Below are 57,671 nucleotides of genomic sequence, written 5' to 3' on the forward strand. Positions count from 1 at the left end.
CAACGGTATTGTAATCGGTAAATCTAAAGTAAGGTGTTTATGGCCATTACCCTAAAAGATATCACCAAAGACAATTGGGTGGATATCATATGTCTCGAAATAACCAAAGAGCAGGAAGACTTTGTCGCTCTTAACTCAGAGTCAATCGCAGCCTCAAAATTTTTTGATTATTATATTAATCGAGGTATCTATGTTGATGATGAGCCTGTTGGCTTTGTTCAATATTATTCAAACCATGAAAATGGTAGGCCTGAAGAGGTGTTTATTGATCAATTGATGATTGATATAAAACATCAAAGAAAAGGTTTTGGTTCTAGGGCTATTCCGCTAGTTCTCGAGGAAATTAAAAATTTGGGCAAATATAAGTCCGTATCAATTTGCTATGTCGAAGGTAATGACATCATGAAACCTTTTTTTGAACAATTTGGCTTTTCTGTTGTTGAGCAAGATGAATTTGATGAAACTATTATGCGGTTATTTTTCTGATACTAAAGTGATAAATATCCACTCCAACTAAAAGTTAGCAGCGGATATTTATAGAGCGGTAAATCGGCAGTATTTATCTAAAATTGCGCATTTAATCCTAAGCGTAGTGTGCGGCCCGGGGCTGGCATCATACTACGTGTCAGTGGGTCGATATAATAACGATCAGTTAAGTTGGTTACTAAGAATTCGACATTAATATTTTTGTCAATTTGGTAACTTGCATAGGCATCCGCTGTAAAGGTGGGTGTCCAGTGCATTGGGCTGTTGTTCGCCATCGAATAACTTCCCGGGAACTGTTGCATCAGTTTGCGTTCATCTTTATTTTGTACACTACTGGTATAACGTAAACGTGTTCCCACTTCGAGATCTTCATCCATAAAGCGCATGCCTAGGTTGGAGTTAATCGCATATTTAGGCTGTAACTGTGTGCGTAAAAAGCCACCGGGGAAACCTGCTGTTGTACATTGGGAGAGATTATAACGGTTAGTTGGGTCTAAATTAGCGGGCGCGGAGTCATCACAAACCTCATTTTTGAGGCGGTAATCAACACCAATATCCATAAATACCCCACCATTATCGTAGCGAGCTAAGGCTTCAATCCCTGCGGTTTTATGTTCTTTTACTTGAACGAAATTAAGACGCCCATCGCGGTCAAATGCATTTTCGATGACCGTATGGTAATAGCCTATTTTAACATCGGCATGGCGTTCTGCTCCGAGGAAACCCTGTAAATTACGTGAATAACCAAATTCAAAGGTTTTTGCACGTTCGGGTTTAAATGCCATCCTCTCTTTACGAGCTTCACTTTCGCCTGCAAATCCAATGCTACTTTCGAAGATACTCGGTAAGCGTACTGTTTCAATGTAACGTGCATAAACACGGTCGTTATCAGACAACCAAATATTGGCACCAAAAGCGGGGGCCCAGCCATGGCTTTTTTGCTTGCCTGAGAATTTCCATTTTTCTTCTTCAGTAAGTTCACGTTTGATGTCATCTGATGGGTGTGAGTAACTTGAACCATACACATAAACTTCTTTACCGGTTACTGGGTCGACTGCGCGAGCTTGAGAGTCAAAAGTTCCGTTATGGAAAGGGTTCGTTTTGGTGGTATAGCGCCCATCGTTATCTGATTTCCATTCAGTGCGGAAATTAACGTCTAAAACGCCATTTTCTTCTGGGTGCTGAGAGTTTTTTCTCTTGGTGATGAAAACGGTATAGTTCGTATCATCAAGTCCTATTGTTTTGAGTAAGATTTGTTTATTTTGATAGGCACCATTGAAGGGTTGGTAACCATTGGCAACAGCCTTATTATATTCTTCTTGAGTTAAAATTCGGTTGTAATTGATCTGCTTTGCAAGTCGCTCATCAGGGTTTTGAAAACCTTTGGTTCGATTGCGCATTTGCTCTTTTAAGTAATCATCCTCTGTCCAGCCATCAATATATTTTGCACCAGCATCCAATTCCAGCCAACTCGTTGGACGATAGTTAAAGTTAAAGGCAATACTGGTTTCTTGCCGATGTCCTTTACGTGGAAGGGCAATAAACGGGCTAGCCGTCTGCGATGGTGGTACGTCGTTAGAGTCTAATTTTTCTTTGAGCATTGAGCCGCGAATGGTTAAATCAAGATCGGGCGTGAGCGCCATGGTATTGCGTAAATTAAATCCAATACGGTCATTTTCAGAATTGGTTGCTGCGGTATTAATTAAAGTTCCATCAATGTTAGGATCTCTTCCATCACCATAACCATATTCAAACCCCCAATCACGTTCTTTAGGCTCTCGTGGGTAACCACCAGAGGTGTTGGTATCTCCTACCGAATGCGTCATCCACACATTTGCATTTAGGTCAATCCATTGATTATCTTCAGGTTTCCATTTGTATTCCGCATTATAGGCATTGACCGTAAAGTGAGCTAATGGCCATTGTGGTAATACTTGTTTTCCTTCCAGCTCAGCAAATCCTAAACGTGAAGGCATAATTTCACCATAGGTACTTTCACTCCGGCGAAAGCCAAGGTGTAATGTTTGGTTTTCAGTGAGATATAAATTGGTTTTGACTAAATAGGATTCCAGCTCATTAGAGGTATTAGTCACTTCTTTTCCGGGGCGAAATACATTCGCAGCAAAAGGTAAATAAGGGTCTGGGCCAAGTTGTTGCTGTATTGTTTGTTGTTCATTTAATTGAACAGATTCTTTATAACGGTGAGCGCCATTTTTCCCTGCAAAGTAGTTACCTTGCCGGCGATAAGCATAGGCGGCCATTAAATCAAATTTTTCTTGTCGGGTCCCAACCGCGATCCTTCCTCCGTTATCTTTAAAATTGAAAAATTGAGCATTTCCACGGGATTTCGGTGTGATGTTAACAACGGGGTCGGAAAGGACAGAGTTCTTATTTTTATAAATCTCAGGGTGATCTCGGTAATCTTCGCCATAACCATAGTGGGGAATACGTTCACGAGTTGAATTACTGCTGGTTTCCAATTTTAAGCTGACACCAAACTTTTCATCCGGTGCAACAACATCATCTATCCCTATGGTTCTGATGGCTATCCCTCCACCGACAGAGGTTTTTATATCGCCAGCGAGAGAACCACTTTTTTCAATCTCAATGCTACTAATGAGGTTTGGGTCCACATAGTTACGGTTATTTGCGCCATTATAACCCCGATAAACGGTGAGTGATTGTTCTGTGCCGTCAACCGTGACAGGAACACGCTCTTGCCCTTGGATCCCTCGAATATTTGGGTCTAACGCACCACTGTTTCTCGCATCACCGCTATAGACACCAACTGCACTATTTAGCACATCTGCAGTACTGGTGCCTTTATAACGTTCAACAAGGTCTTTTCCTAAATAAATTTTAGAACCTTTGGCATCATATTGGTCATCGTAACCTTGTTGATCTCGTTCTTTGATGGTTTTTGCTGAATCTTGAACGGTAATGGTGCCGAGGTGTTCTTCTTTTTCCCCTAAAGCGGTTATTGGAATCAAAAGAGCAGTAATAATTGCAGTAGTAATAGGTGTTAATTTGTATTTATACATAGTGTTTTCTCTGTGCCATAACGCTTAAAAGCGGGTTTCTAACCCAATAGAAATTTCGTGCTGGTGGTAGGAGTAAATTCCATCCGCGGAACTGCGATTGTCACGAAAGCGGTAACTGGTATAAGGCGTGAATGTGAGCAATGAATAATTTGGAAAACTGAGTCGCGCAAAATACATGGCTTCTTTATCATGGCGTTTTACATTCAACATTTGGTTGAAGGCCTTGAATTGGCTTTCTCGATAAGTTGCGAGTGCCAGTAAATGAATATCGGGCGTGAGTACGGTATACAAGCCGCCTCGGATGCCTAGCTGGTCATAATCATCACTACGAACTTCAGTCGTGAGACGAGTCGCATCAGCCCCTAAAAAGAGGGAAGTATCTGGGGTAATACCATAGACACCCGTTAGATGTAGGCTACTTCGATTGCCATCAGCACTGTCATACGGTTTTTGGTAATGAAGTTGTTGATAGTCAGCGGAGGTACTGAGGATAACCCGAGGTGTAAATTGGTAGTCAGCTTCAATTTTACCGCCCATACCTAAATAGCGGCGCTTTTCATTAACCGTTTTTAATTCAATTAATGGGCCAAAAGCGATAGTCGTATTTGCATCATTAAAACGATATAAAGTTGCCAAAGAAGAGGTATTTTCACTGAACTCGGCATAGTGAGGATAGCGGTCGCCATAAGATGTGCCCTTAATTTGTAAGGAATGGTTGCTCGAGATAGGAATAATTTTACTTAGGCTTGCGTCATAGGTGAGCCCTGGCGATGACTTAGGGTTAGCCATTTTCCAGGTTCCACCCGGAGTTTCCCAAACTTTATTTTTATCAGGAACTTGGTTGATATTACTGTTGTATTTATAGCCAAAAGAGAGGCTTCCTGTCCAAGCAGTACGGTTTTCGATGGCACTAATAAATTGTTGAATGGTTTGCTTTACACTGGCAGGTAATGCGAGTGTTTCATCGTTGATTAAATTTTGGAATAAAGCCAAAGACTCCTTATTTTGATTATCTTCAAAATAAGCTCGTGCAAGTTCCAACTTAATGCGAAGAAACTTTGGTGACAGTGCCAGTATTTGTTGGTAGTGGGCAATTGCTTCAGGGTAATGGTTTTGTGCTTTAGCGGTTTCTGCTTTTGCAAATAAAATAAGCAATGGGTCCGCATCAGTTAGTTGCTGGTAGCGAGGCAATAAGCGTTGTACGTCTTGAAATTGCCGATGGTTGATTGCCAGATAAATTGCCTGTCCTAAGTCTTGAGCGTTATTTTTTAGGGTATAGTTTTCCCCATTTAGTTTTATTGATAGGTCATCAGGGAGTAGCAATTGGTCTTTATTGGGGACAACTGCACTTTTATCACGATAATTTTGTTTATCTTTTTGCCATAACAGCTGTTCTCGGTCAGTATCCAAGCTAGCTGGAAATGCAGAGAACGCAACCATAAGCATCATAATGGCAGGGGGTAATAGCAGATATCGCATAGGATTAGCTTCGGTAATAAAAGGCTGTGGCCAACTACCTGTCACGTTTTATAGTTGGCCACTGAGGTTAATTTACGGATTACTGGGAGATATTCCCACGGCTTCCACCAAAGGCCATGTCTTTGCTGTGGTCGCTAAATTCAGTTACCCCTGCAATATGTTTAGCTTGGTCGCCAAAGAAGTGCCCATTTGTTGAGCCTGATTCACCATTAAGAGTGGCCGCTCCGGCGAAAGTGGCATTGTTATTTATGGTGGCATTAATATTGGTTGCACCAATATTCCCTGCTAAGGATTTAGTTCCAAAGTTGGCTGTCAGAGTACCTGCGGCTAGGGCACCTCCATTATATTGGCTTATCCCTTTAACAGAGTATTCCGCAGTGCCCGCTGTTGGCATATTGGTGGTGACATCTTTACCAGAGTAGTAAGCCGTGTGTGTTGTGTCACTAGCTTGTCCGGTCGATGACCATTCGCCGAAATAGACTTCTGCATCTGCTACTTTTGCAAAGTTAAATACGCCCATTTTGTCATGTGAACCAGAGCTATTAGGCATAGAGATCACATGTGCTTCATTCCCTGGTTGTTTTGGCGCCATTTTTGTTAACCCAGAGAATGAAATGATTTTTCCACCGTAAACAGATTGCACACCAATACCAGGATCACCCGCAGCACCACCATGTCCACCACCGGTTCCTTCTGTCGCTCCAACACGAATGGAAGGTTCATTGGGATCGAAAGGTTGGCTTTGGCCAGAACCGATTGCTGCAGAAGCACCAAAAGTCATTGTGCAGGTTGCGAGTGCTAGAGCGATAATATTTAACTTTTTCATCGAAATACTCCATTTTTATTAAAGATATTAACGATACTATTGATTAAGAAATTATTATTTCGCATATATATGACGAGAGTTATTAAATCAAATAATAATATAAATGCAAATGATAATTCTTCGCATTAACATTAAAATAATTATGGGTATCAATGGGATAGTGGTATTTAGTTTATTGTTAGTTGTTGATATTACGATTTATTTTTGTAATTAATTTGTTGGTTTATCAATTTTTATGATAATTATTTTTTAATAAAAAAGTTAAACTAGTCACATTTTAATGTGTTTGATTAAAAGAGTTACATAAAAAACATTAAAGTTAGTGTTGTTTACTGTTTCATCATCGGCGCTAGTCAATGGCGGGCTAAATAAATTAAAATAGTAAATGAAAATAAGGCGCATTATCATTAATGGTGTGGTAATTTAGCTTTTACCGATCACTATTAGATTAATATTTACTCAAAATGCTAAGGGATAAAGTAATGGCACCATGGTTAATTTTTGGCGCTGGTGGAAAAGGTGTTGGCCATCAGATTGCTCAGTTGGCAATAGCAGAGAAACATCCTGTCATCGCAGTTGTACGTAATAGGCAATCTGCAGCAGCGTTAGAGGCTGTAGGGGTGCAAGTTTTCATCGGCGATGCTTGTGATAGCGAGGTGGTTAAAGCTGCATGCCATGCCGCAGGAACAAATGCCACAGTTATTTCAACCATGGGAGGTACGCAAGATTATTTAGCTCACCGTACGGTGATTGATTGTGCCGAGCAAGCGGGTATATCTCGCATGGTGTTAGTTACGTCATTAGGCTGTGGAGATTCATGGCCTTATTTATCTGCTCGGTCACGCGCTGCGTTTGGTCAGGCAGTGAGAGAAAAATCCCTTGCGGAATCATGGCTACAAACTAGCTCGTTAGATTATGTGATTATTCGCCCTGGTGGGTTATTACATGGTGAACCAACGGGAAAAGCAGTTCTTCAACAAGAGGTTGAAGTTCATGGGTTAGTGATGCGCGCGGATGTTGCTTCACATGTTTACCAGTTGGCTAAGCAAGGGGAATTGAAAAAACAAATTTATAGCGTGGTACAACCCGGTCTGACACCCTCTTAATAAAACCAAGGATTTTTTTGCATAGTGACAACGACATCATAACTATCCTCAATTATTTGTTTATTGCCTTAGACTCGCATAATTTTGAACAAGTTATTCAAGTTTTAGGGGAACAAACAGAAAAGCATAAGGAGACAATCATGAATATTGCGCAACGATTGCAAGATAAAGGACGACAAGAAGGACGGCAAGAAGGGCTGCAGGAAGGATTTCAAAAAGGCAAAGAAGAGGCAAATATAACAACGGCGCGGAATCTTTTGGAACAAGGAGTTAGTATTGAGATCATAATGAAAAGCACTGGGCTGAGCCGTGAAAAACTTATTTCTTTACAGTAACTCAGGTGTTATGACTCAGATTTAAAAGGGATATTATTTATCAATATCCCTTTATTTAATAATAGCTGAATAATATATAATTATTTAAATGGCATCTACTAGGTTTGCTTATCCCATTGAACTAGCGCTAACGACAGTTGACTCAAAGCGGCATAAAAACCAAACTCATCATATCGTTGGCAATTTTGGCTAAATACCGGTAGCCATTGCAGTAAAAGTGATAAAGTTTTTAGGCGTAACTGTTTCACTTTTTCTTGGTCCAAATGGGCTTCATTTAATGAAAAATGTAAGTGACTTAATAGCTCCAAAAAAATTGAAATATGGTCAGAAGGCTCGTTAAATGCCTCACTGGTTTCCATTCCTGCCTCGGCTAATAGGTACTTAATCTGTTCATTACCATGTTCACTGTTTGGATAAACTGAGGCGTAAGGTAAGGCTGATTGTTTATCTGACATTAAGAATAAACTACAAAAATCTGCGGCTAATTCGAGCTGAGCATCATTTCGCATCATTAGCGCTTTGATTTTTGTTTTAACCTCTTGAATTAGCGAAGTTAAAACAGGTTCCTGCTCGATAGTCGTAAACCAATCCATCATTTCGCTAGATTGAATCTGTGCTAACGTTGCATTATCTAATTCACGTGAGAACAATTGTGCTAGCCATGCATAAACACATGCTATTTGTTCTGGCGACAAAGTGATTTGTTTTGTCATTTGTTCACCTGTGATGCAGGAACATATTCACATTGAGCAACCATTTCAATTGGCCCATCGAATGCATTGACATTATCCACTTGTCCTGTGTATTTTTCTATCTCCACTAAGGTTGTATGTGCGCTGGTGGCCTGCGCTAATTGAGAGGTTCCAATATCAAGCGTTAATACGTTTGGGTTTCCGTATTTGCACAGGGAATTGATTTCTCCACCCTTAGTCGGGTCATACCAAGCTCCTTCATGGATACGAGCAACGCCTTCTGTATATAAGTCAGAAACTACGGCTCCTGCTAACACTTGCCCGCGGTCGTTGAAAACACGAACAATATCACCATTTTGTATGCCTCTAGCTTTCGCATCTTGAGGGCTAATAAAGACCGGCTCTTTGCCACTCACAGAATAATATTGACGTAATACAGGGGACTCGCACAATTGTGAGTGTAAACGAAAATCGGGATGTGCGGATTGCAAATGTAGTGGCCATTTTTTTGAACCTGGACCACCATGAGAGCGTTCTGCTTTTTCGAACCACATTGGGTGACCTTGGCAATCATCATATTGCATATCAGCAATAGTTTTTGAGTAAATTTCAATTAAACCACTCGGTGTCCCTAAAGGTTCTAAGTCGGGATCTTCCCTAAATGCTTGATGACGAACAAACATTTGTGGATGTTCAAATTCCACATAGCCTTCTTTTTCCCAGAACGTATCGAAGGAGGGTAAATGAATACCACGGCCTTTTCCTTGTTGGCTGCCTTCTTGCCAAATGCGTTTTAGCCAGCCCATTTCGTCCAAACCTTCAGTAAAGGCTTCTTCACGACCAAAACGGCGGCAGAGGTCACGTAAGATATCGAAGTCATTACGTGACTCAAACTGCGGTTCAACGAGTTGTTTCATCGCAATAATGCCACGGTTTGAGTGATTGCCGTATTGGTCAAGGTCATTACGTTCAAATTGTGTGGTTGCCGGTAATACGATATCGGCAAAACGACAGGTGGATGTCCATTGATTATCAATAGAGACAACCGTTTCTAGTTTGCGCCAACCTTCAATAATACGGTTAATTTGTTGGTGGCGGTGGAATGGGTTGGTTCCGGCAAATACACACATTTTTAGTGGAGGTAATTTAACTGCTTTACCGTTCCAGTTGATTGTTTTTCCGGGTTCTAAAATAGCATCAATAAAACGAGCAATAGGAATGGTGCTGCTGTAGCCTTTGTAGTCATTGTTATCATGAATAGGTGGCACTTTGGTTGAGCCGGAAAAACCACTTAAAATAATTCCCTGGCGGCTTGGGGTTCCTGCTCCATTATAGTGCCAACCGAAACCAAATCCTCCACCCGGTAAGCCAATCTGACCTAACATCGCAGCCAAAACGACAATCATCCAAGACCATTGTTCACCATGTTGCATACGTTGAACACACCAACCTGCGATGATTTGGGTTCTATCTGCTGCCATTTGGCGGGCTAAAGCGCGGATTGTGTCGGCATCAATGCCACAGATTTCAGCCGCCCATTGTGCATCTTTGGGTTGTCCATCTGTTTTTCCCATTAAGTAGGGAACAAATTGCTCGAAACCAACACAATATTCTTTTAAGAAAGTTTTATCATGTAAGTCTTCACTGTAAAGTGTGTGGGCGATGGCTAATTGCAGTGGGACATCCGCTTGCGGGTTAATCGCAATATGCTGAACATTGGTACGCCCAAGGTAATCATGAGTTGAGGTGATTATTGGATCGATACTGATGACTTTTATCTCGCCATTAGCGGCTTTTTCTTTCAGTTGTTCATAATATTCATAAACGTCATGATCAGGACACCACCAGTTAGCTTGTTGGTTTTTAATCAGGTCAGAGCCCCATAATACGATGGTTTTACTATTTTTAAGGACTAGCGGCCAAGAGGTTTGTTGTTCATAAACCTCCATTGACCCGACAACTCGAGGTAAAATCACTTGTGCAGCACCCGTTGAGTAGTCTCCGCCAGTACTGACACTATTACCGTGCAGCGCAATGGCGCGGGCTAACATACCTGATGCATTGTGGAGCATCCCTGTCGATTGCCAGCCATTTGCAGTAAGTAATCCACTTGGTCCATAAGTTGTTTGAATACGTTCTAATTCTTGATAGAACAAATCAAGGGCCTCATCCCAAGAAACACGTACGAAGCGGTTATCACCTCGTTGTGAGGTGTCACTTAAATGACGTTTACGTAGCCAATCAACACGCACCATTGGGTAACGGATACGGGCAGTGCCATGCACATGGTCAGGCAATCCTGCAATCATTTTTGATGGAAATTTATCGTGTTCAAAGGGTTTTGCTTCGATAAAACGGCCATCAACTACGGTAGCGCGAATTGCGCCCCAGTGTGACCCAGTTAGAATGCCTTCTTGTACCACCGCAGTTTGTTCTCCAGCTGTTGCAGCGTTAGCCTTACGTGGTGTTAATAGGGAAGGGCCTAACATACCCGCAACAGTGAGCCCGCCAAGCTGGAACAAAAAGTGTCGACGAGAAGCTTGAAAAGTTGGATTATTTTTCATTCTGTACTCCGTTATCACCGTGTGAAGATCCTGCGGTATCAGATGCATTCATTTGTAAGTATTTCAATAAGGTACGCTCTTCTCGCTTATCTAAACTGGTAAAGCCAATCATACCGTTTAATGTGCCTATCCAACCGTTAGCATCAAAGTGAGCAATATCTGGCGCGCCATGGCATTGATTACAAGAACCGTTATATAAAGAGTCTGCATAAGCCCATATCGGTTTGATATCATTGACCATATCACCTTGCTGCATCCATGCAGTCGCTTGCAGTTTGCTCCATGACGTATCTGTTGCAGCGACGACGGTGCTTTCTAAATTTTTCACATTTTCTTGAACATCACCACGTATCGAAGCTACGAAAATTCGCTTGCCGGGGAATTCAGATAGAACTCGTTGGCGACCATCGGTTTCTGTCCACCCTGTGATTTCAACTTGTAGCCAATCGCCATCACGTTTTAGGACTTTCACCTCTGAGGCAGGAAGTAACGAGCCAGCAGGGTCTTTATCCCCTTTATTTGCATAAATAGGTTTAATATCAAGTGAATACAGAATATCTGAATCACTATTTGCCTTAGCGCGCAGCTCATCGAATTGTTTACGAAAACCGCTGCTCATATCAGGTAATTGGTGGGCAATTCCTTTGTGGCAGTCAATGCAGGATTGATTCTCTTTCGCAGCGATTTGCATCTGGCGAGCTGCTTCTGGATTTTGTTTAGCGTGATCCATTGAGTCATAATCATGGCAAGAGCGGCAAGTAGCAGAATTATTTTCTTTCATGCGGGCCCACTCGCGTTCCGCAAGTTCGGCACGTTTGGCTTCAAATTTTTCTGGGGTATCTATCGAGTGAGCAATAAATGTTTGATAAATATCATTGCTTGCTTCGAGTTTCCGTTTAATCATGCCTGGAAGGTCGGAGGGAATATGGCAGTCATGGCATTCTGCGCGTACGCCAGATGCATTTTGGAAATGTACAGATTGCTTATATTCTTCGTAAACGGGTTCCATGCTATGGCAACTGACACAAAACTCGGTGGTGCTAGTCACTTTCATCCCAACATGGGGAACAACGATTAACGCAACACCCACTGCAATCCCGACAACGATTAACGTTAGCATTGACCAACGAGCACTTGGTTTTCGCAACGCTCTCCAGAGTTTCCGCATAATAGCCCCTGTAATTATATGGTTTAATACAGGCGATCTTATTGAGTTAATATGAATAGCGGTACTAGTCAGAATGAACAGCTTACGGCAAGATATGAGCAAATATGAACAGATATGAACAGAAGAGAGTATATCAATGACATCACATCATATTGTGGTTGTTGAAGATGAACCCGTTACTCAGGCTCGCTTACAGGCTTACTTTGAGCAAGAAGGGTATCGTGTTTCTGTAACGGGGAATGGCGCGGGGCTACGCGAAATTATGGACCAGCAAGCCGTTGACTTGATTCTGTTGGATATTAATTTACCAGATGAAAACGGGTTAATGTTAACAAGGGCACTACGTGAGCGTTTCACGGTAGGAATTATTTTAGTCACAGGTCGCTGTGACCAAATTGACCGTATTGTGGGTTTAGAAATGGGAGCCGATGACTATGTTACTAAGCCCTTGGAACTCAGGGAATTAGTCGTTCGCGTTAAAAATTTACTTTGGCGAATTGACCTTGCTAAGCCTTCGCAAGCCCAAGTTGTTTCACAAGATAATTGTTATCAGTTTGCTGGCTATTGCCTAAATGTTTCGATGCATACGCTCGAATTTGAGCATCAGGCTATCAAACTCACACGGGCTGAATATGAAATGCTAGTGGCTTTTGTGACGAACCCGCGGGAGATTTTAAGCCGAGAACGTCTTTTACGTATGTTATCTGCCCGACGAGTTGATAACCCTGACTTACGTACCATAGATGTACTTATTCGCCGTTTACGCCATAAAATCAAAGCGGATTTATTAGTGACTCAGCATGGTGAAGGCTATTTTTTAGCCGCCGATGTATATTGATATACGGGCCTAAAGCCTCCTGGAGATAATGAGTTGCGTAAGTGTTCACTATCTGCGTTTTGTTGGGTAAGCACTAAAATCGGCGGGCTTATATTGTTTGGAACCGGCTGCTTTTGTAGTACTTTGATGGCTTGTTCAATCACTAGCTCACCTTGCCAAACCATTTGGTCGCTGGCAGCCATAATAATTCGGCCTCTTTTTAACCCGCGGTAGACTTGGTGAGAAAGGTAAAAAGAGACAATATTCAATGGGTTCGTTAAGTTTCGGCCTTCACCCATTGCGGCCTCAGCAGCAATAGCAGTGCCAACGACGACATCGACATCAGGGTTACGCTCTAACATTTCATGTAATAGATTGCGTTGAACCTCAAGGTCGTTATCCCCTTGCGCCACATCCACAATTTGTACTTGGCTACCTGCAATAGCTTCTCGGAATCCTTGCTCCATTTCATGGCTGCCTCCGGCATTTAATGGGCCAGGCATAAGTAAAACTTTCAATGGCTTACCTTGACTCCATTGGACTAAATAGCGCCCCGGTTGATAACCCATTTGAAACCAAGGTACACCAACGCGGGTTTTAATTGTTTTATCGTGTGTAGCATTGATGACTTCAATGACAGGCGTATTTTCTACCAGTTGGCTAAGGTTTGGAAAAGTTGTGGTGCTACTGCCTAGTAAGATGGCATCTGCTCCCCATTGTTGGCACTGTGTAATTTGCTTTTGTTGGGTTGCTAGTTGGTTATATCCACCGGCTTCTAATACGTTTAGGTCAATGCCATAGTGTTTTGCCGCTTTTTGCATTCCGTAATTAATTGATAACCAATAAGAATCTTTTAGGCTAGGATAAAGCGCACACAACTTCCATGTTTTTGTGGCGGTAACGGGATCATGTGGTTGCTGGTCAAAATGCAGTGTGTCACGCCACTGAATTAGTGAGCTATCGTGCGCCGTTGCTAGGCTCAACAACGAGTGAAATGTGAACAGTAGTAAAATCAATACACGCATGATAGCCTCACAAACCAGAAACCTTTATCCTAAATGCATTCTTGCTGCTAACTCAACCATTTTAATTTTTAGGCTAACCAAACCGTGAATTTATCACTAACTAGACGACTATGGATGGGCTTTGCGTTGATGGCTGCATTGACCTTTATTAGCACCCTTGTGGGGTGGTACAACTTACGTTTTGTTAGCCAAGTTGAACAGGCCAACACCGAGGCTCTGATCCCAACCATGAATATGGCAAGGCAACTGAGTGAAGCGAGTGCTTGGGAGCTATTTTCTGCACAAAATCTCACAAATGCAGATAGCGAAAGTATTTGGTTAGCACAAGGACGAATGTTAACGGCACAAAGCCTTAAAATCACTAATTTACTGAAAATATTAAGAGAACAAGGCTTTAATACACAAAATATTGAACAACAAGAAAAAGAAATTGCTCAGTCATTAAGCCAACAGGGTGAATTAGTTGGGCAGCGGTTAAAACTGCGCGCAGAGCAACAACAATTAAGGCAGCATATCATTGCGGCGGCGGGAGATATCGCCCAAAAGGCACATGGTCAGGCAAACAATGCCGCCACCTCAGCGGGAGCAACTCAAGTCAGTATTTACGACCTTATTGAAAGGAAACAAGGGGAACAAGCACAACAAGCCCTTGATCAACTAATTGATATTGACCTTGAATATGCCAGCCAAATGAATGAGCTTCGATTAAGCGCGATGCGTGTACAGCAAATGGTACTTAATTTAGGTTCAAACCAGCCCCACCGCAATATGGCAGAATTAGAAAAACAGTTGAATTCTGCAGTTAAAATCTTACAACGTCGGCAAAAATATATTGAAGACCCCGCAGTGCGAGGCCAAGTAGAAAACGCGTTAAATAGCGTGAAGCGCTATACCGAGTTAATCGCGTTGTACCGGCAAGATAACGACATCACAACACGTTTACAGATTTTATCACAAAATAATATTGACCAATTTGCACGTTTTAGTAGTGAAGTAGCGCAATTAGTTGACATCATTGAGCTTCGTAACCAAACCGCATTGGGACAACTTAAACAAGCCAGTGAACGAGGGCAGAATTGGTTGTTAGCATTGAGTATTGTCTCATTGCTCTCACTTATCTTGATCCTTTGGCGAGTGGTTTATCGTTTAGTGACAAAGCCGCTGGCACAGCAAACCCAAGCCCTTCAACGCTTATTAGAGGGCGATATTGACTCTGCATTTCCTGAAACTGCAGGGGTAAAAGAGCTTGATACGATTGGCCGTTTAATGGATGCATTTCGTGAAAGTGTTCATGCCTTAAATAATCAGCGTGAACAGCTAGCAGACGAAGTCAAAGCGAGGACGGCAGAATTGCGCGTGATGGTTGTTGAGCACCGCAAAGCTCGTTCTGAAGCAGAACAAGCCAATCAGGCTAAATCGGCATTTTTAGCGGCAATGAGCCATGAAATTCGCACTCCTCTTTATGGGATTTTGGGGACAGCGCAATTGTTATTAGAAAATAAAGCACTTAGCCAATATCATGATGATTTATATGCGATTACTGACTCAGGTGAATCTTTATTAGCAATTTTGAATGACATTTTGGACTACTCCGCAATTGAAGCAGGGGGACAAAATGTTTCCATCAATGATGAGCCTTTTGAGCCCAAGCCGTTATTAGAAAGTACTTTGTATTTAATGAATGCCAGTAATAAAAATAGTGCTATTCAGTTAGTTGCAGATATTGCGGATGATTTGCCGATTGCTTTACAAGGGGACCCGCTACGGATCCGACAAATTATCACGAATTTACTCAGTAATGCATTGCGCTTTACTCAAAAGGGGCAAATCACTTTGCGTAGTTGCCGTTATGGTAAATATTGGTTTATTGAAGTGGAAGACACAGGGTGTGGCATTGATAGCTCGCGATTTACTGATATTTTTAAGCCATTTGTGCAAGTAGATAGCCAGCGGGGTGGTACAGGGCTTGGGCTGACAATTAGTGCAAGTCTAGCGCAAGCGATGGGAGGTGAATTGACGGTTAGTAGCCAGTTGGGGAGCGGGAGCTGCTTTCGTTTAACATTGCCGCTATGTATCACCTCTCATCCAGTGGTTAAATCGGCTGAGCTGCCATTAGACATGCGAGGTGTGAATTTATTACTCATAGAAGACAACCCATTGACTCAAAAAATCAGTGGAGAAATGTTAACCCGCAGTGGGGCTCAGGTAACCATTGTTGGCTCTGCTGCTGAGGCTTTGGCGACTCTACAAACTGGTCAACAATTTACGGCGGCATTGGTGGATTTTGGCTTACCTGACATCGATGGTATCACCTTGGCTAAACAAATAGCGAAAACTTACCCTACATTGATTTTGATTGGTTTTAGTGCTCATGTGATTGATGAAACATTGCGCCAACGAACCAGCCAAGTTTTTCGCGGTATCATTCAAAAACCGGTACCAAGAGATATGTTAAATCAATTAATTGTTAAATATATTTCAGGTGGTGAATATACATTGTCTGATTCTGGTGTTCAGGGAGAAGTTATAAATTTACAACAGCTTGCCAGTGATGCCGAATTAATGGGATTCCAGAAAATTCGCGAATGGGTGAGTATTTTTAAACAACATTCCTTGCCTTTGCTCGATCAAATTGACATTGCACGAGCAGAAAGTAACGCAGAACAAATAAAGCGCCTTGCTCACCAGTTAAAAAGCAGTTGTGCCAGTTTGGGAATGCAAAATGCAGTACAAAGCTGCGTATTATTAGAACAGCAGCCAATGGCGGATACCCAATTGAAGGATGATATCCAGCAAGGCTTACGGGCTATTGATCAATGGTTGAATAAAATACATTGACTCTTTAACTAGCCCGTAAGGTTAACAAAGATATATATTCAGGACAAAAGCTTAGCGAGCAACCCGTAGGCCCCCGGTCACACCTTGTGGGCTCCAAAGTATTTGCCATAATTGAATATCTCTCGCTCTAAATGCACCTGCACAAGCATTTAAATAATAAGAAAACATGCGTTTGAAGCGAGGCGTATAATTATGTTCCAGCTCTGGCCAAGCCGCTTGAAAACGGGAATACCACGCCATAAGTGTATGGTCATAATCTGCACCAAAATTATGCCAATCCTCCATGACCAGTTTGCCTTCGCTGGTTTCGCCAATATTTTGTACAGAAGGTAGACAGCCATTTGGAAAAATATACTTGTTAGTCCATGGGTCGACATTGACTTTATTTTGATTAGAGCCAATGGTGTGAAGTAAAAACAAACCATTAGTTTTTAAATTGCGTTGAATAACATCAAAGTAAGTCGCATAGTTTTTAGGCCCGACATGCTCAAACATGCCTACAGAGACAATACGGTCAAATTGGTCGTTGAGATTCCGATAATCGTCTAATTTAATATCGACATCTAAGCCTGCACAGCGAGCTTGAGCATATTTTTGTTGCTCAGCGGAAATAGTGACACCCGTGACAGAAACTCCATAGTTTTTTGCTGCATAGGCAGCTAGCCCGCCCCATCCACAGCCGATATCCAGTAATCGCATACCTGGTTTTAATTGCAGTTTTTCGCAGATTAAATTTAATTTTTGTTCTTGAGCAAGAGGGAGGTTTTCAGGAACCGTTTCTAAACCTTTCCAGTAGCCGCAAGAATATTGCATATAAGGGTCGAGCATCAGGGAAAATAAGTCATTCCCGAGGTCGTAATGTTCTTCTCCAACAATGCGAGCACGTTTTAGGGTTTGTAAATTGCGAACGCGTGCGACAGCAATTTTCAATGTATCACTGAAATTATGAGGTATTTTTTTATCGAGCTTATGGCGTAATACATGTTGGAAAAATATGTCTAAACGTTCGCAATCCCACCAACCATCCATATAGCTTTCACCTAATCCTAATGAGCCTTGTTGTAGCACTCGTTTAAAGAATTGGTGGTTGTGAACTTGAATATCGAAAGGGCGGGAGCCATTAATTTTAATACCAGCTTCACTTAATAATTCAGCAGCAATGCGTTGCCAAGAATCGATAGTATTTTTTTGGTTAACGACTTGTTCAGTACTCATCTGATCTCCAATTTTTTTCAAAGTGGGATTCAGAGAACTTTATTTGTGACGTATTCGCGGTACAGCAAAACAGGAATATTGGCCACCGCTGCATGACAGTCAGTGTATTAGCGTTATTGTTGCTATAAATAAAGCTCAAATCCAGTTTCAGATAACTCTCTAAAAAATATAAAACGTTCGCATTGAATTTCAATAGAAATTGCGCTTAATACTTAGAAATGGCACTTATAACCAAAAAAGGAGTTCTTATAAGACGTTTATTTGCTCACCAAAGCTTTCAAGCTCTGCAATAAGTATTGGATTAAGTCTAGTATATAGGAATGAATTTTGTGTAAGAATTACGTTATTAGTTGCTTTTTATCCGATTAAGATTAGTTCTTCGGGCTGGTTTTATTTAAATTAATGATGAGCTATAAGACAATTGGCTCACCTACTGTTGTAGAGAGCCATTTTGGAATTAAAAATTAATGGTTAGATTTTTGGAGTATATCCATAACGGATGGTTTCCGTTTGTTCTAAATGAATTTGGGTTACCGCAGGTTGGGTATTGGCAATCACCTGGCCATCACGAACCGAATAACGTACAGGAACTTGACGGCGCACGGCATCGAAGCCATTTTCTGCAGGTAAAATCAATAAACTAGCGCGTTTTCCTTCACTCACACCATAATCTTGCAAGTTCAACGTACGTGCGCTGTACTCACTAATCAGTTTCAGCCCATCATTGATTTGCTGGTAACCCATTAATTGGCAAACATGTAACCCCATATGCAGGACTTGCAGCATATTAGCTGTACCAAGTGGGTACCAAGGGTCAAAAACATCATCGTGGCCGAAGCAGACATTAATATCTGCGGCTAGCATCTCTTTCACTCGCGTAATCCCACGGCGTTTGGGATAAGTATCAAAGCGGCCTTGTAAGTGAATATTCACTAGCGGGTTAGCCACAAAGTTAATCTCAGACATTTTTAGCAGACGAAATAAACGAGAAGTATAAGCGCCATTGTATGAATGCATCGCAGTGGTATGGCTTGCCGTGACGCGAGAACCCATCCCCTGTGCATGTGCTAGCGCTGCGACAGTTTCCACAAAGCGGGATTGTTCATCATCGATTTCATCACAGTGGACATCAATCAAACGGTCATATTTTTGTGCTAAAGCGAACGTTTTATGGAGTGATTCTACACCATACTCACGAGTAAATTCGAAATGTGGAATAGCACCAACGACATCGGCTCCAAGGCGTAGTGCTTCTTCTAACAAGGCTTCGCCATTTGGATAAGACAAAATACCTTCTTGTGGAAAAGCAACAATTTGCACATCAACCCAAGGCGCGATTTCTTGTTTTACTTCTAACATCGCTTTCAGTGCGGTTAATGTTGGGTCTGACACATCCACATGGGTGCGAACATGTTGAATACCATTGGCAATTTGCCATTTAAGGGTTTGCCACGCGCGGTTTTTAACATCCTCGTGGGTAAGCATCGCTTTGCGCTCCGCCCAACGTTCAATGCCTTCAAAGAGTGTTCCAGACTGGTTCCAGCTTGGTTGCCCAGCGGTTTGAGTAGTATCCAAGTGAATATGTGGCTCAACGAAGGGCGCGGTCACCAAACCACCTTCACCGTCTAAGCTGTTTGGCAATATTTCGCCTTCAGGTTGTGGAAGGATAGCTTGAATTTTTTGGTTGTCGATATCAATACGCCACAGCCCATCACGCTCGGGTAAACGGATATTATGGATATGTTTGATAGTTTGATTAAGCACGGGTCATCTCCGAATCAGTAGTATGGCGGCGATTTAATAATGGGTTAAGGATAGCGTAACATAATGCACCACCCAGCACGGCATTGACAGGGACAATACCTGGTAACCAGTTACCTGCGATAACCCCAGCGGCAACAGCGATTAATGCACTGATGTTGACATCACGCATTTTACTGCGGTCAAAGGTTTCATAGCGGTGACGGTACATGAGGTAGTCGGCGATGATAATTCCACCAATAGGGGGAATAGCCGCAGATAAGAAAGTTAGCCAGCCGACAAAATTATTATATAACCACAGTGCGCATAACGTTCCTACTAGTCCATTGACAATGGATAAGGTTTTGCTGGATAACCCGGTGATATTGGCAAACCCCAAGCCTGACGCGTATAGGGCGTTATCATTAGTTGTCCAAATATTTAGACCTAAAACGATAATTGCGGGTAATAGCAAACCTTGAGCAATCATCACATCAGAGATATCTGCCATACCTAATGATGCAGCGCCAGCGGCGCCAAAGATAAACATCAATGAGTTACCAAGGAAAAAGGCAATAATAGCGACAAGTACTGCAATTTTAGGTCTTCGCCCGAAACGCACAAAATCGGCCGTTAATGTTCCTGCACTCACAAAAGAGCCTACAACCATGGCTAAAGCAAGGTTAAAATCGATGGGTTTTGCGGGTACGACAGCCTGCAATGCACTCATTCCACCCATATCAGTGATAGCAAGGTAAACGGAGTAACTACCGAGTATCGCAATGGCAGGAACAGCAACGATTGACAGAACTGTAAGAGCAGAAATACCAAAAAACACAGTAACGGTCATTAAGACCCCGGAAATACCAATTAACCAGTTGATATCCCAGCCTGTTGCTTTACCAACAGGAATGGCAAACATCGCAACACCGACACCAAACCAGCCAACTTGTGTGCCGCCCAATAGGAAAGAGGGGAGCCATGAGCCTTTAATACCAAAAGAATAACGAGCAAGAAGGTGAGTGGTTAAGCCTGTTTTAGAACCAATAAAACCAAGAAATGCGGTGTAGATACCAAGAAGAAGATTACCGATAAGAACTGCGAGGAAGAAATCATGAAAATCAAGACCGGTACCGAGAGCGCCTCCGGTCCACATACTGGCGGAAAAGAACGTTAAACCTAGCATCACAAAGGTTAATGCTAGTCCGCCTTTCCGCGCTGATATGGGCACGGGGCCATGGCTATAATTTTTATCGTCAGGCACGATTGTCTCCAGTTATTTTTTTCAGGCCAAAAAAATCCGACGCATTTTATAGCCATCAAAACAAAAAGCAAACGTTTTCGTCAATTATTTAAAATAATTAATGTATTCAAGAATAATTTTATTTATGGAATTAAAAGTAGAAATAATAGATAACTTAGGGTTTAAATTGCCTTATTTTTCAGTAATTCAATGCATTCTTGAGCACCACGTTTAAGCACATGGCCTTTCAAACATACCGCGTGAATAGGCAGTTTGAAGCCATTTGGGGTATTTTTAAACTCAAGGGGTTTTAGTGAGCCATCGTTCAATTTATCTTTAATTAGTGACAAAGGGAAATTTCCCCATCCCATACCACTCTCGACTAAACCGAGAGCCAAAGAAAAACTGTCTGTTTTCCAATAATTACTGGAAACTAGAATGCGTATATCACTCAATTCACGTTGGCGGCTCGCAATAATAATTTGCCGGCTTTCAACAAGGTCTTCGATATAGAGCGATGTTTTATTTTGTAAAGAGGGATGTTTAGCCGAAATGGTGGCAATAATTGATTCTTCGCCAATATAATGAAATTGCTCTTGAGAATTAACATTTAAACCGCCAAAGACAATCGCAAGGTGAATTTGTTGTTCATGTAATAACGGTAGAAGATCATCTTGAGGTGCGGTAATCAGTTCAATATGCAGTAAAGGATAACGCTGGCTTAAAATATGAAGAGCATCAAAGAGTAAATTGGCATTGATACCTGCTGCAATACCAATGGTCAATTTACTTTCGACACCTTGGGTCAACTCTAAAGAAAAAGTATTGAGTTGTGATAAATTAGCCACAATATGCCGTGCATAGGGCGCTAATGAAAGTGCCTTTTCAGTGGGCTTAGGCTCCCGAGTGTGTCTATCAAATAGTTCAAATCCAAGTTCAGCTTCTAGATTCGCCACGGCCATACTGACCGCGGATGGCACGCGTTTCAATGCTCTAGCCGCCGCAGAAAATGAGCCTTTATCTAACACGGTAAGAAAAATCGTTAGGTTGTCACTATTAAATGGCATTATTCACCTTTCAATAAAACTGATAGAAGCTGACTTTTATTATCATTGAATTATATTTATTTTACCACCTTGTTGATAATGATATTTTTGGAGGTGGGAAAATGCAGGGGATTAAACGTAAAATTGTTTTTGTCACAGCTTATGAGGTTATTGGTTGGTTAATTTCAGCGTTGGCATTGGCTTTTCTTTCCGGTAATTCAGCGGAAACAACAGGCCCATTAGCTTTAGTCATAACGACTATTGCAGTGAGCTGGAACTTTATTTTCAATACCGCATTTGAATATTGGGAATCAAAACAAAAATCACGCATTAGAACCTTTAGGCGCCGGTTTGTACACGCCATATTATTTCAATTAACGTTGGTGATTTTTTTAATTCCTTTAATTGCATGGTGGTTATCAATTAGTCTTTTACAGGCGTTAATACTCGACTTCGCCTTAATTATTTTTATCCCAATTTATACTTTCTTTTTTAATTGGGCATTTGATAAGATTTTTGGATTACCTAAATCTGCCTTACCGCAAGAGAATAACGCCACATCATAGAAAAGTAAGAAAATTATCGAGTTTCCTTCCGTACTAACATTGTGCAGAAGGAAACTCGAATCACACATATTATTTTAATAACCTAGCCTTAACGGATTTCCCTTTAATTTTTCCTTGCTGTAAATGCTTCCAAGCTTGTACGGCAACCTCACGTTTGAGTGCGACGTAGGCATGGGTAGGGTGGATCACAATCTTGCCAATATCGGCACCATTGAGGCCAACTTCTCCGGTTAAAGCACCTAAAATATCTCCAGGACGTATTTTGGCTTTTTTACCGCCATCAAGGCATAAGGTCATCATTGTCGCTTCTAACGGAGTGACTCGTAAACCTGTCGGTTCGGTTTGCCAATTAAGCTTCATGTTTAACATTTCTTCTAGAGCATTGGCTCGTTGGGCTTCTTCTGGCGCACATAAACTAATTGCTAAACCGCTTTCACCGGCACGTGCAGTTCGGCCGATGCGGTGAACATGCACTTCAGGGTCCCATGATAATTCATAGTTAATCACCATTTCGAGGGCTTTAATATCTAACCCGCGGGATGCGACATCCGTAGCCACTAATACACGGCTACTTCCGTTAGCAAAACGCACAAGAGTTTGGTCACGCTCACGTTGTTCCATGTCACCATGAAGCACTAAGACACTTTGTTTGCTGGCTGTTAAGGCATCATAAACGGCTTGGCAATCTTTCTTAGTATTACAGAAAACGACACAAGAAGCGGGCTGTTCACGGCTTAAGAGCTTTTGTAATAATTCAATTTTTTCGTGACGAGCGACTTCAAAAAATTGTTGTTCAACTGCGGGGAGTTCATCAACACTATTGATTTCAATGGTTTGTGGGTTATTTTGAATTTGCTGGCTAATTCGTGCAATTTCTTCTGGCCAAGTGGCTGAAAACAATAATGTTTGTCTATTAATTGGTGCGTAATCAATTATGGTCTCAATATCTGGCATAAAGCCCATATCGAGCATTCTGTCTGCTTCGTCTAAAACTAAAGTTTGCAATGCATCAAGTTGTACTGTTTCACGATTTAAATGATCAAGTAAGCGCCCCGGTGTGGCAACAATGATATGTGCTGCATGTGCAAGGGAGTCGCGTTGTACGCTGAAAGGCATACCACCACAGAGTGTCAAAATTTTGATATTAGGGATCGCGCGAGCTAAACGGCGCAATTCATTGGCGACTTGATCTGCCAGTTCACGAGTTGGACATAAAACTAATGACTGAGTTTTAAATAATTTGGCGTCAATATGTTGTAATAAACCCAGACCAAAAGCCGCAGTTTTGCCGCTGCCCGTTTTAGCTTGTGCTCGGACGTCTTTTCCGGCAAGTATAGGGGGAAGAGCGGCAGCTTGGATCTGCGTCATGTTTAGGTAGCCTAACTCTTGCAAGTTAGTGAGTTGTTCCGCAGAAAGCGCATTTAGGTCAGCAAATGAAGTCACAATACAATCTCAAATAGAATAAAAGGCATAATAGCGCTAATAATACTATTCCTACCTTACTCTGTCTGTTTTTAATTCGTCATTAATGTAGAATCCGGCTATCACTGATATAGTTCAAAATTAAATCAACAGGAAGTAATGAAATGGAAAATTTGCAACAGCGGCTAATTAATTATCGGCAGCACTTAGAAAGTGGTGAATTGAAATTTGCTTATGAGTATTTGATTAAAACTATCATGCAAGTAAAACAATATATTGCAAGAAATCCAGATACAGAATTTAAGTGTGGAAATGTATCCCCAGGCTATTTGGATTATACCTATTTTCCATTAGTTAATAGTTTTTTGACGGCAAGAAAACTTCGATTTGGACTCGTGCTAAATCATAACACGCTAAATTTGGAACTGTGGTTAATGGGGCAAAATGCAGCCGTACAAAAAGAATACTGGCAGAGTTTGAAAAATAGCCCTTGGAATCTGGATAAAACTGAAATGCCACAATACAGTGTGTTAGCAATCAATTTACTTGTTGAACCTGATTTTACCGATAAAGATACACTATTTATGGATATTGAAAAGACAATATTTCCAGTTATGGAAGAGGTTATTCAATATCTTGAAAGTAGCAAATGATGTTTTGGAAATGTCGATGGCTTTTAGCACCACTTAAAAGTGGTGCTAAAAAGATGGGGGTATTCAATATTGATGTCTTAGATAGGACCTAAATTTGTCATTACAGCATATATTAGAGCGACAATAGAAATGGCTATCCATGTGAAGACTAACGGCCAAATAAATCTCACCCATTGTGTATAAGGAATTTTTGCCGTTGCAAGTACAGCCATTAAAATTCCAGAAGTTGGGTTAATACAGTTAACAACCCCTTCTCCAAGCAATACAGTTTGCACTGTCGTTTGGCGAGTGATTTCTAATAAATCGCCCATTGGCGTGAAAATAGGTACAAGCACTGCCGCTTCACCAGAACCTGATGAAATAAAGAAGTGCATAATTGCCGCGGTTGCGAACATGGAAAGGGCAGATAAGGTCTTCGGTAAGCCATCCATCATTGAAATAATGGCATTAACGATGGTATCTAAAATCATCCCATCAGATAATACGATAGCAATAGCGCGTGCCATACCAACGATAAACGCGCCACCTACCATTCCCGCACAACCATTTAAGAAGCCTGTTGCAATGGTATTAGGAGACATGCGGTTTAAAATACCCACGCCAACGCCTAAGATGATAAACATAGCCATCATCTCTTTTTCTCCCCAGCCCCACTCAACAGCACCGAAAATAAATCCGACTAAGCAGAATGCGCTATAGGAAAGAGTAATGACATGCAAAGCTGAAATTTTAGAGGTTTGGTGTTCGTCGGTATTAATTTCAATCTCAGGACGAACCATGCCTTTATTACGGCATTTCTTGGTATAAATCGTTAAAAATAGAATACCCGCGATAACAAATGCAATATAAATAGCCATTCTAAAACCGAGGCCGGATAACAACGGGACGTCGGCTAAACCTTGAGATAAACCCACTGTCATTGGTGCCATGATTGAGGCATTAAAGCCCGAATAAGCCGCAACATAGACTAAAGCAGCACCAAATTTGTCGTCCATTCCCACGGATTTAGCGACTAAAAGACCGATAGGAACAAATGCAATAATTGAGTTAACGACAATCCCTGTTGTCCCTAAAATAGAAAAAACGACAAAGAATATACTGATTAGTAAAAAGTCATTAAGTCTTTTACTGCGCGAGATATTATTGAGTACTTTTTTGATGGCCCCGGTTTCCTCAAGAAGATGTAAAGCACCTCCAGTGAAAATAATCAAAAAGATAATAGGAGCAGCTTTGATTAGACCATCAGCAATTGAGGTGAAAATTTGCCCTGGCAAAATACCGTGTTGTTCTGGTAAGCGCTCATAACTTCCGGGAATGGTATAAGAACTAGATACTTTTGTTTCTATACCATCTTTTACCATGGTGATGACTTTTGTTTCTGATGCATATTGCCCCGCAGGAACGATCCACGTTGCAATACCCGCCAATACTAAGATGAAAAACAAAAGAACATAAGGGTTCAGACCTTCAGAACGTTTTTTAGGTGGTGTTGTTGTGTTTGTTGACATCGTTGTCATAGAGTTTCCTATTGGATTATTATTTATTGTGTAATGCGTTGTAATACATTGAAAAATAACTGTGCACGTTCTGTGAGTGACGGTATTTCTAAGTATTCTTTATCACTGTGCTGGTATCCACCAATCGGGCCTAACCCATCTACAGTGGCCGTTCCGACACCTGCAGTAAAAGAGGCATCAGAGCCACCACCCGTCGAAACATCAAGTAAATCAATGTTTAGTTGCGCAGCTTCTTCTTTAATGATGTTGATAAGAACGGTGCTTTCATCCGTTTTAGCCATAGGTGGGCGATTAATTCCGCCTGTTAAGGTGAGTTTGATGCCGTCTAATACTGGTGTACTACATACTTCCCTGACTTTTTTATCGATCTCAATACCCTGTTCTTCAGACGAAATACGGACATCGATTTCTGCTCTGGCATTCGGAGCTACAGTATTAACAGAGGTTCCACCAGAAATTAGGCCAACGTTAACGGATAGGCCTTTATCATGAGCAGAGAGTGCGTGTAACATTTGGATTTTATATGATAATTCCTGAATTGCACTAATGCCTGCTTCGGGGGCAATACCTGAATGAGAGGCTTTTCCTTCAATATTTAATACATAAGTTCCAACACCGCGGCGAGCGCTCACTATAGCGCCATTGGCACGAGCAGGCTCCATCACAAGTGCGTAGCGCTTTCCTAGTGCACATTGTTCGATGACACCGCGAGATGAAATAGAACCAATTTCTTCATCACAATTGAGGAGGATTTCAATATTTTTGTAGCGAATATCTTGATTATCATAAAGTTGCTTCATGACTTGATATACCATGACATGGCTGCCTTTCATATCAATCACGCCAGGGCCATAAGCTCGATCACCTTCAATGCTAAAAGGACGTTCAGTAACGGTGCCTTTAGGAAAAACGGTATCTAAATGCAATAAAATTAATATATCAGCCTTTATTGAAGGGTGATAAATTCGATAATTATTGCCGAGTGATTCATTTTCAATGATTTCGACTTCGAACCCCATTTCGCGATATTTTTCACACCAGACAGCAGCGTGGTTATCTACACCTTCTTTGTCATAAGAGCCTGATTCGATATTGACTACTTTTTCAAGTAGCTTAAGCATACTGTCTTCATGCGCTAAAAAGTTATTATTCATGGTTGTTTCCTTATATTGTATTTACTACAAAATTAAGTTGTTTTTATTGGGGTAAATTTAATTTTAGGTGATATCAAAACAGGGTGTATATTAAGTTAAATTTATCTGATTCAGATTTTCACTAAATTAAACGCTGCTTTCATTAAAGGTAAAAAAACAAAAGAAAAAGGCAGTGTTAAAATTTGCTAATAATAATTGCGATTTTTTTTGATTCTCACTGTTTGTATTATGGGAAATAAATACCATAAATTTTTATGCTCTAGTGAGTCGTACCACAGTAAAGGATATAAGAAGTACCAATACTTGATAGTTGAATCATAGGTATTTTTTGACTGTATCATAATAAATAATTTGTATACAAGATGATTATTCACTAAAAATATAAACCCATTTAGAGAGTAATTTTATGGGGATATATAAGATGGAATACATTGCTGATATTGTTCGAGCAAGTTTGAGTTTCTAATGAAAAATTCTGTATTAGGCTAAATTGAGATTCTTTAAGAGAGTGTGATTAGAATAATTTATAAAATATATAGTGGTTATGCGTTTTTCTAATAATTTAAATAACGATAGCAATTCATTTTTCATAGTTTGTAATATTTAACTGTGTTTTTTTTAAGCAAAAAAAGTCAGAGTGATTAAATTAAAAACAACTCAGTCAAATTTAGTCTCTGTGCTTTTCTTATAAATAGCCTTTGAGCATATTATTGCTTGATAGCCACTCTTTGACGTATTAATTGTATTTTTATTCATCGACTTTTTCTGTCTTCTAAGCGATATAGCTCATTGTAAGAAATAAGGTGAAAGAGAATAAGTTTCTCTTATATGACTATTATGCAGCATGAGAAGAAGCCAATTAGGCGTAAATACTAAGGTGTATGTTAAATTAACGACAAAATACCTACCAAATAATTACATTACGTGATGAAAAATTTAACTTGCATAGAACATTTATTGTTTTATTTTAGTGGCTTATGTGGTTTTTACTGGGTAATTGATTGTGAAGAATAAACAAAATAATGATATTGTGACGGCTAGCTCATTTATCAAAACTTAACCAACAGCATGAATTTAAAGGCTATTTATTCTTGAATAGAAAAATTTTCTCTTAATTTGAAAAAAGGCACCAATTTTTAGAAAAAATTTTCTATTTCCCTGTGGCATATTTCTTTTAGCAACAAATATAAAGATATCATTTTTACTTTACTATATTGGGTTTTAGATAATGACTAAGAATATTGCTACAATTTTAATTCATGGTGGAAAGCAGCAAGATACTGTTAATCATGCTATTTTTCCTGCTATTACAACAGCCAGTACTTTCGTTCAACAAAGCTTAACAGAGCATGGTGAATATTGTTATTCACGTTGCAGCAACCCAACACGTTATGCATATGAAACCTTATTAGCTGAAATTGAAGGTGGAAGCTATGCAACAGCGACTGCATCCGGTGTGGCTGCTTCAAGTTTAGTTTTAAATTTATTACCAAAAGATTCACATATTATTGCAATGAAGGGTGTTTATGGAGGAACTTTTCGGTTATTTGAACGAGTTTCAACCATTAATAGCGGTCACCAAATAGACTATGTTGATTTGAATAATCTTGATGAAGTTAAAACAAAAATAAAAGATAACACACGCTTAATTTGGATTGAAAGCCCAACTAATCCATTATTAGAATTAGTTGATATTAATGCTATTTGTTCACTTGCCAAAGAGCATAATATTTTAACTTGTGTTGATAATACATTTGCAACAGCTTGGAACCAAAAACCATTAGAATTAGGTGCCGATTTAGTGATGTTATCGGCAAGTAAATATATTGGCGGCCATTCCGATTTAATTGGTGGTGCGGTGATCACCCAAAGAGAAGACTTAGCCAGCCGCCTTGATTTTCTAAAAACCACCCTCGGAGCAATTGCTTCTCCTTTTGACGCCTACCTTGCTTTACGTGGATTAAAAACATTAGCATTACGTATGGCAGCACAATGCAGTAATGCCGCACAAGTTGCGAAATATTTATCAAAACACCCGAAAGTTGAGCAGGTTTATTACCCTGGATTACCTTCGCATCCTCAATATGAATTATGCAAAAAACAAATGCGTACAGGAGGAGCGGTTGTGACGATTAAATTAGCAGGGGATATTGAAGACACCAAAGTCTTTTTATCTAAAGTTAAATATTTTGTTTTAGCGGAATCATTGGGGGGGGTTGAAAGTATGGTGAACCATTCGGCAACCATGTCACATGGGTCGATGACAAAAGAAGAAAGAGAAAGTATCCAAGTATTTGACACCACATTACGTTTATCCGTAGGTATTGAAGATATCACAGACTTATTAAATGATTTAGAAAACGCACTATCTTAATTTATTAAAATCAAAATAAAATATAATAAGAGAGCATCTAATGAATGATTATGGGATTTGGACCATTGTCACGCCAATGGTGACGATACTTTTAGCCATTTTTACACGACAAGTTATATTATCATTATTACTGGGGATATTAGTTGGTTTTACCGTTATATATGATCACAATATATTATTAGGTATAAACGGAACGCTCGATGGCATTATTAATACGTTTGCATCACCGGGAAACACAAAAACAATTCTATTTATGGTAATGATTGGCGGTATTATGCGGCTCGTCGTTGTTACTGGTGGTGTGCGTTCATTGGTTAAATTATTAACAAATAAAACAAAGTTAATTAAAAATAAAAAAGCTGTTCAATTAATGGCGATGATTATTACATCATTAATTTTTATTGAAAGCTCTATTAACCAATTAATTGCTGGAGCATCAACAAAAACATTAGCGAAGAAATACGGAGTTTCGCCAGAAAAAATGTCCTACATTGTGCAGACTTCCTGTGTATCAGTGTGTTCATCAGCCATGATTAACGGCTGGGGAGCGGCAATGATGGGGGTTATTGGCGTACAAATATCTAAAGGTTTAATTACTGGAGAGCCTTTTGAAATTTTAGCTGGCTCAATGGTATTTAATATCATGGCGTGGTTTTCCCTCGCTTCAGTGCTGTTTTATATTTTCTCCAATGTTTCTTGGGGGCCAATGAAAAAGGCGGATTTACGCGCAGAGCAGCAGGCTTTAACTTTATTATCCGCGGAAGAAGCTGAGCAGGATGATGAAGATATTATTGAGCACCCTAATTGCCATACTTCTCTTAATTTCTTTATCCCAATTTTATCAACGGTATTAATGGTACCTGTTGCGCTTTATATCACCGGTAATGGCGATTTTAGTAAAGGTAGCGGTTCAACATCGGTATATTGGGGAGTCATGTTTGGAACTTTAGTCTCTTTTGTGTGGTTCTTAGCACGTCGTGTACTTAATATTGAGACTTTCTTTAAAGAATTATATATCGGCTATGCCAGCATGGTAAAAATTAGCTCGGTGATGATCCTCGCTTTTTTAATGGGAACCGTTTCTTCAGATTTAAATACCGGTGCCTATATAGCAGAAATCACCTCGGGTGTTATTTCGCCAGCTTTCTCAATAGGTTTTATCTTTTTAATTAGTGCGGTGATGTCATTAGCAACAGGAACATCGTGGGGAACATTTGCCATTATGATCCCAATTGGTGTGCAATTAGGACTTTCAGTCGGAATGCCTGTTGAATATATGATTGGTGCAGCCATTGCAGGTTCAATTTACGGAGACATGACATCACCAATTTCCAGTGATGCAATTGTGGCTTCTATGGCAACAGATTGTGACCATATTGAGCATATTCGTACCCAAATGCCTTATGCAACAGTCACGGCCGCGTTTGCGCTGATGGTTTATCTGTATTTAGGTTTCACATATTAATAAAGTGAATAAAATAATAAAGATTAGGCAAAATTAGCTGCAATAAATAAAATAGATTTATTTCAAGGAGTAGCACCACTAGCAAAACTAAATAATCATTCAGAATATTTAGGTCGTGATATTTACACTGATGGTGCTCTTGTTATTTTTGCTTATTCTGAAATCAATATAGCAACAATTAAAATAGACTTCTGATAATGCGATTTTATTATGAAAATTAATACCAAGGTTATTCATGGATATCCCATGACAGATAAATATACCGGAAGTTCTTCTATTCCGTTATATCAATCATCCACATTTTCACAAGCCAATATTGAGGAAAGTTACGACCATATTTATTCGCGTTTTTCCAATCCAACAAGAGATGCATTAAGTGAGGCTATTTGCGCGATTGAAAATGCAAAATTTGCTGAAGTTTTTTCCTCAGGAATGGCAGCAATAAGTGCCGTATTGCTTAATTTTAGTCAGGGCGACCATATTGTTGCCTGCAAAAATATATATGGTGGCTCTTTCCAATTAATGACTGAATTTTTGCCACGCTACGGTATTTCAGTCACATTTGTTGATGCGACTAATCCAATGAATTATCAGCAAGCAATAATGGAAAACACCAAAGCGTTTTATATTGAAACGCCATCTAATCCAACGTTACAAGTGACGGATTTAAAATCTGTTATTGGGATTGCGCAGCAGCATAATATTATTACTATCTGTGACAATACCTTTATGACGCCGTTGTTATCAGATGTTATTTCTCTTGGAATTGATTTTTCTATTAATAGCGCAACTAAATTTATTAATGGCCATAGTGATGTGATCTTGGGGACGGTAGCAACGAATAACCCTGAATATGCGAGGTGGTTACATAAGTCTGCAGTTGCTATTGGCAGTATTGCTGCACCATTTGATAGCTGGCTGACAATGCGAGGTTTAAAATCAATGGCAATGCGGGTTGAACGAGCAAGTGAAAATGCGCAAAAGCTTGCAGAATATCTGAATGAGCATCCAAAAGTACAACACGTTTTTTATCCGGGGTTAGCTTCACACCCAAACCATATGATTCATATGCAACAGTCCAAAAATGGCGGAATGGTGGTTTCCTTTGATTTGGGTAGCTATGACAATGTAAAACAATTTTTAGAAGCAATTCGTATTCCACTCGTTGCGGTCAGCTTAGGGGGAATTGAATCAATTATTTCCTACCCTAAAATGATGTCTCATGCGTGTATCCCTGAAGAGGAAAGATTACTGCAAGGCGTAACGGAAGGATTATTGCGTTTCTCACTGGGCTGTGAAGATATTGATGATTTACTTGCTGACGTCGGTTCTGCTTTATCGCAAATACAGTAATTAGGCGACTATCAACGTATTTTAATTCCTCAGTGGCACTAATCACATGCCAAGAAAGTACCAATAATATATTCAAGCCCTCTAAATAATCAGATTATTTAGAGGGCTTTTACTTCACAAAATAGTTATTTGAACGATATAAAACTAAAGACAAAGCTCTTTATTCGCTGGATTTAATTTAGCGGCTTGTTGGATATGTCTTAAAGTTTCAGTGGCCAATAGTGCGGAGGCTTCATAAAATGCATTCCCGCTTTGCAATTGCATTTTCTCTAAATAGCGATAGACCCAAGGTAGAAAATGTAATTCTAGCAATTCGCGTAGTAGTTCTGGTTTATTTTCAATCACCCAGGCGGTGAGAAGAAATAATAACCCTACATGATCTTCTGGCTCTTTTTGGTTTAATTCAATATTGATTTGGTTATTACGGAGCCATGCTCTTAACTCAAGTGTCGAAATACCAAAAATAACATTTTCTTTATCAAGATAAACAGAACCCCAAGGTGGTGCTGGTAATGCATAAGGGCCTATAAATAAGCGCTGATAGGCTTCTTGTAATGTTTCTGATTCAGAAAGATTATCTTGAAAGAGTTTATCAATACGTTGGCAATCATAATCCTGAGTAAATGGCCATTCAGCTAACCATTCGCTCGTCGTAAATAAATCAATTAACTTATTTACGCGTGCATCAGAAGGGTCATAATAAAATAATGCCCCTAAAGCTTGCGCGCAAAGCGAAAAATCTGCCAATAATTTTTGTTCCATATTTGTCCACATTGCTATGTTGATGATGACTCTTTGGTGTGATCGTAGCGAAACATGAGATTGTTGTCGATGATAAGAAAGTCATTAACCTTCTTATCATCGTAAAAAACAATGAATTAGTCGTTAGCCTGCAACAGCCATACCCACCGTCATATGCAGCCCGTAGAAAATGCCTCTACCAATCAATTCACCAAAAATCACCAATAATACGGCGACTAGTAGCCCAATAATTGAAGGGTTTTTCATTTTAACATGCGGGTAAATCCAGAAAGCTAGCCCCAATGTTAAGCAAACAGTACGCCATCCCATCAGTGAGGCATAATCTGGAACAAGCTCTGATGCTTTTTGTACTGAACTTTGGATAGAGCCTAATTCAAACCCCTGCGCTGTCACCAAGATACTACTTGCAATCACTGCAACAATACTGATTAATGTAAAGAAGCGGACGTTATTGATATCATAGCTAGCTATGCGCAATAAAAATGCGGCAAGAACAGGCCCCGCAATAAAGCTGGTTAAGATAAATTGCAAACTACCATAGTGATTAAACCAAGTTGGGACGGTATCAATTTGGTAAACGCGAGATATGGCATAAATAAATATTGCCGCACAAATGATAGTGACGATTAACCAAATATTGCCGACAGACTTGGGCATCTTCTTTAATAATGACAATAACCAATATATCCCACCTAAGGCAAAGAATATTGAGCCACTGACTATTTCGTTACTGAGCGCTGAATGCCCAACACGTATCATCGAATTAAAGGCACGCATCGGTGAGCCCATATGTAGCATGGAGAGTAAAAAGCCAACTCCCATTAACACCCATAAACCAAACATGCTCATCACTATTTTATGATGCTGTTCTTGCATGGGTTTCATTAACAATACCAGAGCCATGAGAATAAATGCGCCAGCAACACTTTGACCTATAACGGTGAAGAAGATTAACGGATATTCATGTAAGCCTGCGCCCATTTTAAACTTCCTCCGGATTAGCTAAATAACCTGTGGTGTCGCCCACAGGACGGCAATTTGCATTGAGGTTTAATACAATATTGGGTTTGGTATAATGTGCTGCTGGTAGCGGTGCTATTTCATTGATTGTTCCGTATTTCTCACGTAACTCTTCAATGGGCCCAAAATCTAATGCACGTAGCGGGCAAGATTCAACACAAATGGGTTTTTTGCCTTCAGCCACTCGTTCATAGCAGCCATCACATTTAGTCATATGCCCTTTGACTGCATCAAACTGTGGTGCACTATAAGGGCATGCCATATGGCAATAACGGCAACCAATACAGACACTTTCGTCAACAACGACAAAGCCATCTTCACGTTTATGCATTGCGCCACTTGGGCAAACTTTAACGCAAGCAGGGTCTTCACAATGGTTGCATGAAATAGAGAGGTAATAAGAAAATACATTTTGATGCCATGCGCCATCTTGCTCTGTCCAGTCGCCGCCTGCATATTCATAAATACGACGAAAATGAACATCAGCGGATAAGTTTTTAAAATCTTTACAGGCGAGTTCACACGTTTTGCAGCCCGTACAACGTTGTGTATCAATATAAAAACCATATTGTTGTGACATACCGGGCTCCTTATAGTTTTGCAATTTCAACTAAGTTAGTATGCTGAGGGTTTCCCTTAGCAAGCGGTGAAGGGCGTTGAGTTGTGAGGACATTAATACACCCGCCTTGGTCTACTTTTTTGCCAAACATATCGGCATCTAACCAAGCCCCTTGGCCCATAGCCGTCACCCCAGGCATGATCCGCGGAGTCACTTTAGCTGGAATATGAACTTCACCTCGGTCATTGAAAACTTTGACCATATCACCCTGATTAATACCACGCGCTTTGGCATCTATTGGGTTAATCCATATTTCTTGGCGGCAGGCTTGTTTTAAGATATCAATGTTGCCATAACTTGAGTGTGTTCTGGCTTTATAATGAAACCCTGTCATTTGTAATGGGTATTTTTTATTAAGGCTATCGGTATGGCTTTCAAAGCCTTCTGTGTAAATTGGTAACGGATCAATCACATCATCTGGTGCTAATTGCCATGTTTTCGCTATCTCAGCTAGGCTTTCAGAGTAAATTTCTATTTTTCCTGAAGGCGTTTTCAGTGGATTAGCTTGAGGGTTATCTCGGAAGGCTTTAAATCCAATGACATGCTCATCTGGGCATTTGTGCTTGAAAATACCCACGGTTTTCATTTCTTCATAAGTTGGCATATCAGGGTATCGTTCGCGACTTTTTTCACATAAATATTTAACCCATTCGTGCTGGTTGCGGCCTTCGGTGAATTTCTGTTCGACATCAGGGCCTAAGCGTTTAGCAATTTCCGACAAAATTTCATAGATGGGTTTACGCTCAAATTTAGCGCTAGTCGCTGGTTGGCCTAAGATCATGTAAGACATGTTTCCTGCGGACTCGCTAGGAATAAGATCTTCTTGCTCGGTAGGCATTAAATCAGGTAATAAAATATCGCAATATTTTGCTGATGCCGTCATGAAATGGTCGATACCAACAATCATTTCGCATTTGCTGTCATCTTGCAAAATTTCATGGGTACGGGCGATATCACTATGCTGATTTATCAATGTGTTACTGGCATAGCACCATAAGAACTTAATGGGAACATCTAATTTATCTTTCCCTTTTATGCCATCGTGAATGGCGGTCATTTCTGTGCCGCGTTCAATAGCATCAGTCCATGTGAAAACGGAAATTTGTGTTTTGACTGGGTTATCGAGCATTGGGAACCATTCAACACCTGAATCATAAGTGCCTTCACGACAGCCTGAATTTCCGCCACTAATACCAACATTACCTGTGATAATGGCTAACATGGCAATTGCTCGAACGGTTTGTTCACCATTTGAATGACGTTGAGGGCCCCAACCTTGAACAATATAAGCGGGTTTCGCTTGGCCTATTTCACGAGCTAACTTAATGATTTTATCTGCTGGAATACCTGTAATTTTAGCGGCCCACTGTGGTGTTTTAGCCATACCATCAGCACCTTGGCCTAAAATATAGGCCTTATAGTGACCGTTTTGAGGAGCAGAAGCCGGTAAGGTTTTTTCGTCATAGCCAATACAGTATTTATCCACAAACTCTTGGTCAACCATATCCTCAGTGATAATCACATAAGCTAATGCAGCTGCAAGTGCGCCATCAGTACCAGGGCGAATAGGTAACCATTCATCTTCTCTACCAGAAGCTGTGTCATTATAACGAGGGTCAATAACTATCATGCGCGCATTCGAACGCTCACGTGCTTGTTCAACATAATAAGTCACACCTCCACCACTCATACGAGTTTCGGCTGGGTTATTACCAAACATCACAACTAGTTTTGTATTTGCGATATCGTCGGGGCTATTGGCTTCTTGAGAACCATACAGATAATTCATACCCGCACGAATTTGCGCAGTACTATAACTGCCATAGCGGCTCAGGAAACCACCACATGAATTCATTAAACGATAGGGAACATTCGAATTGGTGATATTACCGCCATCAACGCCAGTGCCATAGAGAACATGCACCGCTTCATTGCCGTAATTTTGCAAAATATCGCGCAAACTATTACCAACGGTATCTAGGGCCTCTTCCCATGAAATTCGGACAAATTTGCCTTCACCACGTTTACCCACACGTTTCATTGGGTACTTTAATCTATCTGGGTGGTTCATTCTTCTACGGATTGAGCGGCCACGCAGGCAAGCTCTTACTTGGTGATTGCCATATTCATCTTCTCCCGTGGTATCAGATTCAACCCAATATACTTCATCGTCACGAACATGGAGACGTAATAGGCAACGGCTACCACAGTTAACGGTACATGAGCTCCAAACCGCTTTTTCTTCAGCGGATGTTGAGTTTCGAGTGTTATCGATTGCTTTTGCATTGAAAGGAAGTGATAAACCGCCTACTGCAGCAAATAAACCGCCTGCAGCGCCAGATTTCACGACATTGCGCCTTGAGATAGGGCTATTTAATAATTTATTTTTTGTATTCATTGATATGAGCCTTTATGACCATATTAAATATAATGTTATTCAAGGGGTATCTTACTCTGACATGTTTAGTTTTTTTTGCGCCATATCAATGAAGTTATATTTGCAAAACTGGTAACTTTTCTATAATAAATAAATTATATTGATAATTAATATCATCTTAACATCATGAATATAAGGAATTTTTTATTTCACTTGCTGGAGATTGAAATTTTAGAAATGTTAATGTTTGGTTTTGTAGAGAAAATATTTCTCTAGGTGAGGAGTTTTCGAAAAATAGGGAGAATATTTCTAGCAGTATAGTTGGAAAATAATAATAAATTTCTCTAGAGTCATTAATTGTTCTAAAAAAATAATAAAGATCATCATTATTTTTCGGAATAAAAAGCAAATACGGAATAACTATCTATTAGATGAATATCTAATACCTAATTAAGACGTAACTTCTTAGTGGGAATAATATTTATTTTCAACTGAGGTTAATTAAATTCAATATTAAGTGTTATAGATTGAGCAAAACCTGCAGGTGGTTTACCTACAGAGCGGCTTTTTTGTACTGCAAGCAAAGCAGCTTGATCTAATGAATCATTTCCTGAGCTACTTGCTAAGCGAATTAAGCTAATTTCCCCGTTTTGGCTTAATTGAAATTGTATTGTTGCAATACCACGGTTTTTCATTTTTTTCGCGCGGCGAGGGTATTGTTTATTTCTCTCAACTTCTTGGCGTAGTTTTTCACGGTAAGCATTAATTAATTGGCTATTAGTATCACTAGTCGCATGTTGGTTTTTGGGACCTTTTATTCCTGCGGATTGAGACGATACAAGGGCTCCAGCCTTTTGTTGTTGTGCGATTGGCAAATCATTTTTAATTTCTGTATTAGCTGGTTTGTGAGCGTTTTCAGTTCTTTTAGTGAGTTCTTTGGGCTTCACTGGTTCTTTTGGGGTTTTGATCACCTTTTTTTGCTTTTTAGGCGCAACAATGACGGCGTGTTCAACTATTGGGCTGGAAGCAATTTTTACCTCATTAGGTGTGTCTATAGGCAGGGGGATCTCTTCAGGTTCTGCAACGTTGACAGCTTGAGTCAATGCGATCGATATAATAGGCGCATCCTGTAGTGCTTGGTTTTTTAAGGATAATGATTGAGCCGTAACATAGGTTAAGTACCCAATAACAAGAACATGAAGTGTTATGGATAGCATAAAAGTGATTAATTTTCGACTCATCATAAAACCTCAATATTCTTTCTCGTTGAACCTAAAGAGGGGAGACCAATACAGGTATTAAGTAGTTATGTTTGAGTTATGACTCATAAGGTAAAATAACGATTCGAATTATATGTTAATAATTATCAATTGCAAATGATAGTTATTATCAACTTTGGTGGGTGCATATTATAATTTGTTAATATTTTGATTTTTAATGAAATATTATTTATAAGTAAAAAGGCTTGGTGAGTAGCCAAGCCTTAATGAGGTTAATTGTGTGATAAATTAGTTAAATATCATTCTCTATTTTATTTTTTGCAAAAAAAAGAGGATTATTTCGGCGTGTTTATAGGGGTTTTAATATACAAAGAACACCGTGAAGATAAGCAACACGGTGTTCGAATATTTATTAATAGTAAAATTAAGAGCGTTTAGCTACCGCTTCAGAGATACTTACTGCGTTCTCTCTATTTGCAAACCAACGGACACGTAAAAGGTCATATCCAAGATTAAACGCATAAGTATAAAATAAGAAAAAGACAAAAAAGCCGATTTCAAGTAAGAATGCATCTAAGAATGACATTTGAAGTAAAAACGCCAGCATTGGGACACCCATGATCACAAAGCTTAATTCAAATCCAACAGCATGAAAAACACGCACTTTGGCTGGGCGAGCCCCCTTGGATAAAGGCCAATAACGGTCAAAAGCCATGTTATAAAATAAGTTTAATAGCATTGCCAGCGTCGATAAGACAATAGCCACTGTTCCCATTTGGAAAATTGAGCGTCCTAAAAGCCACGCACTGACCGGTGCAGTTATCGCAATTGCGATGACCTCAAATGAAACTGCATGAAAAATTCGCTCAGTTAATGTTTTTGTATACTTGCTCATAACTACCTCAAAGATATAGAAAATTAATTTTTAGGTAAAAATCGGGTGCAATTATTTGCTATTTTTTATATATATACAAAATGGCAGCCATCGAAAAAAGCGATACCTTATGAACTATTCTATAGAAACATTGCGTACCTTTGTGGAAGCGGCATCCTTAAAGTCATTCTCTGCTGCGGCACGTAAATTAAATAAAAGCCAATCAACTGTCAGTACGACAATCAGTGGTTTTGAAGACGATTTGGGGTTTGCGTTATTTGATAGGCAGGGGCGTGAATCAACATTGACTTTTGCAGGTAGAAAAGTTTTGAGCTTAGTTGAGGATATTTTATCAGCAGATGAGCGTCTTCAAGCGCTTAGAGTTGAGTTGCTCCCTGATATTGAGCCTAGGTTAAGTTGTGCTTTTTCAGATACCTATCAGCCACCTCATGCTGAGCATATTGTAACAACATTAGATAGGCAATTTCCGCATCTTGAGTTTGAGTTTTTAATTGCAGAAAATAATGCTGTTATCGAAATGATCCAGAACCAACAAGCCCATGTTGGTATGATGGAGTCCCGTACAGAATATCCTGCGGATATTTCTTTTTCTCGTTTACCTATTCAAGGTGAATTAGGTTTATATGTATTAGATAGTCATCCATTAGCTAAAGAGAAAAAAATAACTTATCAACATTTAACGATGACTCGTCAATTACGGCTAAGCAGTAGCAGCCAAATTATTATTAATAGTGAAAAGAACTGGTTTGCACCTAATTATTTATTATTATTAGAAATGGCAGAACAAGGGGCTGGATGGGCAATATTACCAACATGGTTAGTTAAGCAATTTGGACATAACCGTTTAGTGAGTATTAATTATGATTTATGGCCACGTAAAATTGATGTGGATTTAGTTTGGTCTAAGAATAATCCACCCGGAAAAGCGGGGTACTGGTTGATTAATAAATTGCTTGATAGCTAAAATTAAGAGTATTAATTTTAAAATTCATGAATTTTCGATATATTTTTTATTGTAAAATAGTATTTACTAATTGTAATAAGATATTATCTTGTAAATAAACGTAATATAATTTTCAAAATTGGTTTTATATCGCTAATCTTAACTTAATCAAATTGTTGTTTGAGTTAATTTATTAGAGGATAAAAATGAAAAAATTATTAGTACCTACACTCTTTGCTGTTGTATCTACTATGTCATTTGCTGTTCAAGCAGCTACAACTCCAGCAGCAAGCCAATCACAGAATGCGGAACATAAATTAAATGCTTACGAAGAAATTATGGTAGGCAAAGTATGGACAACGACAGAAGCTTTAGATCAAGATAAAAAAGAAGTTAATGCAGATGATAAACAAGTCGCTAACTTTTTTGGTTTAGCTGAGTATTATCCAGACGGTACATTTAATATGACCACGTTTGATGGAAAACCTAAAATGAAAGGTGACTGGTCATTTGATGAAAATGGCAAAACTCGCTCATTAACAGCGAAAGATGACGAGGGTAAAGTCTTGTTTACTCGTGTTGTTGAAAATGTCACAGTAACCCCAGAAGAATACACATATCGTATTTATCCAGAGCAAGATAATAAAGATAAGTACTTTGATATTGTTCATAAAGTTAAGAAATAATATTTTGTACCAATAGCGCAGTCTAAATATGAATCTTATTTATTCTGCGCTATTAGTGTTTCTGTCGCTTATTTAAAACAAGTCTCAGCCCAACGCGTTAACCCTGCAGTAACGGAACCAAAATCATCCCCACGTACTATCGGAATATTAGGTAATTCTTGGCTAATAGCTTGGTGTAATATTGGGGAACGAGCACTCCCACCTGTAACGTAAATAGCATCAGGTTTGACCCCGCCTTGGTTGACTGCTTCTTTAACCAATTCAATCATTTTACTTTTTGGTGATTCAATTGATTCCACCATTTGTTCATGGGGAATATTCACTTCTAATTTTTCAGAAATTAATTTAATTTGTGCTAAATAGCTTGAGGCGTCTGATAAAGCAATTTTAGCTTCTTCAGCTTTACGTACTAAGCTATAACCTAATGTTTCATTATAAACTTCTAGTAATCGAGATATTATTTGAGGTTCTTTTGCATCTTGTTTTAAGCGTGTTAACGCTGCCAAGTTTTGTCTTGAATAAAACTCTTTTTGTGCTTCAACATTATTGATAGCAATAGGGTTCCAAAATTGCAGGAATGGCATTTTAATGCCTGATAAAGATTGGCTTTCCATCCCAAAAAGCGGCATCAATTGTTTTAATGCAAGGTAAATATCAAGGTCATTTCCACCCACCCGTTGTCCACTATGAGCAAGTAAGGATTGTGTTCTGTCTTGTGCATTTCTATAAGTGGGCCCCATTTGGATTAATGAACAATCCGTTGTTCCACCACCAATATCAACGACTAGGATAATCTGGTCTTTATTTAATGTTGATTCATATTCAAGCCCTGCGGCTACGGGTTCGAATTGAAAAGTAATATGATTAAATCCTGCGCGTTTTGCCGCGCGATAGAGTATTGATTCTGCTTGTTGGTTCGAGAGTTCCCCTCCACGACCATGAAAGTTAATAGGGCGTCCAATCACAGTATCATCAATAATCTGTTGTAAATTATTTTCTGCGGTATTCTTTATATTTTTCATCATGGCGCAGACAAGGTCTTCAAAAAAACTAATTTGGGTCTCATGTAAGCCAGATGCTCCCAAAAATGATTTAGGGGACTTCACATAATATACATCTCTAGGATCACTTAAATATAAATCTAAAGCGGCTTGCCCAAATACGATGTCTTCAAGCATTAAATCGATCCCTTCATCACGGTTAAATGCGATAGATCTTTTTAAAATTTGCTGCCCGATTTCATTCGAGGGGGCGATTTTACAATGGCGAAATAAATGCTCAGAGACTGATTCTCTTGTCGGTGCGCATAAGGTTGATGGGATATAAACGTTATCGCCTTCTAATGGTAATAATGTTGGGATCCCGTTCTTCATGACCGCAACAGCGCAGTTAGATGTACCGTAATCAAAACCGATAAACATTTCGCCTCCAAGAGTAACTATTTTGAAAAAAGGCTGAGACTTTATATCAAGCAGGGATGAATTACTATTGAAAAATAATTCTATATGAGGGATAGCTCAAAAGGAGATAGTCTGAATTGATCGCATTTTGCCTAGATGCTCTGTTAGTACAGAGTCTCCACGATAAAATGTAATCATCATTAAAAGATTGATTTACGGAATGACAGATATCTAAAGAGAATATAGTTTTTTATGTAATATTTAATTTGAGCCCTTTTATATATTAATGAAATTTTAAAGGGCTCGGAAATATCTTATTTAAACAGTTTGGTTTTATATTTACTTAATTATTACAATACTTATTCCAAATAACATTAAAGTCATTATCAGGAAATTCTTTATCATCTCTATCGATTAATGGAATGGAAACAACATTACGACCATCATTATGAAGATAAGTTTTGACCACAAAACGTTTAAATGAATATGAATTTTGGCTAGTAAAAATAAGTACTTCACCGCATACATAGCCTAGCATACCATGGTCTAAGGTTTCTCTTATCTCATGATATTTAACATTTTTATATTCGGCTGTTTTGGGAAATGCTAAAAAATCTTCAACCGCTTTTTGAGATTTTTCTACAATGTCTAAATCAGGTGTATAGTTACTTACAACGCCTCCTATAAAGGACGCGCCTGCAATTAGGCCAATAACTAAAAATGAAAATATTTTATTTTTCATAGTGTTTATTTCTTATGTTATTATTTTTGAACCTCCCAATGAATGCCAAAATATAAAATTAAATAAAATTTATCACCATAAGCTAAATTTTAATTGATAATTTCACTTACGGAGATATACTTGGATTACATTTGGGATAATTTACTGTTGCCAATCTAACATAAGATTATTTGAAGTAATATAGGGGGGACACAATGGTAATCAATAAGAAACGAAAAATTACACATTTAAATAAATAGACATTAATAAAAGAATATTTTATCACTACTGTGATAATTTAGTATGTATTAATCCCTAGCGTAATAAAATTAATAATAAAGATAAGATTATTATTTTTTATTCTTCATTATTTTTGCCATATGAATAGCTTCAATGAGCTGAGAGCGATTAATACGAGAACTATTACTATCTAATAATTTTTGCCAAATATCAATCGCTTGCTCATAATTTGCATTCATAAAGGCATCAGAAGCAACTAGCATTAATGCGGTAACTTCTTGATTATCAAGGCTTAATGCTTTGTTGATTACCGCTCTGACATCTTCGGTTAGCTGTTGACCTGCTTGGTAATATAAAACGGTTGCAATAGCAGAGTATATTTGAGCATTTTCCCCGCCATATTTTAGTGCTCTTTGATAAGCAATCAACGCATTATCATAACTGTTTTGATAAAGATAATATTCACCCAGTATAGCCCAAAGTTCACTATTTTTAGGCGATTGACGAATATCATTTTGTAAGCGTAATAAATCCTTTTGTTCTTGCTGCAATGGTGTGAATGAGAGCAGTGGATCGGATATACGTTGATATTCCTGATAAGCTAATTCAAATCGAGGTGAGAAGAAGTAACCAATAACAACCAACACAATTAATATGGCAAGTAATTTATTAAAATGCCATTGCAGGATAGTCGAGGGTGTTGTTATATCTGGGGGTAATAATTGCTCGGATATTTGTCGATGGCTAAAATTGTTCTCTATAAGTTGCTGTTTTTGTGACCGAGTAAATTTGAAAATGAAATAAAAAATGCCAATCAGAGCAATAGCAGGCAATCCCCAAAGCAGGGCAGTTCCAATCGTTAGTGGTGGGTTATACAGCACGAAATCACCATATCGTTCAGTCATATAGTGCATGATTTGCGCTTTATCTTTCCCTTCAGCAACCATTTTAAAAACTTGGTGGCGCATACTTACTGCTGTGGGGGCATTAGATTCAAGTAAATTTTGGTTTTGGCATTGCGGGCAACGTAGCTGTGAGGCGATCTGCAAAGAATATTCTTGTTCTTCAATGGAATTAAATTCCCACACATCAACGATTTGAGCATTGGATATAAAAGAGAAAAATAGGAAAAATAGTGCTAATAGGATTCTAAGCATTTTTTATTCTCCCTTTTACCCAGCTTATTAATAGGCCAAAACACATCACAAATGCACCGCCCCAAATCCATTGAATGCCATCTTGCACGTAAAGGCGTATCGCGTAGCTATTTGTTCCTGTTTTCTCACCTAATACCGCATACCAATTGCGTAACCATCCCCAATATATACCAGGTTCAATCATTAATTGCTGGCGAGCGGTATAAAGGCGGCGCTCGGTGATTAACTGGTGTAATGGCTGGCCAGCTTTGCTAATTTGTATAATAGCCTTTTCGGTCGTGTAATTAGATTTAGCTTCAAGTTGCAGTTCGTTGAATTGGAATTGATAACCGGCGAGTGAAATAGATTGCCCAACAGAAAGATTAACACTCGTTTCGTGGTGGCTACCAATTGACAAGGCAATACCAGTAGCAAAAATTACAACTCCTGTATGAGCGATAAGGGAAGGGAAATGTTGCCGAATAGCATCGATAGGACGTAGCCAAAAGATAAGCAAAATTGCAAATAAAAAACCACAAGAAATGGCGATAATAAGCCCTTTAGACCAAAGAGATAAGCTTAATAACACACTGAGAAGTATAATTAAAAGAATACGCCATTGGGGTTTAATGCGAGTTTTGCTAAGAGGATAAATGGCACTCACAGCCATTATGATTAGCATTAAAATACCAAATGGTAATAACGCTTGGTTAAAATAAGGCGCCCCAACCGATATTTTCCCCCAACCAAATAACGTGTAAATCATTGGGTAAAGCGTGCCCGTCAGGACAATAAATAATACAGTAGAAAATAGGATTAAAGTGAGTAATAAGTAAAGCTGACGGCGATTAATATTAGTTGGTAAATTATCGATATTTTTAGCTTTCCAACCATATATACATAAAGCCCCGAAACTCAGAAAACTGAACAATAAAAAGAGGGGTGCAGCCCTAACGTTATCCAAAGCAAACGCATGGACAGACATTAAAATCCCTGAGCGTACAATTAATGTGCCTAATAAAGATAAAATAAACGTAAGAATTGCCAGCAATATAGACCAGTGGCGATAGTGCCCAGTTTTGCGTGAGACTGTTAAGCTATGAAATAGGGCAGTTGCACTTAGCCATGGCAATAATGACGCATTTTCAACAGGGTCCCAAAACCACCAACCACCCCAACCAAGTTCACTGTATGCCCACCATGACCCAAGAGTGATACCCAAAGTGAGTATGCACCAACTAGGAACGACAAAGCGCCAACAGAGCCCGGCGATAGTTTGGTTAAATTGCCCGCAAAGTGTAGATGCAAGCGCTAAGGCGGTTACGACCATTAACCCGCTATAGCCTAAATAAAGTAGAGGGGGATGTAATATTAATCCCCAATGTTGCAGCATTGGGTTGAGATCTCTCCCTTCAATAGCGGGAGGAAAAATGCGAACAAAGGGGTCAGAATAAAATACGATAAACAGTAATAATGCCGCACTGATAATGGCAAGAAGCGTTAGTGTGAGAGGAAACACGAGGTGAGTTTGCTGGCGATAACGCCATGCAAATAGACAACTCCAAGCTGAGATAAACAACAGCCAAAGAAATATTGACCCTTCATGGCCTCCCCATACTGCCGCAATTTTAATATATAGCGGCGATAGCCGATGGCTATGTTGCGCCACATATACGACCGAAAAGTCACTTTGAATAAAACTGATAGTTAAACAAATATAAGCAACGAGCAAGAAAAGAAATTGTAAGTAGGTCCAAAGAATATTCCGAGGCATTTGCCTCGGAATATGGCGGAAGAAACCAATAACTCCGAATGATACTTGAAAACAGGCAATACACAGTGCCAATGCAAGGCAGAGAAAGCCAATTTCTGGGAGTATGAGTTCCAATGATTACCCTTATTATTTAGTGAGTTATGCGACGGTCAACTGCCCTGCGTATAACACAAAGAAGCGTAAGCAGAAGACACCCAGTAAGCTTGCACCACTGATAATCAATACTCTTGCTGCGCCTTGTCCTTTGTCCATCCATTTCTTGAATAGAAGTGGAATAATAAAACCAAACCCGACAACACCAATCCAAAACCACCAAGTCCAGAAACCACCGCCTAATGCAGCAATTAATGAACGGATTTTCCCATCGTCTCCTAAAGCTAACCCGACAAAAAAGGCCGCTAATAGGAATATCTCCAACCAAATAACAAAGCTTTCGATACGGTGCAAAAATGCGGTTTCGCCGTTATGAATATTTTTGCGGTAGCGCAATGCGATTGCTATGAGTGATACCGCAATACCTGAAGATATTCCTGAAAATAGGAATAAAGCTGGTAATAATGGGTTGTTTAAGAATGGATAAGATTTTAATGCTGAAAGTAAAAAACCGGTATAAGCCCCAAGCAAAACGGCCAATATGAGCATCACAATATCCAGAAAACGCATTGCACGGTTTAGCAGGGTTAATACTCTTGGGATGATGGTAAATTTGGGCAGCCATTTTTGCTGTAAAACAATGAGTTCTTTTTCATAGATTTTAGCTAGCCAAATAACAAGCACTGCCATATACACTTGGAATAACATCACACCCATCGACATAACTGAGGTCGGGCTGTAATGAAACATTAATTTCCAGAACGTCCATGGACGCGTCAAGTGGAGAATTAAGATCAATAACCCAAAGATGATCGTCGTCGGAGCTAAAATCAGTGTTGTGCGCATTAGAGTGCTATCACTGTCAGCCGAAGTGGGATAATACTGGCGCATAAGTACCGCAAGTACCACAAGCCCAGCCGAAATACCAATTAAGAATAAGTAAACCGCAATGGGCCAGTCCCACACTAAGGATTCAAAATGGAAAGCAGAAGCTGTTGTCATTGGCTAACCTCCCCATATTTGAACGGAACCCGATACATTTTGGGGTGAGTACCGAGTGCAATTTTGAATCGATAAGTCGGTTTTTCTTTTAGCATCAACGAAATATCGCTCTTAGGGTCATCTAAATTACCAAAGGTTAATGCTTTGGTTGGGCAAGATTCGACGCAAGCCGGCTGCTTGCCCTTTTTTAGATTAGTTTTACGGCAGAAATCACATTTATCCGCGGTTTTATTGATGGGGTGAATAAACCTGACGCGATAAGGGCAGGCAGCAATACAGTATTGGCAGCCGACACATAAGTCAGGGTTGACATCAACAATCCCTGTCGTTTTATCAATAAAAGAGGCACCAGTAGGGCAAACATCGACACAAGGTGCACTTTCACAATGTTGACAGGAGTGGCGAAAAAAACGGTATTTAACATCAGGAAACTGGCCAATAGGCTCACTACGGATGATAGTTAACCGCGAAACACCTTCTGGGACTTGGTTAACCTCTCGGCATGCATCCATACACGCCGTACAGCCGATGCACAGATTTTCATCGTGCACCATGCCGTAGCGAACGCCATCTATTTTCATGGTGTTAGCTAGCGTATGGCTAGCAACTCCTCCTACCGCCGCCAGTGCTCCTGAGTAGATAATGAATTGACGACGAGAACAACTCATGGCTGCTCCTTACGCAATTTCACCGCTGCTGGGTTGAAATCAGGGTTATTGCGTTGATCTGAGTGGCAGTCGACACATATTTTTACTTTGCCCTTATCAGTCAGCACCTTCATCGTATCTTGTTTCGGATGAAGGTCATGGCAACTCGCGCAGGCTACTTTGGTGACGTGAACATCATGAGGCCAGAACGCTTTTTGCAGCTGCTCCGGTAAGTGACATGATAGACAGACACTGTTTTGTTGCTCAACGGTATACATTGGGTTGTTAAAGCGCATGACATCTTTGACGCCTTCACGGTGATCAGGCCCTGGGTTACCGTGGCAGTTGGTACAAGTCACGGGTAAATTATTGTTAGGGTTAACCACTTCTGCGTGAGTGCCATGCATGCCTTCTTGGTCAGGTTTATGGCAGTCTAAGCAGGCTTTGTCAGCGCTGCGTTGCTGCGTGACAACCCAACGGCCTTCTGCATTTTCTTGGGCCATTTGTGGGGTTGCGGATGCGGCTGTTGCCCATAATAAGCCTGTTGCCAGCACCCCAGCAGTTAATAACGAACGTAGTACGCTCATATTCACTCCATTGGTTGTATTGCCCCATTATTTGGGGCAAATCATGGTTATTTGGCTAATAGGTCATTTTTACGAGCTTGGTCATCCCATTGCGGAACCACAGTTTTTAAGAACTCTTGTTTTTCCGCATTGATTTTTTGCATATCTAAACCAATGGCTTGTTGCGCTTTTTCCTTGGTTGAAATATCTGGAATGGCAATTTCATGGGTGATGCCTTTTGAGCCTAACAGGCGAGCGAGCTTGGTTCGTGCATCTGCCGCTTTATCCATCGAACCACCTAACATACGCAGGCCTTCATCCGGTGCGTGCATATGAATACCGTGGGAGGCGATAGCTAAATCCCAACGCCATTGTGCATGACGAATATCAGTCAAAATTGGCTTCATTTCATCTTCTGTTGCGCCTGCATCCCATGCAGCTTTTGCTTCAAAGTGAGCACGAACTAATTGATCTTCCGCTTTGATTTTCATCTCTTGGATAGCGACTTTACGTTCAGCAACCACATCTTGCAGTTGTTGTTTGCTTTGGGTATGGCAAGTGCTACAAGTTTGTTCGAAATTATCGAATGGATTACCAATTTTATGGCTGGTGTACAGTTCGCCTTTTTCGTTTTGCAGTTTTGGCATATGGCAGTCAATACAGGTCACGTTATTTTTGCCATGAATACCCGCACTCCAAGTTTCATATTCAGGGTGTTGGGCTTTTAGCATAGGCGCTTTCGACAATGAGTTGGTCCAGTCAGAGAAACCAATGTTGTCGTAGTAGACTTCCATATCTTCGACTTTGGTACCGTTATCCCATGGGAATTTCACTGATTTTTTATCGCCAGAGAAATAGTATTCCACGTGACATTGGCCACACACCATGGATTGCTGGTCGAACCGACTGGCTTTATCAAACGGTTTGCCAATCGCTTCCATTGCACGCTCTGCATAAGGGCGTGAAAGCGTTAGCTCTGGTTTACCTTTTGCAAAATCCGCAGAGTCTGTTTTATGACAATCTGCACAGCCTAAGACATTAACCACTTCGGGGCCACCTTTTGCCCACTTACCTTCGAAATAGCCATCTTCGCCATGTTCTTGGATTAGCCTCGCCACATCGGGGCTTTTACAGCTCCAACATGCCATCGGAAGTGGACCATCTTGGGCGTCTTTAGGAGCACCGGTTCGTAAGGTTTCACGGACGTCGATGACAGCATAGGCGTGACCACGAGGTTTGTTGTAGTCGCGTGAGAATGGGTATCCAGCCCACAGTACGACTAAGCGAGGGTCTTCCGCTAATGCATCTTCACGGTTTGATTGCTCGGATGTTGCTCGCCAAGAGTGGTACTGGTCAGGGTGAGCGGCTTCGAAAGTTTCATTTCGAGCATTGATGGTAGATGTACTATCTTTAGTAGGAGTTTGAGCATGAACAGAGGTAAAGAGAAATATTCCTGCAACCAGACTCAATAAGCATAGTGCATTATTTCTTATGTTTGCCATAAAAAGGGCCTCGAGTAATTTTAGCCAGTCATCCCTTCATTTTTCGAGTTGTGTTTGTATTGTGACCTATGACTCGAACTATTTTGGGTATCTTTTTGTTATTTAGGTTTGATAGTAAGCGCACAGATACTACCAAGACATTGCCAATTTATATGTGTAACAAAAAACCACACTAAAAATATTGTTTTTGATCAAAAGTTAATTTGTAATAAGGAAATAGAATGTGAAGAAATAATAAAAAATAGGTATTATTGAAATTGATATAGTTATTTTTCAATAGTTTTAAATTGTTAGTTTCAATAATTAATTAATAATGATTCTTATTCTGATGCTTAGCGTTATCCAATTCTATTTTATTGATTTTAAAATAATTTTTTTATGTTTAATATTTAATGGTTGTTTTTAAAATAAAGTTAGAAATGAAATTTGTTTAATATCAAAAAAAACACAGATATTTTTTTTCTAAATGACATTGCACATACTACTTTAGTGGTAGTTTTTGGTTGGTGTTATAATTTAAAAAATTAAAACTTGAGTTTAAATTAATAATTCATATTAAAAAAATGTTAATAAATAATTAAAAAGGCCTGTTTGTTTATCATTTTGATGCTATTTTTAGCTAATGGCGAGTAAATAACGTAAATGTTGTCATTTCTAGTCGTATACGGGGAATTACCTCTTTTACCCACTTGGTAGTATGTATTTTTATAACCTCTATCGTTAATATTTCTCATAAATACACATATAAAAAATGCGGTTTATCAATACGTTTTAGTTTTTTTGTTGGCAATGTAAAGGAAAAAAACATGGTTGATCTCACCCGTCGGGGAGTATTAACTGGTGCGTGGCGTAGTGCAGCCCCAGTGGTTCGGCCGCCATGGAGTGGTAGTGAAACGCAATTTATTGAATTGTGTACCCGTTGTAATGCCTGCGTTGAGAGTTGCGAAACGGCAATTATCCAACCGGGAGCAGGGGGCTACCCTGTTGTTGATTTTAAGCGTGGTGAATGTACATTTTGCTATGCATGTGCAACAGCATGTCCAGAACCTATTTTCCTTCCAAAACATTCCCAACCTTGGGATATCTCAATTTCGATTGGCCAAAATTGTCTTGCTTATCTTTCGATTGAATGTCGACGTTGCCAAGACAGTTGTGAGCCTGAAGTCATCTCTTTTCGTCCGTCAATGGCCGGTATATACCAGCCAAAAGTAGAAACACCAGGTTGTACAGGCTGTGGTGCTTGTGTCGCAGGTTGCCCAGTTTCAGCCATTACCGTGGAGCATGAACATGCACAGTAACTATCAAGTGTGCAGTTTAATAGTACAAGTAAAAAGTGAACGACTGTCTACTGTGGCCGAAGAAATTAATCAACTTTCTAATTGTGAGGTGGCGTTAAGCGCCCCAGAAAACGGAAAACTGATTGTGGTTGTTGAAGGGCAAGGTAGTAGAACGTTGTTAGATACTATTGATTTAGTACGCGATATTGACGGCGTACTAGATGTTTCGCTGGTTTACCACCAGCAGGAAGAGCAAGGTGAGGAAGATTATGAAACTCAGTCGTCGTAGCTTTATGAAAGCCAATGCGATAGCGGCCGCTGCTGCGGCGGCAGGTATTGGCGCACCAAGCATTGCGAAAGCAGTGGTTGGCCAACAAGAAAGTATTAAATGGGACAAAGCCCCTTGCCGTTTTTGTGGTACAGGCTGTGGGGTATTGGTGGGAACTCAAAATGGTCGCATCGTGGCCAGCCAAGGTGACCCAGAAGCGCCTGTAAACCGTGGTCTAAACTGTATCAAAGGGTATTTCTTACCTAAAATCATGTACGGAAAAGACCGTTTAACGCAGCCAATGTTGCGTATGAAAGACGGTGAATATGACAAAAATGGGGAGTTCACACCGATCACGTGGGAACAAGCCTTTGATGTTATGGAAGAAAAAGTCAAAACCACATTAAAAGAAAAAGGCCCTGAAGGGATCGGTATGTTCGGTTCGGGTCAGTGGACAGTTTGGGAAGGCTATGCAGCATCAAAACTGTTCAAAGGTGGATTCCGTTCTAATAACTTAGACCCTAATGCACGCCACTGTATGGCTTCTGCGGTAGTGGGCTTCATGCGTACTTTCGGTATGGATGAGCCAATGGGTTGTTATGATGACATTGAGCATGCTGACGCGTTTGTCCTTTGGGGCTCAAACATGGCAGAAATGCACCCAATCTTGTGGTCTCGTATCACCAACCGCCGTCTGTCTAACCCTGACGTGCGTGTTGCCGTGTTATCGACTTTTAAACACCGTAGCTTTGAATTAGCGGATAACGGTATCGTTTTTACACCACAATCTGACTTAGTGATTCTGAACTATATTGCGAATTATATTATTCAAAATAATGCAGTTAATCAGGAATTCCTTGATAAACACGTGAATTTACGTCGTGGTGCAACAGATATCGGTTATGGATTACGCCCAACTCATCCACTCGAACAAAAAGCGAAAAATGCAGGTTCTGATGCATCTGAGCCAATGACGTGGGATGAATATAAAGCCTTTGTTGCGGAATATACTTTAGACAAAACTGTAGAAATGACAGGGGTTCCAAAAGATCAGTTAGAAGAACTCGCTAAACTTTACGCAGACCCTAAAACTAAAGTGGTTTCTTATTGGACCATGGGCTTTAACCAGCACACTCGCGGTGTTTGGGCAAATAACTTAGTGTATAACCTGCACTTACTGACAGGGAAAATTTCTCAACCTGGCTGTGGGCCGTTCTCATTAACCGGTCAGCCATCAGCGTGTGGTACCGCTCGTGAAGTTGGTACGTTCTCACACCGTTTACCAGCGGACATGGTGGTTACCAATGAAAAACACCGTGAAAAAGTAGAAGGTGTATGGGGGTTACCTGCTGGGACGATCCCTGAAAAAGTCGGTTTACATGCCGTTGCCCAAGACCGCGCTTTAAAAGACGGTAAATTGAATTTTTACTGGGTAATGTGTAACAACAACATGCAAGCGGGCCCGAATATCAACCAAGAGCGTATGCCAGGTTGGCGTGACCCTCGCAACTTTATTGTGGTTTCTGACCCCTATCCAACAGTAAGTGCGTTAGCTGCTGACTTGATTTTACCAACAGCAATGTGGGTAGAAAAAGAAGGCGCTTACGGTAATGCGGAACGTCGTACTCAGTTTTGGCGTCAGCAAGTTAAAGCACCAGGCGAAGCGAAATCTGACTTAATGCAGATGGTGTTGTTCTCTAAACGCTTTACAACGGATGAAGTGTGGCCTGAAGAGTTACTCGCGAAAAAACCTGAATTACGCGGTAAAACGTTGTATGACGTGTTATTCGCTAACCAAGCGGTAACGAAGTTCCCTGTAAGCGAGTTAGCCGAAGACCAACTTAACGATGAATCACGTGAATTAGGCTTCTACTTACAAAAAGGGCTGTTCGAAGAATACGCTGGCTTTGGTCGTGGTCATGGTCATGACTTGGCTGATTTTGATGACTACCACAAAGCGCGCGGTATCCGTTGGCCAGTGGTTGATGGCAAAGAAACGCAGTGGCGTTATAGCGAAGGAAATGACCCTTACGTTAAGGCTGGCGCGGGTTATCAATTCTACGGTAAACCCGATGGTAAAGCGGTCATTTTTGCATTGCCATTTGAGCCTGCTGCTGAATCGCCAGATAAAGAATATGACTTATGGTTATCAACAGGCCGTGTATTAGAACATTGGCATACCGGTAGTATGACACGCCGTGTTCCTGAACTACACCGTGCTTTCCCTGAATCTCTTGTGTTTATACATCCAATCGATGCGAAAGAGAGAGGTTTACGCCGTGGTGATAAAGTCAAAGTAGTTTCACGCCGTGGTGATGTGACCACGATTGTTGAAACTCGTGGCCGTAATAGACCACCAAAAGGCTTAGTTTACATGGCGTTCTTCGATGCTGCGCAGCTAGTGAATAACTTAACACTGGATGCAACCGATCCGCTTTCAAAAGAAACGGATTACAAAAAATGTGCCGTTAAACTGGAAAAGGTGTAATTGCTCATGCCCCAGAAAGCTAAGTCTCAACAGGCTAAGTCCCAGAACAGTCGTCGTCGCTTTTTACGCGATGTCGCCCGCACTGCGGGTGGGTTGGCGGCTGTTGGTGTGGTGCTGGGGCTTCAGCAACAAACTTCCCGTGCGAGTGGAGTTAAGCTTCGCCCGCCGGGAGCTCTTGATGAAAAAGCATTTGCCAGTGCATGTGTCCGTTGTGGGCAATGCGTTCAAGCCTGTCCGTATGACATGTTGAAATTAGCGACATTGGCATCAGGCTTGGCTTCAGGAACGCCGTACTTCATCGCTCGAGAAAACCCGTGTGAAATGTGTGAGGATATTCCTTGCGCCAAAGTTTGCCCAAGTGGTGCATTGGATAAAGACATTGAGTCGATTAACGATGCACGCATGGGGTTAGCCGTTTTACTCGATCAGGAAAACTGCCTGAACTTTCAAGGGCTAAGGTGTGATGTATGTTACCGCGTATGTCCACTGATTGATGAAGCCATCACATTGGAACTTGAACAAAACCACCGAACAGGTAAGCACGCGCGCTTCTTACCCACAGTCAATAGCAATTACTGCACGGGATGCGGTAAATGTGAACAGGCTTGTGTATTGGAAGAGGCGGCTATCAAGGTATTACCAAGGTCGTTAGCAAAAGGTGAGTTAGGACACCATTACCGCTTTGGTTGGCTGGAGGGTAACAATGGCGAATCGTAAACGTGATGCCGGACGTGAAGCTCAGGCAAAAAAAGGTTGGTGGCAGAGCCACAAGTGGTTGGTATTTAGACGCATAAGCCAATTGCTGGTGTTAGCGATGTTCTTGAGTGGGCCATGGTTTGGGGTGTGGATTTTACATGGTAACTACAGCAGTAGCTTATTGTTAGATACCGTACCTTTGACTGACCCATTAATCACCTTAGAGAGCTTAGCAAGTGGTTACTTACCGGGGATCTCAGCATTAGTTGGGGCTGCTATCGTATTCGGGGTTTATGCACTGTTGGGTAAGCGTATTTTCTGCAGTTGGGTTTGTCCTGTAAACCCAGTGACGGATGCCGCGGCGTGGTTAAGACGTAAGTTTGATTTTAACCAGTCCGCAACGATACCACGCAATATTCGTTATGTATTGCTGGTGGTTATCCTGATCGGTTCTGCTATTACAGGAACCTTACTTTGGGAATGGCTTAATCCAGTTTCATTAATGGGGCGCAGTTTAATTTTTGGTTTTGGCAGCGGTGCATTGGTTTTAGTTGCACTGTTTTTATTCGATTTATTAGTTGTGGAACATGGTTGGTGCGGTCACCTTTGCCCATTAGGTGCGCTATATGGCGTGGCAGGGTGTAAGGGCGCACTAGTTGTTACAGCGGAAAATAAAGAAAACTGTAGCCGTTGTATGGACTGTTTCCACATTTGTCCGGAGCCGCAAGTTCTGCGTGCACGGGTCCTAGATAAACAAGCTCCAGCACAGATATCAGATAAAGATTGTATCACTTGCGGTCGTTGCATTGATGTTTGTTCTGAGGATGTTTTTAAAATAACACTAAGATGGAGTTCGGGAGCAAAATCATGAAAAATCCTGTCCTGAAAAAGACGATCAGCCGTTGGGTGGCTGGAATGGCCTTTGTTGTAAGCAGTCTTGTTTGGGCTGCTAATGGTGTAGACCTGACCCAATCACCAGAAGTATCCGGTACGTCAGAAGGAAGCATTCATATTCCGAAAGAGCAAGAAAGAATGGCATTAAACTATGTGAATCAACCGCCAATGATCCCACATAGTGTTGAAGGTTATCAAATTACCACTAATACTAATCGTTGTTTGCAATGCCATGGTGTGGAAAATTATCGCACCACAGGGGCACCAAGAGTTAGCCCAACGCACTTTATGGATGCAACAGGCAAAGTTCTTGGCGAAGTCGCACCAAACCGCTACTTCTGTCTACAGTGCCACGTGCCGCAATCAGACACGGCACCGATTGTTGATAACACATTTACCCCATCCAAAGGTTTTGGGAAATAAGGGGGAATTATGTCAAATAACAATGATAAGCAAATAAATGATGACAAGCCGAAGAAAAAGGGCTTGTTTGGATTAATCGGCCGAGTATGGCGGTGGTGGCGTAGGCCAAGCCGTTTAGCATTAGGAACCTTATTGCTGATTGGTTTTGTGAGTGGTGTTATCTTCTGGGGCGGCTTCAATACGGGTATGGAAATGGCCAATACGGAAGAGTTTTGTATTAGCTGCCATGAAATGCGTGAGAATGTCTATGAAGAATATATGGATACTATTCACTATACTAACCGTAGTGGTGTTCGCGCAACTTGCCCAGATTGTCACGTACCGCATGAGTTTGGCCCAAAAATGGTGCGTAAAATTCAAGCGAGTAAGGAGCTATACGGGAAAATTTTTGGCATCATCGACACGCCTCAAAAATTTGAAGACCATCGGTTAGCGATGGCGCAAAGTGAGTGGCGACGGATGAAAAATAACGACTCACAAGAGTGTCGTAACTGCCACAATTTTGAGTATATGGATTTCACGGCACAAAAAGGGGTTGCAGCTAAAATGCATGACCAAGCCATCACTGATGGTAAAACTTGCATTGACTGTCACAAAGGAATTGCCCATAAATTGCCGGACATGCGTGAAGTTGAACCTGGCTTTTAATTTAAGGTAATCATTTTATGATGAGTTATACCGATAAATTATAAGTAATGATCAATAAATAGGCTGGTTATGCGTTTGAGTATGATCAGCCTAAGTTATATTTGTGTTAAATCAATATATTTGCTTTTTTAATGTGTATTGTATGATTCTGTCACGCAGCATTTACTAACAATATAATAAATCAGGGTAATTAAACTATGTGGAAAAAGCTTCATCAACTTGCCATCCCAGTTAACCTTTACCGGTTATGTGGGCGTCTAATACCGTGGTTTATTATATTGAGTGTAATTTGTTTAGCGGTGGGGTGGATTTGGGGATTTGGCTTTGCGCCAACCGATAAAGTCCAAAGCCAAAGTTATCGTATTATGTATATCCATGTTCCTGCCGCGATGTGGTCGATGGGCATTTATGCCACAATGGCAATTACTGCTTTTGTTGGTCTTGTCTGGCAAATGAAAGTCTCTGAATTGGCGATAGCGGCAATGGCACCGATAGGGGCGGTATTTACTTTTATTGCCTTGGTAACAGGTGCGACATGGGGTAAACCAATGTGGGGTGCATGGTGGGTATGGGATGCACGTTTAACCTCTGAACTAATTCTATTTTTTCTGTATGTGGGGATTATTGCTTTATGGCATGCTTTTGATGACCGCCGTACAGCAGGAAAGGCCGCTGCGATTTTAGTATTAATTGGTGTGATTAACTTACCTATTATTCATTATTCAGTTGAATGGTGGCAAACTTTGCATCAACCTTCGACGCGTATGCAAGAAAGTATCAACCCAGCTATGCGTACGCCACTACGTTTAGCTATCCTTGGTTACCTATTTCTCTTTATCTCATTAACGTTAATTCGTTTACGTAGTCAATTATTGTTGTTAGAACGTAACCGTCCATGGGTATTAGATATTGTGAATAAAAAAGGACGTCAATCATGACTAGCGCATTTGCATCTTGGAGTGAATTTTGGGCGATGGGCGGCTATGGTTTTTATGTATGGCTGGCGGTTGCGCTGACATTAATACCTATTTTGTTACTCTGTTTGCATACATACATACAAAGAAAAATGATAATAAATGCAATTATTCAACAGCAAGCTCGTGAAGTAAGACAAAAAGCAGCAAGAGCGCGTAGGGAGGGAGTGTGAATATTCGTCGTCGTAACCGACTTTGGTTGATCTGTTCCATATTGGTTGGCGTGGGGTTAACCCTCGCATTGATTCTCTACGCATTGCGCTCAAGTATTGACT

Annotated in this window: 50 protein-coding genes (1 of these 50 cut by a window edge); 22 read left to right on the forward strand and 28 right to left on the reverse strand. The window is 40.3% G+C overall.

The features are described 5' to 3' along the window. Window positions 1-39 precede the first annotated feature (39 nt). Entirely contained in the window at window positions 40-486 is a 447-nt protein-coding gene (locus tag PSE83_RS08760) for a GNAT family N-acetyltransferase (RefSeq protein ID WP_004262388.1), read from the forward strand. 77 nt (window positions 487-563) lie between these two features. Here PSE83_RS08760 and PSE83_RS08765 read toward each other — a convergent pair whose 3' ends face one another. The 3 genes from PSE83_RS08765 to PSE83_RS08775 all read right to left on the reverse strand — a co-directional run bounded on the left by PSE83_RS08765 (window position 564) and on the right by PSE83_RS08775 (window position 5,832). Then, a complete protein-coding gene (locus PSE83_RS08765) occupies window positions 564-3,527 on the reverse strand; it encodes a TonB-dependent receptor plug domain-containing protein (protein WP_272660814.1) in 2,964 nt (987 codons plus the stop codon). A 24-nt stretch (window positions 3,528-3,551) separates the two neighbouring features. Further along, entirely contained in the window at window positions 3,552-5,006 is a 1,455-nt protein-coding gene (locus PSE83_RS08770; protein ID WP_272660815.1) for a porin family protein, read from the reverse strand. Between the two features lie 79 nt (window positions 5,007-5,085). Further along, a complete protein-coding gene (locus tag PSE83_RS08775) occupies window positions 5,086-5,832 on the reverse strand; it encodes a Slam-dependent surface lipoprotein (RefSeq protein WP_094961304.1) in 747 nt (248 codons plus the stop codon). Window positions 5,833-6,314: 482 nt separating this feature from the next. On the opposite strand from PSE83_RS08775, the gene PSE83_RS08780 reads away from it, so the two are divergent. Continuing rightward, window positions 6,315-6,938 carry an SDR family oxidoreductase gene (locus PSE83_RS08780; RefSeq protein WP_036958498.1) on the forward strand — a complete coding sequence of 208 codons (624 nt, stop codon included), beginning with the start codon at window positions 6,315-6,317 and terminating at the stop codon, window positions 6,936-6,938. A 140-nt stretch (window positions 6,939-7,078) separates the two neighbouring features. Next, window positions 7,079-7,273, forward strand: coding sequence for a hypothetical protein (locus tag PSE83_RS08785; protein WP_228676962.1), 195 nt, complete (start codon window positions 7,079-7,081; stop codon window positions 7,271-7,273). A 98-nt stretch (window positions 7,274-7,371) separates the two neighbouring features. On the opposite strand, the gene torD is transcribed toward PSE83_RS08785, so the two are convergent. The 3 genes from torD to torC are packed head-to-tail and all read right to left on the reverse strand — an operon-like array spanning window position 7,372 to window position 11,697. Then, window positions 7,372-7,986, reverse strand: a complete 615-nt coding sequence (torD, locus tag PSE83_RS08790; RefSeq protein ID WP_004262368.1) for a molecular chaperone TorD — start codon at window positions 7,984-7,986, stop codon at window positions 7,372-7,374. Beyond that, window positions 7,983-10,529, reverse strand: coding sequence for a trimethylamine-N-oxide reductase TorA (gene torA / locus PSE83_RS08795; protein ID WP_004262365.1), 2,547 nt, complete (start codon window positions 10,527-10,529; stop codon window positions 7,983-7,985). The genes torD and torA overlap by 4 nt, the downstream gene beginning before the upstream one ends. Continuing rightward, window positions 10,519-11,697: a pentaheme c-type cytochrome TorC gene (gene torC, locus PSE83_RS08800; protein WP_036958495.1), complete on the reverse strand. Its 1,179-nt coding sequence runs from the start codon at window positions 11,695-11,697 to the stop codon at window positions 10,519-10,521. Before torC ends, torA begins: the two co-directional genes overlap by 11 nt. Window positions 11,698-11,833: 136 nt before the next feature. Here torC and torR point away from each other — a divergent pair, with 136 nt between their 5' ends. Next, complete coding sequence (gene torR / locus PSE83_RS08805) at window positions 11,834-12,535, forward strand: two-component system response regulator TorR (protein ID WP_004262356.1); 702 nt, start codon at window positions 11,834-11,836, stop codon at window positions 12,533-12,535. On the opposite strand, the gene torT is transcribed toward torR, so the two are convergent. Beyond that, on the reverse strand, window positions 12,508-13,539 hold the full coding sequence (gene torT, locus PSE83_RS08810; RefSeq protein WP_094961310.1) for a TMAO reductase system periplasmic protein TorT: 1,032 nt from the start codon (window positions 13,537-13,539) through the stop codon (window positions 12,508-12,510). The two genes, torR and torT, sit on opposite strands and share 28 nt — an antisense overlap. An 84-nt stretch (window positions 13,540-13,623) precedes the next feature. On the opposite strand from torT, the gene torS reads away from it, so the two are divergent. Beyond that, on the forward strand, window positions 13,624-16,377 hold the full coding sequence (gene torS, locus PSE83_RS08815; protein ID WP_071585892.1) for a TMAO reductase system sensor histidine kinase/response regulator TorS: 2,754 nt from the start codon (window positions 13,624-13,626) through the stop codon (window positions 16,375-16,377). A 51-nt stretch (window positions 16,378-16,428) separates the two neighbouring features. On the opposite strand, the gene cfa is transcribed toward torS, so the two are convergent. The 4 genes from cfa to PSE83_RS08835 form a co-directional block, all read right to left on the reverse strand. Then, window positions 16,429-17,592 carry a cyclopropane fatty acyl phospholipid synthase gene (gene cfa, locus PSE83_RS08820; protein ID WP_110592198.1) on the reverse strand — a complete coding sequence of 388 codons (1,164 nt, stop codon included), beginning with the start codon at window positions 17,590-17,592 and terminating at the stop codon, window positions 16,429-16,431. Window positions 17,593-18,063: 471 nt separating this feature from the next. Further along, window positions 18,064-19,356, reverse strand: a complete 1,293-nt coding sequence (locus PSE83_RS08825) for a cytosine deaminase (RefSeq protein WP_136135161.1) — start codon at window positions 19,354-19,356, stop codon at window positions 18,064-18,066. Further along, entirely contained in the window at window positions 19,349-20,596 is a 1,248-nt protein-coding gene (codB, locus tag PSE83_RS08830; RefSeq protein WP_004262339.1) for a cytosine permease, read from the reverse strand. The genes PSE83_RS08825 and codB overlap by 8 nt, the downstream gene beginning before the upstream one ends. Before the next feature lie 161 nt (window positions 20,597-20,757). After that, window positions 20,758-21,642 (reverse strand): LysR family transcriptional regulator, encoded by an 885-nt coding sequence (locus tag PSE83_RS08835; RefSeq protein WP_136135160.1) that lies wholly within the window; start codon window positions 21,640-21,642, stop codon window positions 20,758-20,760. 101 nt (window positions 21,643-21,743) lie between these two features. Between PSE83_RS08835 and PSE83_RS08840 the strand changes: the two genes are divergently transcribed. After that, window positions 21,744-22,187: a PACE efflux transporter gene (locus PSE83_RS08840; protein ID WP_004262335.1), complete on the forward strand. Its 444-nt coding sequence runs from the start codon at window positions 21,744-21,746 to the stop codon at window positions 22,185-22,187. Window positions 22,188-22,256: 69 nt separating this feature from the next. Here PSE83_RS08840 and dbpA read toward each other — a convergent pair whose 3' ends face one another. Continuing rightward, window positions 22,257-23,630 (reverse strand): ATP-dependent RNA helicase DbpA, encoded by a 1,374-nt coding sequence (dbpA, locus tag PSE83_RS08845; RefSeq protein ID WP_144140651.1) that lies wholly within the window; start codon window positions 23,628-23,630, stop codon window positions 22,257-22,259. Window positions 23,631-23,773: 143 nt separating this feature from the next. Here dbpA and PSE83_RS08850 point away from each other — a divergent pair, with 143 nt between their 5' ends. Beyond that, window positions 23,774-24,262 (forward strand): DUF7000 family protein, encoded by a 489-nt coding sequence (locus PSE83_RS08850; RefSeq protein ID WP_094961316.1) that lies wholly within the window; start codon window positions 23,774-23,776, stop codon window positions 24,260-24,262. Between the two features lie 77 nt (window positions 24,263-24,339). Here PSE83_RS08850 and PSE83_RS08855 read toward each other — a convergent pair whose 3' ends face one another. Continuing rightward, window positions 24,340-25,779 carry a YfcC family protein gene (locus tag PSE83_RS08855; RefSeq protein WP_272660816.1) on the reverse strand — a complete coding sequence of 480 codons (1,440 nt, stop codon included), beginning with the start codon at window positions 25,777-25,779 and terminating at the stop codon, window positions 24,340-24,342. 23 nt (window positions 25,780-25,802) lie between these two features. Next, on the reverse strand, window positions 25,803-26,933 hold the full coding sequence (locus tag PSE83_RS08860; protein WP_136135158.1) for a M20 family metallopeptidase: 1,131 nt from the start codon (window positions 26,931-26,933) through the stop codon (window positions 25,803-25,805). Between the two features lie 1,228 nt (window positions 26,934-28,161). Between PSE83_RS08860 and PSE83_RS08865 the strand changes: the two genes are divergently transcribed. The 3 genes from PSE83_RS08865 (at window position 28,162) to PSE83_RS08875 (ending at window position 32,125) form a co-directional block, all read left to right on the forward strand. Further along, on the forward strand, window positions 28,162-29,307 hold the full coding sequence (locus PSE83_RS08865) for a trans-sulfuration enzyme family protein (RefSeq protein ID WP_164455246.1): 1,146 nt from the start codon (window positions 28,162-28,164) through the stop codon (window positions 29,305-29,307). 40 nt (window positions 29,308-29,347) lie between these two features. Beyond that, the gene (locus PSE83_RS08870; protein ID WP_140171116.1) at window positions 29,348-30,772 is read left to right on the forward strand and encodes a Na+/H+ antiporter NhaC family protein; all 1,425 of its coding nucleotides are present in this window, start codon (window positions 29,348-29,350) and stop codon (window positions 30,770-30,772) included. A gap of 210 nt (window positions 30,773-30,982) precedes the next feature. Beyond that, window positions 30,983-32,125: a trans-sulfuration enzyme family protein gene (locus tag PSE83_RS08875; RefSeq protein ID WP_262960552.1), complete on the forward strand. Its 1,143-nt coding sequence runs from the start codon at window positions 30,983-30,985 to the stop codon at window positions 32,123-32,125. Window positions 32,126-32,269: 144 nt separating this feature from the next. Here the strand turns inward: PSE83_RS08875 and dmsD are convergent, their stop codons facing one another. The 6 genes from dmsD to PSE83_RS08905 form a co-directional block, all read right to left on the reverse strand. Continuing rightward, window positions 32,270-32,887: a Tat proofreading chaperone DmsD gene (gene dmsD / locus PSE83_RS08880; protein ID WP_272660817.1), complete on the reverse strand. Its 618-nt coding sequence runs from the start codon at window positions 32,885-32,887 to the stop codon at window positions 32,270-32,272. Between the two features lie 123 nt (window positions 32,888-33,010). Continuing rightward, a complete protein-coding gene (locus tag PSE83_RS08885) occupies window positions 33,011-33,868 on the reverse strand; it encodes a DmsC/YnfH family molybdoenzyme membrane anchor subunit (protein ID WP_096863217.1) in 858 nt (285 codons plus the stop codon). A 1-nt stretch (window position 33,869) separates the two neighbouring features. Then, on the reverse strand, window positions 33,870-34,487 hold the full coding sequence (locus PSE83_RS08890) for a DMSO/selenate family reductase complex B subunit (RefSeq protein WP_096863216.1): 618 nt from the start codon (window positions 34,485-34,487) through the stop codon (window positions 33,870-33,872). A 10-nt stretch (window positions 34,488-34,497) separates the two neighbouring features. After that, the gene (ynfF, locus tag PSE83_RS08895) at window positions 34,498-36,924 is read right to left on the reverse strand and encodes a selenate/tellurate reductase subunit YnfF (RefSeq protein WP_272660818.1); all 2,427 of its coding nucleotides are present in this window, start codon (window positions 36,922-36,924) and stop codon (window positions 34,498-34,500) included. Window positions 36,925-37,400: 476 nt separating this feature from the next. Beyond that, window positions 37,401-38,144 carry an energy transducer TonB gene (locus PSE83_RS08900; protein WP_272660819.1) on the reverse strand — a complete coding sequence of 248 codons (744 nt, stop codon included), beginning with the start codon at window positions 38,142-38,144 and terminating at the stop codon, window positions 37,401-37,403. Between the two features lie 403 nt (window positions 38,145-38,547). Then, window positions 38,548-39,018, reverse strand: coding sequence for a multidrug/biocide efflux PACE transporter (locus PSE83_RS08905; protein WP_094961326.1), 471 nt, complete (start codon window positions 39,016-39,018; stop codon window positions 38,548-38,550). A gap of 109 nt (window positions 39,019-39,127) precedes the next feature. Between PSE83_RS08905 and PSE83_RS08910 the strand changes: the two genes are divergently transcribed. Together PSE83_RS08910 and PSE83_RS08915 are read left to right on the forward strand one after the other, a co-directional pair. Continuing rightward, window positions 39,128-39,982, forward strand: coding sequence for a LysR family transcriptional regulator (locus tag PSE83_RS08910; RefSeq protein ID WP_004262273.1), 855 nt, complete (start codon window positions 39,128-39,130; stop codon window positions 39,980-39,982). Window positions 39,983-40,167: 185 nt separating this feature from the next. Next, a complete protein-coding gene (locus PSE83_RS08915; protein WP_004262272.1) occupies window positions 40,168-40,647 on the forward strand; it encodes a DUF4822 domain-containing protein in 480 nt (159 codons plus the stop codon). Window positions 40,648-40,715: 68 nt separating this feature from the next. On the opposite strand, the gene yegD is transcribed toward PSE83_RS08915, so the two are convergent. The 8 genes from yegD to nrfA all read right to left on the reverse strand — a co-directional run bounded on the left by yegD (window position 40,716) and on the right by nrfA (window position 49,728). After that, a complete protein-coding gene (gene yegD / locus PSE83_RS08920; RefSeq protein ID WP_272660820.1) occupies window positions 40,716-42,068 on the reverse strand; it encodes a molecular chaperone in 1,353 nt (450 codons plus the stop codon). A gap of 322 nt (window positions 42,069-42,390) precedes the next feature. Then, a complete protein-coding gene (locus tag PSE83_RS08925; RefSeq protein WP_004262270.1) occupies window positions 42,391-42,789 on the reverse strand; it encodes a hypothetical protein in 399 nt (132 codons plus the stop codon). Between the two features lie 329 nt (window positions 42,790-43,118). After that, window positions 43,119-44,165, reverse strand: a complete 1,047-nt coding sequence (nrfF, locus tag PSE83_RS08930) for a heme lyase NrfEFG subunit NrfF (RefSeq protein WP_272660821.1) — start codon at window positions 44,163-44,165, stop codon at window positions 43,119-43,121. Then, window positions 44,158-46,032 (reverse strand): heme lyase CcmF/NrfE family subunit, encoded by a 1,875-nt coding sequence (locus tag PSE83_RS08935; RefSeq protein ID WP_110592183.1) that lies wholly within the window; start codon window positions 46,030-46,032, stop codon window positions 44,158-44,160. Before PSE83_RS08935 ends, nrfF begins: the two co-directional genes overlap by 8 nt. A gap of 24 nt (window positions 46,033-46,056) precedes the next feature. Further along, window positions 46,057-47,013: a cytochrome c nitrite reductase subunit NrfD gene (nrfD, locus tag PSE83_RS08940; protein ID WP_004262263.1), complete on the reverse strand. Its 957-nt coding sequence runs from the start codon at window positions 47,011-47,013 to the stop codon at window positions 46,057-46,059. Then, window positions 47,010-47,681, reverse strand: a complete 672-nt coding sequence (nrfC, locus tag PSE83_RS08945; protein WP_094961333.1) for a cytochrome c nitrite reductase Fe-S protein — start codon at window positions 47,679-47,681, stop codon at window positions 47,010-47,012. Before nrfC ends, nrfD begins: the two co-directional genes overlap by 4 nt. Beyond that, window positions 47,678-48,247, reverse strand: a complete 570-nt coding sequence (nrfB, locus tag PSE83_RS08950; protein ID WP_004262246.1) for a cytochrome c nitrite reductase pentaheme subunit — start codon at window positions 48,245-48,247, stop codon at window positions 47,678-47,680. The genes nrfC and nrfB overlap by 4 nt, the downstream gene beginning before the upstream one ends. Before the next feature lie 47 nt (window positions 48,248-48,294). Continuing rightward, window positions 48,295-49,728: an ammonia-forming nitrite reductase cytochrome c552 subunit gene (gene nrfA / locus PSE83_RS08955; protein ID WP_004262239.1), complete on the reverse strand. Its 1,434-nt coding sequence runs from the start codon at window positions 49,726-49,728 to the stop codon at window positions 48,295-48,297. A gap of 806 nt (window positions 49,729-50,534) precedes the next feature. On the opposite strand from nrfA, the gene napF reads away from it, so the two are divergent. The 10 genes from napF to ccmE all read left to right on the forward strand — a co-directional run. Further along, window positions 50,535-51,026 (forward strand): ferredoxin-type protein NapF, encoded by a 492-nt coding sequence (gene napF / locus PSE83_RS08960; RefSeq protein WP_004262238.1) that lies wholly within the window; start codon window positions 50,535-50,537, stop codon window positions 51,024-51,026. Further along, window positions 51,016-51,294: a chaperone NapD gene (gene napD, locus PSE83_RS08965; protein WP_036958482.1), complete on the forward strand. Its 279-nt coding sequence runs from the start codon at window positions 51,016-51,018 to the stop codon at window positions 51,292-51,294. The genes napF and napD overlap by 11 nt, the downstream gene beginning before the upstream one ends. After that, window positions 51,275-53,761, forward strand: coding sequence for a nitrate reductase catalytic subunit NapA (gene napA, locus PSE83_RS08970; RefSeq protein ID WP_036958481.1), 2,487 nt, complete (start codon window positions 51,275-51,277; stop codon window positions 53,759-53,761). Before napD ends, napA begins: the two co-directional genes overlap by 20 nt. Before the next feature lie 6 nt (window positions 53,762-53,767). Then, entirely contained in the window at window positions 53,768-54,478 is a 711-nt protein-coding gene (gene napG / locus PSE83_RS08975) for a ferredoxin-type protein NapG (protein WP_004262231.1), read from the forward strand. Beyond that, window positions 54,465-55,328 (forward strand): quinol dehydrogenase ferredoxin subunit NapH, encoded by an 864-nt coding sequence (napH, locus tag PSE83_RS08980; RefSeq protein ID WP_272660822.1) that lies wholly within the window; start codon window positions 54,465-54,467, stop codon window positions 55,326-55,328. Before napG ends, napH begins: the two co-directional genes overlap by 14 nt. Next, window positions 55,325-55,774, forward strand: a complete 450-nt coding sequence (napB, locus tag PSE83_RS08985; protein ID WP_004913351.1) for a nitrate reductase cytochrome c-type subunit — start codon at window positions 55,325-55,327, stop codon at window positions 55,772-55,774. The genes napH and napB overlap by 4 nt, the downstream gene beginning before the upstream one ends. 9 nt (window positions 55,775-55,783) lie before the next feature. After that, window positions 55,784-56,422 carry a cytochrome c-type protein NapC gene (gene napC / locus PSE83_RS08990; RefSeq protein ID WP_004262224.1) on the forward strand — a complete coding sequence of 213 codons (639 nt, stop codon included), beginning with the start codon at window positions 55,784-55,786 and terminating at the stop codon, window positions 56,420-56,422. A gap of 197 nt (window positions 56,423-56,619) precedes the next feature. Beyond that, the gene (locus PSE83_RS08995; protein ID WP_004262222.1) at window positions 56,620-57,360 is read left to right on the forward strand and encodes a heme ABC transporter permease; all 741 of its coding nucleotides are present in this window, start codon (window positions 56,620-56,622) and stop codon (window positions 57,358-57,360) included. Further along, window positions 57,357-57,569 (forward strand): heme exporter protein CcmD, encoded by a 213-nt coding sequence (gene ccmD, locus PSE83_RS09000; RefSeq protein ID WP_004262214.1) that lies wholly within the window; start codon window positions 57,357-57,359, stop codon window positions 57,567-57,569. Before PSE83_RS08995 ends, ccmD begins: the two co-directional genes overlap by 4 nt. Further along, a protein-coding gene (ccmE, locus tag PSE83_RS09005) for a cytochrome c maturation protein CcmE (protein WP_036958480.1) crosses the window boundary here: on the forward strand, window positions 57,566-57,671 show its beginning. Its footprint extends 386 nt past the window's final position; only the first 106 of its 492 coding nucleotides appear in the window; its start codon is at window positions 57,566-57,568; its stop codon lies beyond the right edge, outside the window. The genes ccmD and ccmE overlap by 4 nt, the downstream gene beginning before the upstream one ends.

It is taken from the genome of Providencia sp. PROV150 (assembly GCF_028481025.1).
GTDB classification, from domain to species: domain Bacteria; phylum Pseudomonadota; class Gammaproteobacteria; order Enterobacterales; family Enterobacteriaceae; genus Providencia; species Providencia hangzhouensis.

What these genes read in the sequence shown, in the direction of transcription:
- PSE83_RS08780 (WP_036958498.1), top strand. Translation starts at nt 6,315, where the DNA reads ATGGCACCATGGTTAATTTTTGGCGCTGGTGGAAAAGGTGTTGGCCAT.
- PSE83_RS08785 (WP_228676962.1), top strand. Translation starts at nt 7,079, where the DNA reads ATGAATATTGCGCAACGATTGCAAGATAAAGGACGACAAGAAGGACGG.
- PSE83_RS08875 (WP_262960552.1), top strand. Translation starts at nt 30,983, where the DNA reads ATGAAAATTAATACCAAGGTTATTCATGGATATCCCATGACAGATAAA.
- napC (WP_004262224.1), top strand. Translation starts at nt 55,784, where the DNA reads ATGTCAAATAACAATGATAAGCAAATAAATGATGACAAGCCGAAGAAA.
- PSE83_RS08835 (WP_136135160.1), bottom strand. Translation starts at nt 21,642, where the DNA reads ATGCCATTTAATAGTGACAACCTAACGATTTTTCTTACCGTGTTAGAT.
- napF (WP_004262238.1), top strand. Translation starts at nt 50,535, where the DNA reads ATGGTTGATCTCACCCGTCGGGGAGTATTAACTGGTGCGTGGCGTAGT.
- torA (WP_004262365.1), bottom strand. Translation starts at nt 10,529, where the DNA reads ATGAAAAATAATCCAACTTTTCAAGCTTCTCGTCGACACTTTTTGTTC.
- PSE83_RS08915 (WP_004262272.1), top strand. Translation starts at nt 40,168, where the DNA reads ATGAAAAAATTATTAGTACCTACACTCTTTGCTGTTGTATCTACTATG.
- PSE83_RS08865 (WP_164455246.1), top strand. Translation starts at nt 28,162, where the DNA reads ATGACTAAGAATATTGCTACAATTTTAATTCATGGTGGAAAGCAGCAA.
- PSE83_RS08850 (WP_094961316.1), top strand. Translation starts at nt 23,774, where the DNA reads ATGGAAAATTTGCAACAGCGGCTAATTAATTATCGGCAGCACTTAGAA.
- yegD (WP_272660820.1), bottom strand. Translation starts at nt 42,068, where the DNA reads ATGTTTATCGGTTTTGATTACGGTACATCTAACTGCGCTGTTGCGGTC.
- PSE83_RS08770 (WP_272660815.1), bottom strand. Translation starts at nt 5,006, where the DNA reads ATGCGATATCTGCTATTACCCCCTGCCATTATGATGCTTATGGTTGCG.
- napA (WP_036958481.1), top strand. Translation starts at nt 51,275, where the DNA reads ATGAAACTCAGTCGTCGTAGCTTTATGAAAGCCAATGCGATAGCGGCC.
- PSE83_RS08905 (WP_094961326.1), bottom strand. Translation starts at nt 39,018, where the DNA reads ATGAGCAAGTATACAAAAACATTAACTGAGCGAATTTTTCATGCAGTT.
- ccmD (WP_004262214.1), top strand. Translation starts at nt 57,357, where the DNA reads ATGACTAGCGCATTTGCATCTTGGAGTGAATTTTGGGCGATGGGCGGC.
- cfa (WP_110592198.1), bottom strand. Translation starts at nt 17,592, where the DNA reads ATGAGTACTGAACAAGTCGTTAACCAAAAAAATACTATCGATTCTTGG.
- ynfF (WP_272660818.1), bottom strand. Translation starts at nt 36,924, where the DNA reads ATGAATACAAAAAATAAATTATTAAATAGCCCTATCTCAAGGCGCAAT.
- PSE83_RS08885 (WP_096863217.1), bottom strand. Translation starts at nt 33,868, where the DNA reads ATGGGCGCAGGCTTACATGAATATCCGTTAATCTTCTTCACCGTTATA.
- napD (WP_036958482.1), top strand. Translation starts at nt 51,016, where the DNA reads ATGCACAGTAACTATCAAGTGTGCAGTTTAATAGTACAAGTAAAAAGT.
- PSE83_RS08890 (WP_096863216.1), bottom strand. Translation starts at nt 34,487, where the DNA reads ATGTCACAACAATATGGTTTTTATATTGATACACAACGTTGTACGGGC.
- nrfB (WP_004262246.1), bottom strand. Translation starts at nt 48,247, where the DNA reads ATGAGCGTACTACGTTCGTTATTAACTGCTGGGGTGCTGGCAACAGGC.
- dmsD (WP_272660817.1), bottom strand. Translation starts at nt 32,887, where the DNA reads ATGGAACAAAAATTATTGGCAGATTTTTCGCTTTGCGCGCAAGCTTTA.
- PSE83_RS08870 (WP_140171116.1), top strand. Translation starts at nt 29,348, where the DNA reads ATGAATGATTATGGGATTTGGACCATTGTCACGCCAATGGTGACGATA.
- napH (WP_272660822.1), top strand. Translation starts at nt 54,465, where the DNA reads ATGGCGAATCGTAAACGTGATGCCGGACGTGAAGCTCAGGCAAAAAAA.
- PSE83_RS08765 (WP_272660814.1), bottom strand. Translation starts at nt 3,527, where the DNA reads ATGTATAAATACAAATTAACACCTATTACTACTGCAATTATTACTGCT.
- PSE83_RS08925 (WP_004262270.1), bottom strand. Translation starts at nt 42,789, where the DNA reads ATGAAAAATAAAATATTTTCATTTTTAGTTATTGGCCTAATTGCAGGC.
- nrfD (WP_004262263.1), bottom strand. Translation starts at nt 47,013, where the DNA reads ATGACAACAGCTTCTGCTTTCCATTTTGAATCCTTAGTGTGGGACTGG.
- PSE83_RS08760 (WP_004262388.1), top strand. Translation starts at nt 40, where the DNA reads ATGGCCATTACCCTAAAAGATATCACCAAAGACAATTGGGTGGATATC.
- PSE83_RS08840 (WP_004262335.1), top strand. Translation starts at nt 21,744, where the DNA reads ATGCAGGGGATTAAACGTAAAATTGTTTTTGTCACAGCTTATGAGGTT.
- torC (WP_036958495.1), bottom strand. Translation starts at nt 11,697, where the DNA reads ATGCGGAAACTCTGGAGAGCGTTGCGAAAACCAAGTGCTCGTTGGTCA.
- nrfA (WP_004262239.1), bottom strand. Translation starts at nt 49,728, where the DNA reads ATGGCAAACATAAGAAATAATGCACTATGCTTATTGAGTCTGGTTGCA.
- napB (WP_004913351.1), top strand. Translation starts at nt 55,325, where the DNA reads ATGAAAAATCCTGTCCTGAAAAAGACGATCAGCCGTTGGGTGGCTGGA.
- PSE83_RS08900 (WP_272660819.1), bottom strand. Translation starts at nt 38,144, where the DNA reads ATGAGTCGAAAATTAATCACTTTTATGCTATCCATAACACTTCATGTT.
- PSE83_RS08860 (WP_136135158.1), bottom strand. Translation starts at nt 26,933, where the DNA reads ATGAATAATAACTTTTTAGCGCATGAAGACAGTATGCTTAAGCTACTT.
- PSE83_RS08775 (WP_094961304.1), bottom strand. Translation starts at nt 5,832, where the DNA reads ATGAAAAAGTTAAATATTATCGCTCTAGCACTCGCAACCTGCACAATG.
- nrfC (WP_094961333.1), bottom strand. Translation starts at nt 47,681, where the DNA reads ATGAGTTGTTCTCGTCGTCAATTCATTATCTACTCAGGAGCACTGGCG.
- PSE83_RS08910 (WP_004262273.1), top strand. Translation starts at nt 39,128, where the DNA reads ATGAACTATTCTATAGAAACATTGCGTACCTTTGTGGAAGCGGCATCC.
- torD (WP_004262368.1), bottom strand. Translation starts at nt 7,986, where the DNA reads ATGACAAAACAAATCACTTTGTCGCCAGAACAAATAGCATGTGTTTAT.
- napG (WP_004262231.1), top strand. Translation starts at nt 53,768, where the DNA reads ATGCCCCAGAAAGCTAAGTCTCAACAGGCTAAGTCCCAGAACAGTCGT.
- PSE83_RS08855 (WP_272660816.1), bottom strand. Translation starts at nt 25,779, where the DNA reads ATGACAACGATGTCAACAAACACAACAACACCACCTAAAAAACGTTCT.
- torT (WP_094961310.1), bottom strand. Translation starts at nt 13,539, where the DNA reads ATGCGTGTATTGATTTTACTACTGTTCACATTTCACTCGTTGTTGAGC.
- nrfF (WP_272660821.1), bottom strand. Translation starts at nt 44,165, where the DNA reads ATGCTTAGAATCCTATTAGCACTATTTTTCCTATTTTTCTCTTTTATA.
- PSE83_RS08995 (WP_004262222.1), top strand. Translation starts at nt 56,620, where the DNA reads ATGTGGAAAAAGCTTCATCAACTTGCCATCCCAGTTAACCTTTACCGG.
- torR (WP_004262356.1), top strand. Translation starts at nt 11,834, where the DNA reads ATGACATCACATCATATTGTGGTTGTTGAAGATGAACCCGTTACTCAG.